Source organism: Methylobacterium hispanicum, assembly GCF_022179285.1.
GTDB classification, from domain to species: domain Bacteria; phylum Pseudomonadota; class Alphaproteobacteria; order Rhizobiales; family Beijerinckiaceae; genus Methylobacterium; species Methylobacterium hispanicum.
In genome coordinates this window covers 1-46,829 of sequence record NZ_BPQO01000041.1, presented here as the reverse complement: position 1 = coordinate 46,829, position 46,829 = coordinate 1, and the positions used below count along the sequence as shown (strand labels likewise).

Below are 46,829 nucleotides of genomic sequence, written 5' to 3'. Positions count from 1 at the left end.
CCGGCCAGAACGCCCGCATCGACGGCCGCCTGGAGCTGGCTGCGGCGCGCCGAGACCCGGGCGTAGTCGATCCCACCGCCCACAAGCCCAACCAGGACCGTGCCGCCGAGGCCGAAGATCAGAGCGACGGAGCCCCGGCGGTCGGCGCGAAAGGCCGCGAGGGCGCCGCGCGCGCGACAGCTCCGCGCCCTCCTGTGCCGACCCCCCCGCATCACATCGTTCGCCCGCGCAAATCTTCGCAGGCGACATCCTTAGGACCGGGCAGGTTAATGAACCGCGCTGCCTCGTCAGGTTGTAAATATCTGCGGAATCACAGCTTAAGTTGCAAGGACAACGCGCCGCGACCCCACAATCGCGGCGGGAAAATCTCACGGGTTGTAAAGGGTGGTGCGCCTAGAACTGCCGATCATGTCCGGCGCTCCGATGGGACGATCTGCCGGACCGCGCAACCGGCCCTGGAATATGCCTGCCCCGAGCGGCCCTCCCGCACTCCTGTCGCGAGATCGATCGACATCCCTGCGGGCTCGCCTGCTCGGTGCCGGGCGCGATTTCGCGCGGGCGCGCTCGGGCGCGGGCGCGGTCGAGTTCGCGCTGCTGGCGGTCCCGTTCCTGCTGCTGCTCTGCGTGGTGGTGGAGGCGGCCATGATGACCCTGTCGCAGCAGACGCTGGACAGCGCGGTCGATCGGGCGACGCGCGCGCTGCGCACCGGTGCGTTCCAGGACGCGGCGGACGGCAACGACCCGGCCAGCCGCCTGCGCCGCATCATGTGCGGCAGCGCCGCGGTGCTGTTCCGCTGCCAGGACCTCAGGCTCGACGTGACGCGGGGCTCGAGCTTCGGCGCGGTCCGCCCGGCCGAACCCTACGACAGCCAGAGGAAGGGCTGGGCCCAGAGCTTCGGCAGCACCTTCCAGTGCCCGCTGGGCGGGGACATCGTCGCCCTGCGGGCGGCCGTGCCCGTGCTGCGCCTGTTCAACGCGCTCGATTTCACCCGCCATCCGATGGGCGCCAACAGCCAGCTCCTCGTGTCGACGGCGATCTTCTCCACCGAGCCCTATGCCGGGAAGGTCTGCCAGTGAGGCCGGGGCCGCTCGCCCGGCGCTTCGCCCGCGCGCGGTCTGGCGCCAGCGCGGTCGAGTTCGCGATCATCGTGCCGATCCTGCTCGGCCTGTTCATGGCCGCCGTCGAGCTGCCGCGGGCCTTCTCGACCGCCAAGCGGCTCGATCTCGCCGCCAGCACCATGGCGGACCTGATCTCCGGCACGAATCCCCCGCTCGACGAGGTCTTCGCGGCCGCGCAGGCGGTGGCGACGCCCTACGACATCGGGGCCGCGGGCATCGTGCTCACGGCGGCGGGCGTCTACCTGAAGGACGGCGCCGCCGTGGCGCGGGTCTGCTCGAGCGCGGCGCAGAAGGACGAGGCCCGCAGCGTCGGCTCGGTGATCGGGCCCGCGCCGACGGGGAGCACGGCGGGCGGGCGCTACGTGATGGCGGAGGTGCGGATGCGCTACGCCGCCCTGTTCCGGGTCTTCCCGACCCTTGCCAACTGGACCTTCTCCTACACCACGGTCTGGCCGGTGCGGGAGGGCAGGGCCTACTGGGGCAACGCCGAGGTGGTGCTGCCCGGCGGACAGCCCTGCCCGCCGGTCTGAGCCCCTCATCCGGGGGGCAGCACCTCGATCTGCAGGCCGCCGTAATAGGCCGCGAGGTCGTCGATCTCGGCGTCCGTGAGATCCTTGGCGACGACGTTCATCACCGCGTTGCGGCGGGTGCCGTCCCGGTACTCCCGCAGGGCCTTGACGAGGTAGACCTCGACCTGGCCCGCGAGGTTCGGCGCCTCCGGCAGCTTCGAGAGCCCGTCGAGCCCGTGGCAGGCCTGGCAGGCGGCGGCGCGCTTGCGGCCCGCCGCGGCGTCGCCCCCGGCCGCGGCCGGGAGCGCGCCGAGGAGCAGCGCCGCGAGGGCGAGGCCAAGCGGCTTGCTCGGACCCCTCACTTGTCCCCGCCCTCGTAGGAGATGCGGTAGATCGCGCCCGCGGTGTCGTCCGAGACGAGGAGCGAGCCGTCGAGCAGCACCGCCACGTCCACGGGGCGGCCGAGATACTCGCCGTCCTGCGTCAGCCAGCCCTCGGCGAAGGGCTTCACGGAGGCGACCTTGCCGTCGGCGCCGAGCGTCGCGAACATGATCCGCGCGCCCACCGGCGTGGTGCGGTTCCACGAGCCGTGCTCGGCGATGAAGATCCCGCCCTGGTAGGCCTTCGGGAACTGCTTGGCCGTGTAGAAGGTCAGCCCGAGATCGGCCGCGTGCGGCGGCAGTTCGGCCAGCGGCGCCACGGCGTTCGCGGGCGGGGTTTGGTCCTTGTACTCGGTGGTGCGGACCTGGCCGCCGCCGTACCAGGGGAAGCCGAACGTCTCGCCGGCCTTGGTGGCGCGGTTCAGCTCGCCCGGCGGCGTGTCGTCGCCCATGCCGTCCACTTGGTTGTCGGTGAACCAGAGGCTCTTGTCGGGCGCGAAGTCGATGCCGACCGAGTTGCGGATGCCGGTGGCGAAGACCTCGCGGTTCTTCCCGTCGGCATCGACCCGGACGATGCCGCCGATGCCGGTCTTCGCGTAGAGGTCGAGCTTGTCGGCGGGCGGCACGTTGTAGGGCTGGCCGAGCGCGATGTAGGTCTTGCCGTCCGGCCCCACGCGGCAGACGCGGGCGGTGTGGTTGTAGCTCTCTTCCGACGCCGGGATCAGCTCGCCTTGGCGGACCACGATGCCGGCGGCCACGTCCGGGTTCTCGTAGAAGAACTCGGCGGCCGGGAAGGCCAGCACCCGGTTCTGCTCGACCACGGTGAGCACGCCGTCGCGCGAGAAGCAGACGCCGTTCGGCACCTTGAAACCGATGCCCGGCGCGAAGGGGCGCACCTCGTCGGCCACCCGGTCCTTGTCGCGGTCGGTGACGGTGTAGACCTTGCTCTTGCGGGTGCCGACGAAGAGCACGCCCGCATTGGGGCCGACCGCGATCGAGCGGGCGTCCGGCACCACGGCGTAGAGGTCGATCTTGAAGCCCGCGGGCAGCGTGATCTTGGAGAGCGTCTTGCGGATGGCGTCGGCGCGGCGCCCGGTCTGCGGCACCTCGGGCGCCGGCTCCGTGCCCGTGCTCTTGAAGGCCTGGAGCTTCTCGAGGTCGTCGGCCTTGCCCTTGGTCTCGCCGGGCTGGGCGCCCTGCGCGAGGGCGCCGGTGGTGAGTGCGGCGCTGGCCAGAAGCGCGGCGAGGATCTGTGAACGCATGGGTGTCTTCCCCGGTGCCGCCCCGTGATCGGGCGTTCGGGGGCAAGTCTTGCGCGCGAGACAGCGGCGCGCAAGGTGATCCGATGACGGCCGGAGGCGGCCGTCCGCGCCGGGGTGGCGCCCTGGCGCATCCGTGAAGGCGGCCGGTTCAGGCCACCTTGCGCGGCACCAGCCGCTCGCTCCCGAGCGCCTCCTCGGCCCCCGAGATGCCGGCCTCGGTGTACTCGGCGTCCTCGTTGACCCGCCAGACGTCGTGGCGGCGCTGGCCCGCCAGGATGTTCTCCACGGTCAGCATCGCCGTCATCATGGCGTGGTCCTGGTTGTTGTACTTGTGCATGCCGTTGCGGCCGACGAGGTGCAGGCTCGGGAAGTCCCGCTCCAGCTCCATGCGGACCATCGCGACGTTCTCGGCGTAGGTCTCGTCGTAGACCGGGTAGGCCTTGGGCTGGCGCACCACGCAGGCATCGACCACGTCGGCCGGGTCGATCAGGCCGATCTTGCCGATCTCCGCCTTGGCGAGCGCGACGAGGTCCGCGTCGGAGCTGTTCCAGAGCCCGTCGCCCTCGAAGCAGAAATACTCCAGCCCGAGGCAGGTATGGCCCGCATCCGGCACCATCTCGGGCGACCACGAGAGGAAGTTCTGCACCCGGCCGACCTTCACGGACGGGTCGTGGATGTAGATCCAGTTATCGGGGAAGGTCCTGTCGGACTTCGCGATCAGCGCAACCGTGAGGAAGTCGCGGTACTGCAGGGCGCGGGCGTGGAAGGTGCTGAGCGGCCGCGGGCGGATCGCGTCGACGAGTTCGCGCACCGGCGCCGAGGAGACGAGGTTGCGGGCCGTGTAGGTCTCGCGGCTGCCGTCGCCCATGAGCACGCTCACCGTCCAGATGCCGGTGGCGGCGTCGTAGCCGAGCCCGTCGACAGCGCGGTCGAGCAGCACCTTGCCGCCCTGGGCCCGGACCTTGGCGGCGGCGGCCTCCCACATCATGCCGGGGCCGCGGCGGGGATAGCGGAAGGATTCGATCAGGGTCTTGATCACCGGCTCGCCGGCCTTGCCACCGGCCTTGGGCTTCCCCCGCAGCCCGAGCGAGCGCATGAGCGCGTCGCGGATCGCGGCGCCGAGGTCGAGCCCCTTGATGCGCTGGGCCGCCCAGTCGGCCGAGATCGCGTCGCAGGACATGCCCCAGACCTTCTCGGTGTAGGTCTTGAAGAAGATCGAGAACAGGCGCTCGCCGAACTGGTTGCGCACCCAGTCGTGGAAGCTCTTGGGCCTCTCGATCGGCTTGGCGCGGGCGTACAGGTAGGAGAGCACGCAGGCCGTGCTGGTGAGCAGGCCGAGGTTGCGCAGCGCCTCGAAGGCTTTCAGCGGGTAGGCGTAGTACTTGCCCTGGTAGTAGATCCGCGACAGGCGCGGGCGCTCGATGAAGTCGTCGGGCAGGAGCTCGTCCCAGAGATCGACCACGGCCTTCGACTTCGAGAAGAAGCGGTGCCCGCCGATGTCGAACAGGTAGCCGTTGTGGGAGACCGTGCGGGAGATGCCGCCGACCTGGGCGGGGTCGCGCTCCAGCACCGTGACGGAGCGGCCGTGCTTCGACAGCAGGTAGGCGGCGGTCAGCCCCGCGGGCCCTGCGCCGATGACCAGCGTCTCGGTGTGATGGCTCATTCCCGGCTCCGGCGGGGCGGTCCCCCCATGAGGTCCGCCCGAACGTGCCGGAGTATCGCCCGGAAGGGTTAACGAGGGCTGTCCCGGGGCCGCCGCGGGCCCGTCCCGGCCCGGTCAGGAGATCCATTTGAGGGCGCGGATGACGCCCATGTCGGCGGCGCGGCGATGGGCCGAGACGTCGCGCCGCCCGGCGATCTCGGCCTGGTTGGCCGCATAGTAGCGGTAGGCGCGCAGCAGCATCTCGCTGTTCGACAGGGTCGGGCGCCAGCCGAGCGCGGCCTTGATCCGCCCGGTATCGAAGGTGAAGTCGGCCGCGATCATGCGGTAATGGTAGGGCCCGAGCGGCGAGAGCCGGAGCGCGTGCGCGGCCCGCATGGCGAGGACGGCCGGCCCCTTGGGCAGGCCGACGATCCGCGAGCGGCTCCCGGTCTCCGCGATGACGTGTGCGAAGCTCTCGCGCATGGTGTCGACCCGGTCCGAGCCGATGCCGAAGGTGCCCGCGCGGCGCTGCTCCCAGGCCAGCAGCATCGCGGCGATCAGGTCGCGGGCGTAGATGAACTGGTAGCGGTGCGAGCCGTCGCCGACCGTCCAGACCCGGCGCCCCTCGGCGATGAACTCGAACAGGATCGCGAGGAGGCCGAGGCGTCCCTCGTCGATGATCGTGGGCGAGCGGATCACCGTCACGGCGACGTCGCGGGCATGGGCGGCAAGCACCTTCTCGCCCTCCCATTTGCTCGCGCCGTAGGGCTCGCAGGGCTCCGGCGCGTCGTCCTCGCGCACCGGCCGCGCGAAGCCGCGGCCCCAGAGGCAGTTGCTGGAGATCGCGACGAGGCTCGGCACGCCCGCCGCCGCGGTCGCCGCCGCGAGGCTGCGCGTGCCCTCGACGTTGGAGGACCACATCTCGGCCTCCGGCACGGCGCCGTGGGCGAGGAGCGCCGCGCAGTGGAACACGCCCGCGAAGCCGCCCCCCGACAGGATCCGGTCGAGGCCCGGCCGGTCGCGGATGTCGCCGACGACGCCCTGCAGCCGCGGATGACGCCGCACGCCCGGCAGGAGGTCGATGCTCGTGACCGCGTGCCCGGCCGCCAGCAGGTCGTCGATCAGGAGGGATCCCAGGAAGCCGGAACCGCCGGTGACGAGAAGACGGGCCATGTCGGTTCTCAGTTTCGGTTCTCAGTGTCGGTTCTCGGTGTCGGTTCTCGGTGTCGGTTCTCAGACGGGCGCCGCGCGCGGGACCGCGACGCTCGGCCGGCCGTCGGCCGGGGCGAGGAGGCGCCACGCGGCAGCGAACAGGGTGCCGGGCACCAGCGCGCACAGGATCGGCAGGTCGAGAATGAACAGCACCCGGGCGAGGGGGACGAGGAGCCAGGTGGCGAGCGCGAGCGGGGCCGCCGGCCGGCCGAGCGCCAGCAGGGTCAGGCCCGGCGCGACCAGGGCAAGCTCGTAGTGGCTCGCGTAAGGGAGCATCACGATCGGGGCGAGCAGGACGACGAGGAGCGCCAGGGGATCCATCTGCGGGCCGTCCCCCGCCCGGCGCAGGGCAGCCACCCCCGCCGCGAAGGCGAGGAGCGTCGCCGTTCCCTGGAGCGCCCAGGCGCCGGCCGGCGGCATGCCCCAGAAGCGCGCCGCGAAGAAGGGCGAGACCGAGGTCTCGATCCAGCGCGCGTGGAACTCGGTGATGAAGGCGCTCTGCAGGGGCATGGTCACGCCGATGAAGCGCTCCCACGGGCCCGGTCCGAACAGCAGGACCGAGAGGCCGACGAGCGCCGCGGTCGAGAGGGCGGCCGCCGGGATCCAGCGCCAGCGCCCCGCGAAGAGCAGGACGAGCCCGAGCGCCAGGGCGAATTGCGGCTTGACCGAGAGCAGGCCGAGACAGAGCCCGGCGATCCAGGGGCGGCGCCGGCTCTCGAGCACGGCCAAGGCCGCCGCCAGCGCGATGAGGCCGCCGAAATGGCCGTAGAGCACCATCGCACCGGCCGGCGGCGCGGTGCAGACCACGAGAATGAACCATCCCCGCCGCGCCGCGGGCCCCAGCCAGAGCCGCGTCGCCACGGCCAGGGCCGCGAGGTTGACGAGCGTCCAGGCGATCACGGCCGGCAGGAAGGGCAGCAGGCCGAAGGGGAGCAGGAGGACCAGGATGTGCGGCGGGTAGACGAAGAGCAGCTTCGGATCGTGGGCGATCTCGAACACCGCCATCACCGTGTCCCGGTAGGCCGCCGGGTCGGCGAGCACGGCGCCCTGTCCCGACAGCGCGAGGCGCGGCGCGAGCCAGAAGTTGACGAAGTCCCGCCCGAACGGCGTGCCGACGAGCCAGCCCTTCAGGTCCCAGGGCCGGATCCCGAGCCAGTTCGCCAGGGTGACGGCGGCGCCCGCGGCCACGATGAGGCGCTGCCGTGCCGAGAGGGATTGGGGGACCATGGCCGAGGCTCCGCGATCCGGACCGCGCGTCCCGTCGGGACGGGCGGACCCTTGACGTCTCGCGCCCCCGGTTCGAATCGGCTCTCCGCCCGATCCGGGAACAGTCCGGCACGGTTAACCGGGCCGGCCTGACAGCCGATTAACGCCGCGCCCGATCCGGCGCTTGACCCGCCATTAAGCGGATCACGCCCATCCTCACGCCGTCGCGGCCGCGCATCCGCGGCTGCGCGGAGTTGACGGCGGATGACGACGGGGATCGCGGTGCAGGCGCCACTGAGGGCGCGGGTCGATGTCCAGCTCGTGCTCTGGCTCATCGTCGGGTTCTCGCTGCTCACGCTGAACGCGCCGGCCGACCTCTGGGGCACGATCACGCGCCTGCGCGTGCCCGACACCGACGACGCGATGCGCCTCGTGGGCGTGCGCGACCTGCTCGCCGGCCAGGGCTGGTACGACAACGTCCAGTACCGGTTCCTGCCGCCGGGCGGCGTTCCGAGCCACTGGTCGCGCCTCGTCGACGCGCCGATCGCCGGGCTGATCCTGCTGCTCTCGCCGATCGCCGGCCGGCCGCTCGCCGAGGGGCTGACGGCCGTGCTCTGGCCCCTGCTGCTGCTCGGCCTGTTCTGCCTGATGGTCTATCGGGGCGTGCGCGAACGCTTCGGGCCCCGCGCCGCGGTGCTCGCGGTGTTCGTGGCGACGCAGACCTTCGGCATCCTCGTCCAGTTCCAGGCGGGCCGGGTCGATCACCACAACCTGCAGATCCTGGCGATCTTCGGCCTCGCCCTCTGCCTCGTCCGCAGCGGCCTGCGCCCGGGGCTCGTCGGCGGCGGGCTCGCCGCGCTCTCCCTGGCGATCGGCCTGGAGGCGCTGCCCTACATCGCGCTGGGCGCCCTCTTCCTCGCGGGCGACTGGGTGCTGCGCGGCCGGGCGGCGCTGCCGGCCTTCCTGGGCTTCGGGCTCGGGCTGTCGGCGGCCTTCCCGCTCTTCGCGGCCCAGACCGCGCCCGGCCTCTGGGCAACCGCGTACTGCGACGCGCTCTCGCCGCCCTGGCTCTGGCTGGCGGCGGGCGGCTGCGCGGCGGCGCTGGCCTGCGCGGGCCTCGACCGGCGTCTGACCTCGGCCGGCGCACGCCTCGGTCTCGCGGCGCTCTGCGGCGGCGCCCTGCTCGGCGGGTTCGCCGCCCTGGCCCCCGCCTGCCTCGGCGGTCCCTTCCCGGACATGACGCCGCTGGTGCGCGCGCACTGGCTCCACACCGTCAACGAGATGTCCTCGGTCCCGAAATTCGTGGCGTGGCGGCAATGGGAGATCCTGGCCTTCTACCCGATCCTCGTCGTGGCGGCGGCTGCTGCGACCTGGGCCGCCTTCCGCGGTCCGGAGCGGCGTCTCTTCCGGGTCGCCGCCCTGTTCCTCTGGCCCGGGGTGCTGCTCGGATTCGTCCAGCTGCGCGGCATCTACGTCGCGGTGGCCTTCGTGCCGCTGGTGGCCGGCCCTGTGATCGACCGAGCGCTCGCGGCCGCGCCGCATCTCAGAGGGGCGCGCCTCTGGGGAGCGTTGGCGCTGAGCGCCGGCCTGGTCGGCTCGAGCTGGACGGCGCTCGCGCTGCTCGCGGGGGCGCTTACCCCAACGGCCGCGAACGGCCGCGATCCGGCCGGCGCGGTGACCTGCCACGCGGACGCCGCCGTGGCGCCGCTCGCCGCCCTGCCACCCGGCACGGTGCTGGCGCCGATCTTCATCGGCCCCTCGATTCTGCTGCGGACGCCGCATTCCGTGGTGGGCGCGCCCTACCACCGGGCGATTCCGGGCCTCACCGCCGTCCTCGAGGGCCTCGGCGGGACCGAGGCCGACCTGCGGCGGCAGGTCCGCGCGCATGACATCCGCTATCTGGCGACCTGCCCGTCCCGGCCCGGCGACGACCTGCAGGCGGAAACCGCCTTCGCGACGCGTCTCACCCGCGGCGAGATCGCGGTGCCGTGGCTGGAACCCGTGGACCTTCCGGGCAGCGCGCTGCGGGTCTGGCGGGTGCGTTAGAGAATCGTGCTGGATATCGGATCCAGCACGATTCTCTAAGCTCTCGGTCTTGCATCATCTTCGTCCGAAAGCCGGCAGCCACCTTTCGGGATGATGCTCTGACCGGCTACGATTTCACCACCCGGTCGAGCCGGTTGTTGACGAAGAAGTACAGCTCCTTCGCGCCGGGCTCGGTGTAGAGCACCTGCACCTCCCGGCCGGCGCGGCCCTCGCCGATCAGCACGTCGGTCGGCGCCCGGCCCTTCAGGCGGACGAGGTCGCACTCGCCGATGCCCGGCTCGATCGTCGCGGCGGTTCCGGGCGCGGCGCCCGTGCAGGCGCCCTCCGGGGTCAGCACGGGCCCGCTGAAGCTCGGCGGCGGCGCGGGCGGGCGCGGCGGCACCGGGGCGATCTCGGTGGGCGTCGGCGGCGTCCGCTCGGTGGCGGTGCAGCCCGCCAGAGCGATGGCCGCGAGACCGGTCAAGAGACCGGCCTTGAGGGCGAGGCTCGGCCGGCTCATCGGCTCGCCCGCCCCTCACCTGCCTCGCGCGCCTTCACGGCGGCGGAGAACAGGGCGGCGGCGTCCCGCTTGAAGGCGGCGCGCGAGTCCGCCCGCGAATAGAACATGTGGCCGCCCGGATAGACCGCGAGCGTCAGGCGCGGCGGCTGGCCGTAGGCGGGGATCTGGTCGATCAGCAGCTTCGAGGCGAAGTAGGGCGTGACGAGGTCGGTGTAGCCGTGGGCCACCAGCACCCGCATGTTGCCGTCGAGCGCCAGCACGCCGCGCAGCTGCCCCAGCGCCTCGGGGGCGGAGCGGCCGGAATTCCAACCCCAGCTCCGGTTCACCGCGCCGTTCAGGAGTTCGTAGCGCAGGTTCGGCACGCGCCAGTTCAGGCGCTTCGCGTAGAGGTCGATCATCGCGCTGGTGAGCGGCGCCTGCAGCGCGGTCAGCAGCGGGTCGTCGAAGCCGGAATGCGGCGCGGTCGGATCCGGGTCCCAGCCCGTCACCGCCGTGTCGTAGGCGCTGGCGACGCGCCCCGAGGTCCGGTCGGCCTCGCGCTGGACGCTGCCGGTGGAGACGCGCCCGGCCTGCTGCCGCACGAGGGCCGGGTCGAGCCCGGTCAGCGCGGCCACGCGCTCGGTGAGGCGGGCGACGGCTTGCGCGTCGTTCGGGCCCTTGAGCAGGTCGGCGAGGTAGGGTCCGGTGGCATAGCCCTCCGCGTCCCGCATCAGCTCGGGCGTCGGCGTCCGGCCGGAGCGCTCCAGGGCGGCGGCCGCGAAGGAGGGCAGGCGCAGCACGTGGCCCAAGGGGTTCGCCCGCGGCTGCTGCAGCCAGGCGAAGTCGAGCACCGGCGAGAGCAGCACCATGCCGGACAGGCCGACGCCGACATCCTCCTGGAGCTTGGCCGCGATCAGGGGCCCGCGGAAGCCGCCGTAGCTCTCGCCGACGTAGAATTTCGGGCTCGCCATGCGATCGTTGGTGCGCAGGTACCGGGCGATCGCGGCGGCGAGCACGGAACTGTCAGACTCGACGTTCCAGTAGGACTTGCCGTCCCCGTCCGCCGCCCGGCTGTAGCCGGTGCCGACGGGATCGATGAAGACGAGATCGGTGACGTCGAGCCATGTGCCGTCGTTCGGCACCAGCGCCACGCCCTGCGACGGGCTGATGCTCGGCCCATCCGCGGGCAGGCGCCAGGGGCCGATCGCCCCGATGTTGAGGTAGGCCGAGGCCGCGCCGGGGCCGCCGTTGATCGCGAAGGTGACCGGGCGCTCCTGACCGTTCTCGCCCGGCCGCGTGTAGGCGATGTAGGCGATCTCGGCCTGGAGCTTTCCGGCTTCGTCGACGAGGGGCAGGCTGCCGGCGGTCGCGGTGAAGTCGAGGCGCTTGCCGTCCGGCAGGGTGATGCTCTGCTGCGTCACCGAATCGGCGGGCAGCTTGCGGCCCTCGCGGGATTCCACGGGCGGACGGTCGGGTCCGCGGCGGGCCTCTTGGGCATGGAGGGGAGCGAGGCCGATGAGGAGAGCGGTCAGGGCGCAGAGCGTCCGCCTCAGCGCGCCGCTCTCCCTCCCCCCTCTACGGGGGAGGGTGCCCTGCGAAGCAGGGGGGTCGGGACGTAGTCCCGCAGAGAGGGGTGCGACGGTGCAGGATGTGCTCTGCATCGACGCGGCGCCACCTCTGGAAGCCGGGTTCCCCTCTCCCGACCTTCGCTCACGCGAAGGCCACCCTCCCCCGCAAAGGGGGGAGGGAGAGCGCGCGGGGGAGTGGGATGCATCCGTCAATGCGTCACGCCTTCTTGTTCCAGCGGCCGTCCTCGTCCTGCTGCCAGTAGGCCACCGCGTGGCCGGCGGCCTTGGCCTGGCGCCACTGCTCGCGGGCGCGCAGCAGCGCGTCCTGGTCGGTGCCGTCGAACAGGATGCAGATGCGGGCGTAGTCGGCCGCGTCGGGGGGCAGGTCGGCGCCTTCCACGAGGAAGCGGATCGAGGCGCCGTTCGGGTTGAGGTCGCGCAGCGTCAGCACCACCGGCTGGGTGCCGGCATCGGGCTCGCGGTCGGTGCCGTGGGGCAGGAAGCTCTCGTCCGCGTAGGTCCAGAGCCCGTCGTCGAGGGCGGCGAGGCGCTCCTCGCTCACCGCCTGGATCGCGGCCTGCCAGCCGCGCTCCAGCGAGCGCTCGACGAGGTTGGGCAGCACCCGCTCCAGGGGCTGGCGCTGCATGTGGTAGAACAGGATCTCGGTCACGGCGCCCCGGAGATAGGCCCCCGCTGCCGGTCCCGCCACCGCCTGCGTCACGTGGGCTCGATGAAGTGGGGCACGAAGAGCGCGTCGTCTCCGGTGACGAGACCGTCCGACTCGCGCAGGCACAGCCCCGCGGGCTCGTCGCCCACGATCCACGAGCCCACCAGGGCGCGCCGCCCGTCGAAGGCCGGCAGCTCGGCGAGCGCCTGGCGGACGAAGCCTTCCGCGCCGTAGGGCCCGGCCCCGTCCACGAGGGGCGTGCCGTCGCGGACGAGGCTGACATTGGCGCCCTCGCGCGAGAACAGGGGCTTTCGCGCGTAGCTCCGCCCGAGGGCGGCGACCTCCGGATCGTCCTCGAAATAGGCCGGCAGCAGGTTCGGGTGGCCCGGCTCCAAGGCCCAGAGGCAGGGGAGCAACCCCTTGTTCGAGAGCAGCATCTTCCAGGGCGGCTCCAGGAAGCGGGTCGGCGCGCCCCCGACCGCCGCGCCGAAGGGATCGGCGAACGCCCATTCCCAGGGATAGAGCTTGAACAGGGTCTCGATCGGCGCGCCCGCCCGGGTGCAGAGGCCGCCGCCGGGTTGCAGGCCGAGATCGGGCAGGTCCGCGAAGGCGGTCCGGCAGCCGGCCTGGACGGCGCAATCCTCCAGATAGGCCACGGTGCCGCGGTCCTCCGGCGCCCGCGCGTCCGCCGTGAACGCGAGAAGACCCGGGCCCGCCACCGCGCGGAACCGGGCGATCAGGCGCTCGTGCACGGCGTTGTACTGGTCCGCGCCCGCGGGCAGGCGGCGGTCGCGCAACGCCTCCTCCAGCCACAGCCACTGGAACACGCCGGTCTCGTAGAGGGCGGTCGGGGTGTCGGCGTTGTATTCCAAGAGCTTGGCCGGGCCGGTGCCCCCGTAGGCCAGGTCGAGCCGGCCGTAGAGGCTCGGATCACCCCGGCGCCAGCTCGCGCGGATCGCGTCCCAGGCCGTCTCGGGAACCCGGAGTCGGGCGAGGATCCGCTCGTCCGCGACGGCGCGGCCCACGAAGGCGAGGCAGAGGGCGTGCAGCTCGCCGCTCGGCCCCTCGATCTCCGCCTCGATCTCGTCGAGGCCGAAGGCGTAGGCGTGGCTCTCGTCCCAGTAGGGCGCGCCGTCGAGGGTGTGGAAGACGAAGCCGCGGGCGCGCGCGGTGTCGCGCCAGTCCGGCCGCGCGCCGGTGGCGACGCGGCGCATCAGCCGCCCCAGGAGCTGCGGGTCGAGCCGTGCGAACTGGCGCTGAACGCCCGCCCGGTCTGGCCGAAGCCGCCGAAGGTGGTGCCGTGCAGGGCCGCCGTCCGCATCCGGCCGGCCGAGGCGCGGCCGCCGCTGCCGGTGAGGATCCGGGCGCCGCCGCCGGTGCAGTAGCCGCCGTGACCCGCGGCGGCCGCCGCGTGGCCGGCGCGCGGGGCGTGGTCGAAGACCGGCTGCGGCGTGATCCCCTGGCTCGCCCGCCGGCCGATCAGGTAGCCTGCCATGCGCGGCAGGTAGCCCGCGCGTGCCTCGACGCTCGGCCCGCCGCCGACCTCGCTTCCCGACAGGCAATGGCCGGGCCCGTGGTGCCCCTCGCAATCGATGAGGCTTGCGTAGCGCGGCGCGGCGGTCGGGTAGGCTTGGCGCGCGACCGCGTACTCCCCGCGGCACTCGTCCTCCGGGCGGATGCCCTCGGCGGTGCAGGCGGCGGCGTCCGCGTAGACGAGCACGTCCTCCTCCCGCTGGCTCGGATCGATGCCTCCGAGGCCGAGCGCCGCCGCGCCCGCGCCCGCGACCAGAACGAGGGAGACGGTCTGGGAGCGCTTCGAGCGCGTCCGCTGGCCCTCGCGCTGACCCTCGGCTCCCGGCGTGGCGTCCATCCGGCTGGCTCCCCCGTCCCGGCCCGAATCGGACCGGCGGCGATCAGTACGTCATCGAGGCGGCGTTGATGAGGCCGCCGGCCAGCGAGGCGGCGGCGAGCAGGATCGCCGCGGCGCCCTCGCCCCGCTCGATGCGAGCCGAGAGGTCGGGCAGCACGAAGCGCATGCCCCAGTAGACCGCCATCTGCACCACGAGGGCGACAAGGCCCCAGACGATGCAATCGAGGAGTGACTGCGCGTTGTAGATCGCCACGAAGAGGGGCAGCGTGTAGCCGATCAGGCTCGCGCCGAGGGCGGTGGCCGCGGCCGCGTTGCCGGCCCGGATCAGCGCGATCTCCCGATGGGCGGTCGCCGTGAGGTAGACGACGAGGTAGGCGGCCACCAGCGCCAGGGCGGTCGCGTAGTAGGCGAGGAAGGCGGGAAGCCCGGAGATCGAGGACACGGGCTTCCTCGCCTCAGACGAGCCGGCTCTGCTCGATCGCCGCGCCGATGAAGCTCTTGAAGAGCGGGTGCGGCTCGAAGGGGCGCGACTTCAGCTCCGGGTGGTACTGCACGCCGATGAACCAGGGGTGGCCGACATGCTCCACGGTCTCCGGCAGGAGGCCGTCCGGCGAGGTGCCGGAGAAGCGCAGGCCCGCCGCCTCCAGCCGCTCGCGATAGGCCATGTTGACCTCGTAGCGGTGGCGGTGGCGCTCGGAGATGTCCGTCGAACCGTAGATTTCGGCGATCCGGGTGTCGGCCCCGAGGCGGGCCTGATAGGCGCCGAGCCGCATCGTGCCGCCGAGGTCGCCGGCGGCCGCGCGCTTCTCCAGCTCGTTGCCCTTCAGCCACTCGGTGAGCAGGCCCACCACCGGCTCGGAGGTCTCGCCGAACTCGGTCGAGTTCGCGTCCGCGATGCCCGCGAGCGCGCGCGCCGCCTCGATCACCGCCATCTGCATGCCGAAGCAGATGCCGAAATAGGGGATCTTGCGCTCGCGGGCGTAGCGGGCCGCCCGGATCTTGCCCTCGGCGCCGCGCTGGCCGAAGCCGCCCGGCACCAGGATGCCGTTGATGCCCTCGAGGAAGGGTGCCGGATCCTCGCGCTCGAACACCTCGGACTCGATCCACTCGAGGTTCACCCGGCAGCGATGGGCGATGCCGCCGTGGGTGAGCGCCTCGGTGAGCGACTTGTAGGCGTCCTTCAGGCCCGTGTACTTGCCGACGATCGCGATCGAGACCTCGCCCTCGGGGTTCCGCACCCGCTCCGAGATGGTGCGCCAGCGCGTCAGGTCCGGCTCGTCCGTCGGCTCCAGGCCGAAATGGGCGAGCACCTCGCGGTCGAGGCCGGCCTCCCGATAGGAGAGCGGCACGTCGTAGATCGAGGCGACGTCGCGCGCCTCGATCACCGCCGATTCGCGCACGTTGCAGAACAGGCCGAGTTTCCTCCGCTCGTCGGCCGGGATCGGCCGGTCGCAGCGGCAGAGCAGGAAGTCGGGCTGGATGCCGATCGAGCGCAGCTCCTTCACGGAGTGCTGGGTGGGCTTCGTCTTCAGCTCGCCCGCCGACGGGATGTAGGGCAGCAGCGTCAGGTGCATGAAGGCGGTGGTGCCGCGCGGCAGTTCCTGGCCGAGCTGGCGGATCGCCTCGAAGAAGGGCAGGCCCTCGATGTCGCCGACGGTGCCGCCGATCTCGACGAGGACGAAGTCGTAGGCCTCGTTGCCGTCGAGCACGAAGGTCTTGATGGCGTTGGTGACGTGCGGGATCACTTGGATGGTGGCGCCCAGATAGTCGCCGCGCCGCTCCTTGGCGATGATGTCCTGGTAGATCCGGCCCGTGGTGATGTTGTCGGCGCGCGTCGCTGGGAGGCCGGTGAAGCGCTCGTAATGGCCGAGGTCGAGGTCGGTCTCGGCGCCGTCGTCGGTGACGAAGACCTCGCCGTGCTGCGTCGGGCTCATCGTGCCCGGATCGACGTTGAGGTAGGGGTCGAGCTTGCGCAGCCGCACGCGGTAGCCGCGTGCCTGAAGCAGGGCCGCGAGGGCGGCCGAGGCGAGACCCTTGCCGAGCGAGGAAACCACGCCGCCGGTGATGAAGACGTACCGCGTCATGGGCCTCGGTCCATAATCAATGCGTGGGGTTTTGCCAAACGCGAACGCCGCCGCGCCACCCGTTTCCTGTGATCGGGCGGCGCGGGGCCGGGCCGCGTCGGCGGCATGGGACTGGTTTTCGGGTCGGTATCTGTCCGGCGGGCGCGCTCGCCCGCCGGTCGTCGCTGCGCCGACGGTGCGTCAGCGGGATTGCGGAGCCTCGGGCGGGCCGGCGGGCTGGCTCGGAGCGGGCGTCGGTGCGGCGGGGGGGGCGCCCGGCGCGGGGGCCGTGCCCTGGTTCTGCTGCTGGCGCAGGGTGTCGAGCAGGTTGTCGGCCCCGCCCGGCTGCTGGCGCGCCGGCTGGCTCGTGCCGGCGCCGTCGAGGATCGAGCGCGGGCCGGCGGCGCGGTGCGACATCACGGCGAGCGTCATGCTGGTGACGAAGAACAGGGCGGCCAGGATCGCGGTGGCGCGGGTGAGCGCGTTGGCCTGGCCGCGGCCGGTCATGAAGCCGGAGACGCCGCCGCCCCCGCCGCCGCCGAGCCCGAGGCCGCCCTCGGAGCGCTGCAGCAGCACGACGCCGATCAGCGCGAGCACGATGATGAGGTGGACGACGATCAGGACGGTCTGCATCGGGATTCCGGGGTCTTACCTGTCTGGCGCCGATCCCGAGAACGCTCGCGATGCTCAGGGATCAGAGGCGGGCGCGCCGCCGGCCGGTGCTCCAGCGCGCCGCCCGCACAATCGGCCGGGCCATACACCAGAAGCGGGCGCGCGCCAACAGGAAGCGGGCCGAGACCGGACGAGGAGGCCCTCAGGCGTAGGCGTTGCAGATGCCCAGGAAATCCTCGGCCACGAGGCTCGCCCCGCCGACCAGCGCGCCGTCGACGTTCTCGACCGCCATCAGCTCGCGGGCGTTGCCGGGCTTGACCGAGCCGCCGTAGAGGATGCGGATCTTGGCCGCCTCCTCGCCGACGAGCTTGTCGAGCATCTCGCGCAGGGACGCGTGGACCTCGGCGATCTCGGCGGGCGTCGGGGTGCGGCCGGAGCCGATCGCCCAGACCGGCTCGTAGGCGATCACCGTGTCCTGGGCGGTCGCGCCCTTCGGGATGCCGATGGCGAGCTGGGCCCGCACGATGCTGAGCGCGCGGCCCTGCTCGCGCTCCTCCATGGTCTCGCCGACGCAGATGATGCCGCACAGGCCCGCGCGCCGGGCGCCGAGCGCCTTGGCGTGCACGCCGTCGTCGGTCTCGTGGTGGTAGGCGCGCCGCTCGGAATGGCCGACGATGACGTATTTGGCGCCGAGGTCGGCCAGCATCTCCGCCGAGATCGAGCCGGTGAAGGCCCCGCTTGGGCGGGCGTGCAGGTTCTGGCCGCCGATGGCGATGGGCGAGCCGTAGGTCGCGGCCACGCACGAGCTGATGAGCGTCGCGGGCGGGCAGATCAGCACGTCGATCTTCTCGAGCAGCGCCGGCGAGAGCCCGTCGCGGATCCCCTCGACGGTCGCGAGCGAGGCGCGCGTGCCGTTCATCTTCCAGTTGCCCGCAACCAGAGGACGCCGCCCCGAACCCGCCATGCCCGTTCCCTCGATCGTGTCGTGCCGCCCGGATGGGGCGGGCCTAGCAGAGCAAGCTTGGGCGCGCAAACCGGTCCGGTGACGACGGCGCGGCCGGCGTCGCCGCTTCGATCGGTAACTTGATCGGTAACTTGGCGAGGCGCCCGCGGATGGGCTATCGCGAATGCAAACGCGCCTCTGCGAACGCAGACGCGCAGAGGCATGACGGCCCCCGCGGCCCACGGGCGCGGGGCGGACGCGGGACGACGATGCTCCAGAACATTCGCGACGCCAGCCAGCACTGGCTCGGCAAGATCGTCCTGACGATCATCTTCACCCTGCTGATCGCGGGCGTGGGCATCTTCGGCGTCGAGGAGTTCTTCCGCGGCGGCTCCAGCACCACGGTCGCCACCGTCGGCAAGACGCAGATCGGCGCGGAAGCCGTGCGCAGCGCCTACCAGAACCAGCTCCAGCGCTTCCAGGCGCAGTTCCGCCGCAACATCACGCCGGACCAGGCGCGCGCGCTCGGCATCGAGCGGCAGGTGCTGCAGCAGCTCGTCACCGAGGCCGCCCTCGACCAGAAGACGCACGACCTCGGCCTCGCCGTGTCGGACGCCGCCGTGCTCCGGGCGATCCAGGACGAGAAGAGCTTCCAGAACGCGGAAGGCCGCTTCGACCGGACGCTGTTCTACCAGACCCTGCAGCGGGCCGGCCTGAACGAGCAGCTCTTCGTGCGCGAGCAGCGCGCCGTCATCGCCCGCCTCCAGCTCGCCGAGGCGGTCTCGGCGGAGCTTCCGGTGCCCCAGGCGATGCGCGAGGCGGTGCACCGCTACGCGACGGAGCGGCGCGGGGCCGCCTACCTCATCCTCACCCCCTCGGTGGCGGGCGAGATCCCGGCCCCGGGCGAGGACGACCTGAAGGCCTATTACGAGACCAACAAGGCGGCCTATCGCGCACCCGAGACCCGCGCCGTGAACCTGCTGGTGCTCGACCCCGAGGCCTTGGCCAAGCCCGACGCCGTCTCGGCCGAGGAGGTGCAGAAGATCTACGACGCCCAGAAGGGCACGTTCGGCAAGCCGGAGCGCCGCACCATCCGGCAGATCGTCTTCCCCGACGAGGCTTCGGCCGAGGAGGCCCGCAAGGCGATCGAGTCCGGCGAGAAGAGCTTCGAGGCGGTGGCCAAGGAACGCGGCACCGACGACAAGGATCTGGTGCTGGGCACCCTGACCAAGGCCGAGCTGTTCGACCCGGCCGTGGCGGACGCCGCCTTCGCGCTGGAGCAGGGCAAGGTCAGCCAGCCGGTGAAGGGCCGCTTCGGCACGGTGCTCCTCGACGTCACGGCGATCGAGCCCGGCACGGTGAAGCCGATCAGCGAGGTCGAGGGCGAGATCCGCCGGCAGGTCGCCCTGACCCGCGCCCGCGAGGGCATCGACAAGACCCACGACGCCGTCGAGGACGAGCGCGCGAGCGCCAAGCCGCTCGCCGACATCGCGCGGGAGCGCGGGCTCGCCCTCGTCGCCGTGCCGGCCGTCGACGCGCAGGGCCGCGACCCGGCAGGCGAGAAGGTCGCGGGCATCCCGGAGGCGGACACGACCCTGCCGGCCCTGTTCCGCGCCGAGATCGGCGGCGACAACGAGCCCCTGCGCACCAAGGCCGGCGGCTACGTCTGGTACGACGTCACGAAGGTCGACGCCGCCCACGACAAGCCCCTCGACCAGGTCCGCGACGCGGTCGCCGCCGGCTGGCGCAGCGCCGAGGTCGAGAAGCGCCTCCAGTCCAAGGGCCGGGAGCTCGCCGAGCGCCTCGACAAGGGCGAGACCCTCGAGGCGCTGGCCACGGAGACCGGCCTCAATCCGCACACGGCCGAGGACATCGCCCGCAACCAGCCGAAGGACCAGCTCACCGCCGACGTGGTGGCGCGCGTCTTCGCCACGAATGTCGGCAAGGCGGGCTCGGCTCAAAGCGGCGAGAACCGCGCCGTGTTCAAGGTCACGCAGGCGACGATGCCGGCCTACGTGCCGGGCAGCCCGAGCGACAAGACCGTGGAGGGCAACTTCCGCACGGCGATCGCCGACGACGTGCTGGGTGCCTACATCGCCGAGGTGCAGCGGAGCGCGGGCGTCAGCGTCAACCAGGCGGCTTTGCGCCGGGCGATCGGCGGCGAGTACTGATGTCGGATCCGAGCGACTTCGACGCCGTCCGGGCGGCCTACGAGGCGGGCCGCCCGGCGCTCCTCAGCCTGACCCTGGTGGCCGACCTGGAGACCCCGGTCGCCGCCTTCCTGAAGCTGCGGGCCGGGCACGCGGGCCCGGCCTTCCTGCTCGAATCCGTCGAGGGCGGCGCCGTGCGCGGGCGCTACTCCATGATCGGTCTCGATCCCGACCTGATCTGGCGCTGCCGCGACGGCCGGCCGGAGCGGACGCACGGGCCCGACCTCACCCGGTTCGAGCCCGACGCGCGGGCGCCGCTGGCGAGCCTGCGGGCGCTGATCGCGGAGAGCGCGATCGCGGAGGCGGATGAGGGCGGGAGCGCGGACCTGCCGCCGATGGCCGCCGGCCTGTTCGGCTATCTCGGCTACGACATGGTGCGGGCGATGGAGCGGCTGCCCGAGCCGAACCCCGACCCGCTCGGCGTGCCGGACGCGGTGATGATCCGCCCGCGCGCCATGGTGGTGTTCGACGCGGTGCGCGACCTGATCACCGTGGTCTGCCCGGTGCGGCCGACCGACGGCGTGCCCGCCCGCGCGGCCTACGAGGACGCCCTCGCCCGGCTCGACCGAGTGGCGGCGGCGCTCGAGGGCCCGCTGCCGATCGAGGCACGGATCGACCTCGCCGAGGTGGCGCCGCCCGAGCCGGTCTCGAACACGCCGCCGGACGCCTACGCGGCGATGGTGGCGAAGGCGAAGGAATACATCGTCGCGGGCGACATCTTCCAGGTGGTGCTGTCGCAGCGCTTCGAGGCGCCGTTCACGCTGCCGGCCTTCGCACTCTATCGCTCCCTGCGGCGCACCAACCCGGCGCCGTTCCTGTGCTACCTCGATTTCGAGGCCTTCCAGATCGTCTGCTCCAGCCCCGAGATCCTGGTGCGGCTGCGGGACGGAACGGTGACGATCCGGCCGATTGCCGGCACGCGTCGCCGCGGCGCCACCCCCGCCGAGGATCGGGCGCTCGCCGAGGAGCTTCTGGCCGACCCGAAGGAGCGCTCCGAGCACCTGATGCTGCTCGATCTCGGCCGCAACGACGTCGGCCGGGTCTCCCGCATCGGCAGCGTGCGGGTCACGGACTCGTTCTTCCTCGAATACTACAGCCAGGTGATGCACATCGTCTCGAACGTCGAGGGCGCGATCGATCCCGCCCACGACGCACTCTCGGCACTGGCGGCGGGCTTTCCCGCCGGCACGGTCTCGGGCGCGCCGAAGGTGCGGGCGATGGAGATCATCGACGAGCTGGAGCGCGAGAAGCGCGGGCCCTACGGCGGCTGCATCGGCTATTTCGGTGCGCGCGGCGAGATGGACACCTGCATCGTGCTGCGCACCGCCATCGTGAAGGACGGGCGCATGCACGTCCAGGCAGGGGCGGGCATCGTCTACGATTCCGACCCGGCCTCCGAGCAGCAGGAATGCGTCAACAAGGCCAAAGCCCTGTTCCGGGCGGCGGAGGAGGCGGTGCGCTTCGCCGCGCAGGCGCGGCGGGGACAGTAGGGCGCAGGACCCGTCCGTTCCCTGGGCATGGATCGGGTCCCATATCGCGCCTGTCCCCGGTATCGGTCCCGAGGTCCAGGGCCCGCGTTCCACACGGCCGGGCGGAAGATGTGAGGCGGCGATGAGTGCGAGTGATCCGACCGTTGCCGGCCAGCCCGCCCGCACGGGCCTGATCCGGGCGATGGGCCGGGGCTTCCTCGGGCGCTGCCCGCATTGCGGGGAGGGCAGGATCTTCGGCCGCTTCCTCAAGGTGCGGCCCGCCTGCGAGGCCTGCGGGCTGGAACTGCACCATCACCGGGCCGACGACCTGCCGCCCTACCTCGTGATCTTCATCGTCGCCCATCTCGTCGGCTATCTGATCCTGGAGCTTGAGATGGGCTACGACGTGCCGCTGTGGTTCCAGCTCAGCTTCTGGCCGCTCGTCACGCTCGGGCTGGCGCTCGGGCTGCTCCAGCCGGTGAAGGGGGCGGTGGTCGGGCTGCAATACGCGCTTGGCTTGCACGGCTTCGCCGGGCTACCCGGAGTGCGCTCCGCGACGGAGGGGGACCCAGCCATTGGACAGAGCGGCGCCGGACAGGGCGGACACGGGCGGGCCGGACTCGGCCGCGCCTGAGACGGCGGAGGCGCCCCCGGCGGCCGGCGCGCGGTCGCTGCGCCCGCGCGACGCCGCCACGCTGATCCTCGTCGATCGCCGCCGCGGCGGCCTCCGCGTGCTGATGGGCCGGCGCAACCCCGGCCTCGCCTTCATGCCAGGCCGGTTCGTGTTCCCGGGCGGCCGCACGGAGCCCAGCGACCGGCGCATGCCGGTGGCGAACGCGCTGCCGGACTACGCCGAGGCCGCGCTCGCGCGGCAGGTCTCGCGCCCACCGCAGGATCTGGGCCGGATGCTGGCGCTCGCGGCGATCCGCGAGACCTTTGAGGAGACCGGCCTCGTCGTCGGCACCACCGCGTACGGCCCGCCCGAGACGGTGCCGCAGGGCTGGGAGGCGTTCGGCCGGCACGGCGTGCTGCCGGATCTGGAGGCGCTCCACCTCGTCGCCCGGGCGATCACGCCGCCGAAGCGCGTGCGGCGCTTCGATACCCGCTTCTTCACCGCGGCGCGCGGCGCCGTCGCGGCCGAGGAGCCCGGCCGGATCGGGCCGGACGCGGAACTCGTCGAGCTCGAATGGCTGCGCCTCGACGCGGCGCGCAAGCTCGACCTGCCCTTCATCACCCGGACGATGCTGGACGAGCTGGAGGCCCAGATCGCCGCCGGCTTCGCGCCCTATCGGCAGATCCCGTTCCACTACGAGCGCCACGGAAAGCGGGAGCGGGTGGCCCTGTAGGGGCTCCGCAGAACCCTGTGGGTCTTGACCGCGAGGGCCGGATCGGGCATTGACCCGCGCGTATTCGGCCGGGGGCAAAGCCCGGCCCTTTTCGTTTTCGCGTTTCGCTTACGCGGAATGCCGCGAAGCTCAGGAGCGCCGCCCCATGGCCAAGGCCGTCACCGTCAAGATCAAGCTCATCTCCACCGCGGACACGGGCTACTTCTACGTCACCAAGAAGAACTCGCGCACGCAGACCGAGAAGCTGACGATGCGCAAGTACGATCCCGTCGCGCGCAAGCACGTCGAGTTCAAGGAAGCCAAGATCAAGTAATCGGGCTTCTTCTCCAGACGCTTTCCAGAGCCGCTCCGGGCACGGGGCGGCTCTCTTCGTTCGAGCCCCGACCTCACAGCTCCTGCGGCAGCCCGTAGACCGTGCCGTCGAGCGTCGGATCGAGGGTCCGGGTCAGGCCGCGCGCGATGGCCACGAGGGCGGTGACCATCGGGGTCGAGGGCTCGCGCTTGGCCGCCACGAGGCCGATCGTGTGCTCCAGGACCGGCCCGGTGATCGGGATCGACCGCACGCCCTCCATGGGGCCTAGCGCATCGGTGAGGATCGCCGGCAGCACGCTCGCCCAGCGCAGGGTGCGCACATGGGTCATCAGCACGATCATCGAGTTCGATTCGAGTGTGGTCGAGGGCTCCTGGCCCGCCGCGCGGATCTGCAGGTCGATGATGCGCCGGTTCTGCATGTTGGGCGTGAGCAGGCAGAGCGGGATGCGGCCGATCTCCGCCCAGGTCACCGAGGCGCGGTCGTCGTAGGGACCGCCCGCCGCGGTGAGCAGGCGGTAGCGCTCGCGGTAGAGGGGCACGGCGATGACCCGGCCGAGCGGCTCGTTGTCGAGGTAGGTCAGGCCCGCATCGGCCTCCAGGTTCTCGATCAGCGAGAAGATGTCGGCCGAGGTGGTGGACTCGACGGTGAGCCGCACGTCGGGATGGCGCGCGCGGTAGGGGGTCGTCAGGCTCGCCACCATCGGCAGCGCGGTCGGGATCGCGGCGATGCGCAGATGCCCGGTCAGCCCCTTGCGGAGCGCGGAGACGTCCTCGTGCATGGCGCGGGCGTCGGCCACGATCCGGCGCGCCCATTCGAGCACCCGCTCGCCCTCCGGCGTGAAGCCCTGGAAGCGCGAGCCGCGCAGCACGAGCTGCACGCCGAAGCGGTTCTCGAGCTGCTTGACCCCGGCCGAGAGGGTCTGCTGGGTCACCCCGCAGACCTCGGCGGCGTGACCGAAATGCTGCTCGCGGGCGAGGGCGAGCAGGAAGTCGAGCTTGTCGATCACGGGACGTTCCGGGCGGCACGCGGGCGGGCGGCGACGCCAAGGTAGTCCGGCGGGCTCCGGCCCTCAACCGGAGGTCCCTCGGCGTGCGGATCTCACCTGGGCCCGGCCCGCGGGATCCGGATCGCGGCGGTGGTTCGCGCGGTGCGCGCGGGCGTCAGCCCGCGTCGCTGGCGCCCGCGCCGAGGAGCTGCGGGTCGCGGGTGGCGGCCCGCACGGGGCTCTCGGCCCGCGGCGCCTCACCGGTGAGGGCCCGGACCACGAGGTCGTCGACCCGCTCGCCCTGCTCGGGCAGGGCGGTCTCCAGATTGGCGATCATCTTCGGCGTCCAGAAGGCCCGGATGTGCTTGTCGATGCCGGCGACCGCCTCCTCCTCCGGGTAGGACCGGAAGAAGGCGGCGATCTGGTTGGCCATGCGGACGAGCTTGTCCGCCTGCGTGAGGGCGCTCATCCGGGTTTACTCCGCCGCCTTGAGGGACTGGGCGATGCGCGTCAGCGAGAAATCCTCCTCGTAGAACTTCGCCTGCCAGTCGGACGGCCGGTTGGTGCGCCGCACCTGCACCGCCGTGACCTTGTACTCGGGGCAGTTGGTCGCCCAGTCCGAGTAGTCGGTGGTGATGACGTTGGCGCCGGTCTTGGCGTGGTGGAAGGTCGTGTAGACCACGCCCGGCTGCATCCGCTCGGAGACCCGGGCCTTCAGCGCGATGTCGCCCGAGCGGCTCTCCAGGGCGACGAGGTCGCCGTCCACGATGCCGCGCAGCTCCGCGTCGAAGGGGTGGATCTCCAGCACGTCCTCCTCGTGCCAGCGCGAATTGTGGGTGCGCCGCGTCTGCGCGCCGACATTGTACTGGGAGAGGATGCGGCCCGTGGTGAGGATGAGCGGGAACTTCGCCCCCGTGCGCTCCTCGGTCGGCACGAACTCGGTGATCATGAACCGGCCCTTGCCGCGGACGAAGCGGTCCACGTGCATCATCGGGGTGCCGAGCGGCGCCTGCTCGTTGCAGGGCCACTGCACGGAACCCAGCTCCTCCAGCTTGGCGTAGGACACGCCGGTGAAGCTCGGGGTCAGCGCGGCGATCTCGTCCATGATCTCGGACGGGTGGCTGTAGTTCATCGGGTAGCCGAGCGCGTTCGAGAGCAGCACCGTGCCCTCCCAGTCGCCGTAGCCGCCCATCGGGGCCATCACCTTGCGGACGCGCGAGATGCGGCGCTCGGCGTTGGTGAAGGTGCCGTCCTTCTCCAGGAACGAGGCCCCGGGGAGGAAGACGTGGGCGTACTTGGCGGTCTCGTTCAGGAACAGGTCCTGCACGACGATGCACTCCATCGCCATCAGGCCCGCGGTGACGTGGTGCGTGTCGGGGTCGGACTGGGCGATGTCCTCGCCCTGGATGTACATCCCCTTGAAGGCGCCATCGACGGCCTCGTCGAGCATGTTGGTGATGCGCAGACCCGGCGCGTTGTCGAGCTTGGCGCCCCAGAGGGACTCGAAGCTCTCGCGGGTGGCGTCGTCGGAGACGTGGCGGTAGCCCGGCAGCTCGTGCGGGAACGAGCCCATGTCGCAGGAGCCCTGCACGTTGTTCTGGCCGCGCAGCGGGTTCACGCCCGCGCCCAGCATGCCGATGTTGCCGGTGGCCATGGCGATGTTGGCCATGCCCATCACCATGGTCGAGCCCTGGCTGTGCTCGGTGACGCCGAGGCCGTAGTAGATGCCGGCCGCACCACCCTTGGCGTAGAGGCGGGCGGCGCCCCGCACCTCGGCCGGATCGAGCCCGGTGAATTGCTGCTGGTTCTCCGGCGCGTGGCGCTCGTCGGCGACGAAGCGGGCCCAGGACTCGAACTCGGCCAGATCGCAGCGCTCGCGGACATAGGCCTCGTCGATCAGCCCCTCGGTGACGATGACGTGCGCCAGGGAGTTGATGAAGGCGACGTTGGAGCCGGGCTTCAGGGGCAGGTGGAAGTCCGCCTTGATGTGGGGCGACTTCACGAGGTCGATCTTGCGGGGATCCGCGACGATGAGCTTGGCGCCCTCGCGCAGGCGCTTCTTCATGCGCGAGCCGAAGACCGGGTGGCCGTCGGTCGGGTTGGCGCCGATCACCAGGATCACGTCGGAATGCGCCACCGAGGCGAAGTCCTGGGTGCCGGCCGAGGTGCCGAGCGTCGACATCAGGCCGTAGCCGGTCGGCGAGTGGCAGACGCGGGCGCAGGTGTCGACGTTGTTGTTGCCGAAGGCCGCGCGCACGAGCTTCTGGACGAGGTAGGCTTCCTCGTTGGTGCAGCGCGACGAGGTGATGCCGCCGACCGAGTCTTTTCCGTATTTCGCCTGGATGCGCTTGAACTCGCTGGCCGCGCGATCGATGGCGACCTCCCACGACACCTCCTGCCACGGATCCGTGATCTTCTCGCGGATCATCGGCTTGGTGATGCGGTCCTTGTGGGTGGCGTAGCCGTAGGCGAAGCGGCCCTTGACGCAGCTATGGCCCTCGTTGGCCTTGCCTCCCTTGTAGGGCACCATGCGGACGACCCGCTCGCCCTGCATCTCGGCCTTGAACGAGCAGCCGACGCCGCAATAGGCGCAGGTCGTGACCTCGGCGTGCTCGGGCTGGCCGAACTCGTGGATCGACTTCTCCTGGAGGGTCGCGGTCGGGCAGGCCTGCACGCAGGCGCCGCAGGAGACGCACTCCGATTCGAAGAAGTTCGTCGGACCCGCGGCGACGCGGCTGTCGAAGCCTCTCCCTGCGATGGTCAGCGCGAAGGTGCCCTGCACCTCCTCGCAGGCGCGGACGCAGCGGTTGCAGACGATGCACTTCGACGGGTCGTAGGTGAAGTAGGGGTTCGACTCGTCCTTCGGCAGGTACTTCTCCGAGGTCGGCCGGACGTGGTTGTCGCCCTCGTAGCCGTAGCGCACGTCGCGCAGGCCCACGACGCCGGCCTGCGTCTGCAGCTCGCAATCGCCGTTGGCCGCGCAGGTCAGGCAGTCGAGCGGGTGATCGGAGATGTAGAGCTCCATCACGCCCTTGCGGAGCCGGTGGAGCTTGTCCGACTGCGTGTGCACCACCATGCCGTTCTCGGCAGGCGTCGTGCAGGAGGCGGGCGTGCCGCGCCGGCCCTCGATCTCGACGAGGCAGAGGCGGCAGGAGCCGAAGGGCTCCAGGCTGTCGGTGGCGCAGAGCTTCGGGATCTGCGTGCCCGCGTTCATCGCGGCCGCCATCACCGAGGTGCCGGCCGGGACCGTCACCGACATGCCGTCGATCGTCAGCGTCACGGTCTGCGCATTGACGCGGATCGGCGTGCCGTAGTCGATTTCCTTGATCAGGCCCATCGACACCTCCTCACTCGGCCGCGACCGGGAGGTCCCCGGCGCGCCTGAAATCCTCGGGGAAATGGGTGATCGCGCTCATCACGGGCATCGGGGTCAGCCCGCCCATGGCGCAGAGCGACCCGTCGGTCATGACCTCGCAGAGGTCCTCGACCAGCTTGAGGTTCTGGTCCGGCCGGATACCGGAGATCACCTTGTCCATCGTCTCGACGCCCCGCGTCGCGCCGATGCGGCAGGGCGTGCACTTGCCGCAGGACTCGGTGGCGCAGAACTCGAAGGCGAAGCGGGCCTGTTTGGCCATGTCGACGGTGTCGTCGAAGACCACGATGCCGCCGTGGCCGACGAGGCCTTTCTTCGCAGCCATCGCCTCGTAGTCGAGGGGTGTGTCGAGGAGTTCGTCGGGGAAGTAGGCGCCGAGCGGGCCGCCGACCTGCACGGCGCGGACCGGACGCCCGGAGCGGGTGCCGCCGCCGAAATCCTCGATGACCTCGCGCAGGGTGATGCCGAAGGCCATCTCGATCAGGCCGCCGTGCCGGATATTGCCGGCGAGCTGGATCGGCAGGGTGCCGAGCGAGCGGCCCATGCCGTAATCGGCGTAGGCCTTGGCGCCGTGCTCCAGGATCCAGGGCACGGCCGTGAAGGTCATCACGTTGTTGACGAGCGTCGGCTGGCCGAGAAAGCCCTTCAGCGCCGGGATCGGGGGCTTGGCCCGCACGATGCCGCGGCGGCCCTCCAGGCTCTCCAGGAGCGAGGTCTCCTCGCCGCAGATATAGGCACCGGCACCGAGCCGGACTTCGAGATGGAAGGCCTTGCCCGAGCCCAGGACGTTCTCGCCCAGTACTCCGGCCTCGATGCCGTTGGCGATGGCCTCCTTCAGCGCTTGATAAGCCTGCGGATACTCGGAGCGCAGGTAGATGTAGCCGCGCGTGGCGCCCGTCGCGATGCCGGCGATCGTCATGCCCTCGATGAGGTTGAAGGGGTCGCCCTCCATCATCATCCGGTCGGCGAAGGTGCCGGAATCGCCCTCGTCGGCGTTGCAGACCACGTATTTCTGGTCGGCCTTCGCCAGCATCACCGTGTTCCACTTGATGCCGGCCGGGAAGCCCGCGCCGCCGCGGCCGCGCAGGCCCGACTCGCGCACCTCCGCGACGATGCCCTCGGCGTCCTTGGCCAGAGCCGTCTCGAGCCCGCGATAGCCGCCATGCGCCCGGTAATCCGCAACCGAGACGGGATCGACCACGCCGCAGCGGTGGAAGGTCAGGCGCTGCTGCCGGGCGAGGTAGGGGATTCTCTCCGGGTCGCCGAGGCGCAGGGCATGCTCCCCGCCGGTGGTCAGGCCGGCATCGAGCAGGGCGTCGACGTCCTTCGGGGTGACCGGGCCGTAGGCGATCCGGCCCTCGGCCGTCTCGACCTCGACCATCGGCTCCAGCCAGAACAGGCCGCGCGAGCCGGTGCGCTTGACCGTGATGTCGAGGCCGCGGCGCTCGGCCCCGGCGAAGAGGGCGCGGGCGACCCGGTTGGCGCCGAGCCCGAGCGCGACGGCGTCGCGCGGAACGGTGATCGTGACGCTCACTGGCGCACCTCCGTCAGGGTGGCCTCGAGGGCGTCGGCGGTCAGGTGGGCGACCGGCTCGCCGTCGACGAGGGCGGCGGGACCGTTGGCGCAGAGACCGAGGCAGTAGACCGGCTCGACGGTGCAGGAGCCGTCCGCCGTGGTGCCGTGCCACTCCGTGCCGAGGCGCCGGAGGATGTCGGCGTGGAGCTTGTCCGAGCCCATGGCCTGGCAGGCCTCGGCGCGGCAGAGCTTCACCGTGTGGCGGCCGGCCGGCGCGCTGCGGAAATCGTGGTAGAAGGTGATGCAGCCGTGGACCTCGGCGCGCGACACATTCAGCGCGTCGGCGATCAGCGGCACGGCCCCCGCATCGACGTAGCCGAAGGTCTCCTGCAGCGCGTGCAGGATCGGCAGCGTCGCTCCTTCCAGATGGGTGTGCTCGGCGATGATCCCGGCAGCGCGCGGGGCGCTCCAAGGCTCGAAACGCGGCATCGTTTCCTACCTACATTGTTCCTGTTCTAAGACCCGAGAGGAACAGAAATGCAGGTGGGCTTCAATCAAGCGCTCAGGTGGTTCGACAAAGGACGCCTGTCAGCCTGTCACTTCGCCCCTGAATGCGCCGGTTTCGGTGGCGGATGGCCGGGCCGGACGGCGGGCGTCCCCGCCGCCATGGGGTCGGGAGCGGATCAGCTATGCAATAAAGTGCAGAGTGGCTGTATGGTTCCGGTCGCTGGCGCCCGATCAGAACTCCATGTCGAGCTCTTCAATCTCCTCCGGCTCCTCGGCGGCCGCTTCCGCCCATTCCGCCATCAGGGGCCAGCGCAGGATCGTGTCGCGATAGGCGCCCGCGCGCGGCGGCAGCGCCACGTCGTAGGTACGGAAGCGCGTGCAGACGGGGGCATACATCGCGTCGGCCAGCGTCGGACGCTCGCCGAACAGGAAGGGGCCGTCGTAGCGGGCGAGGCAGTCGTCGAAGATCGTGACGATGCGCTCGATGTCGCCCCGGGCGCCGTTGAAGATCGGGAAGTTCGGGTGGAAGGCCTTCAGGTTCATCGGCAGGGCCGAGCGCAGGTTGATGAAGCCGCCGTGCATCTCGCCCGCGATGGAGCGGCAATGGGCGCGCGCGGCGGGGTCCTTGGGCAGGAAGCCTGCTTCGGGGAAGGTCTCGTTGAGGTACTGCGCGATGGCGAGCGTGTCCCAGACCACGATGCCCTCGTGGCGCAGGCGGGGCACGAGGAACGAGGGCGAGAGGTGGAGCAGCTCGGCCCGGCTTGCGGCGTCGTCGCCGGCCAGGATCTCGGTCGCGAAGTCGAGCCCGGCCATCCGGCAGATCAGCCAGCCGCGCAGCGACCAGGACGAGTAGTTGCGGCTGGAGATCGTCAGCGTGGCCGTCATGACCGTGCCTCCCGGATGATCGGTTCTTTCCGATTCGCCGCATCCAAGACTCGTGCCGAACCGGCCGCGGAGGCAAGCGGGGCGGGTGCGTTGCGCAGAGATGTCGCGGATTCCAAAGGTCGAGACCTTTGGCGGGTGCAGGGTGGAACCCTGCATTTGGCCCGTCGGCCCCGGCAAAGCCGGGACCGGCGAGCCAATCCCGGGGCTGCGCGCCCCGGGACCCCGCCCAAGGGGCAAGCCCCTTGGGGATCCCAGGATCAGTCCCGCTTGAGCAGCGCGGCGACTTCCGCCTCCTCGGCGGGGCTCAGGCCGCGCTCCGGCGCGGGCGCCCGGCGGCGGGCGAGGCGCCAGATGCCGAAGCCGCCGAGCAGCACGGCGAGCAGCGGCGTCGCCCAGAGCAGCAGCGTGTGCAGCCCGAAGACCGGGCGCAGCAGCACGAACTCGCCGTAGCGGCGCACGATGAAGTCCTCGGCCTGCTGGTTGGTGTCGCCGGCCTTCAGCCGGTCGCGCACCAGCACGCGCAGGTCCTTGGCGAGCGGCGCGTCGGAATCGTCGATCGACTGGTTCTGGCAGACGAGGCAGCGCAGGCCCGCCGAGATCTCGCGGGCGCGGTGCTCCAGGGCGGGGTCCGGCAGGACCTCGTTCGGCTGCACGGCGCGCGCCGGGCCGGCGGCGAGAAACGCCGCGAGCAGGAGGGCCGCGCGCCTCATTCGGCCGGCACCGCGTTGGGCACGGGCTTGGCCTTCGCCCGCACCGGCGCGCCGACGCGCATGCGCCGGTCGGTGAGCGAGACGCCGCCGCCGAGCGCCATGATCACGGCGCCGATCCAGATCAGCAGCACGAAGGGCTTGTAGTAGAGGCGCAGGCCCACGCCGTCCGGCTGGATCTCGCCGAGGCTGGCGTAGACTTGGCTCGCGCCGACCGTGAGCAGGCCCGATTCCGTCACCGCCATCTGCCGGCTCGGGTAGAAGCGCTTGCCGGTATCGACATGGCCGACCACGTCGCCCGCCGCGGTGCGGATGGTCAGGAAGGCCGCGGTCTCCTCGTAGTTCGGGCCGGGCCGGGGCGCGACCCGGTCGAGGGTGGCGACGTAGGGACCGGCGGCCAGCGTGCCGCCGGGCTTCAGCGTGGCCAACCCCTCGGTCGCCCACCCTTGCGCGGCGATGCCCAGCACCGCGACGCCGACGCCCGCATGCGCCAGGGCCGTGCCCCAGGCCGAGCGCGGCAGGCCGGTGGCGCGCCGCCAGATCAGGCCGGCGCCGCGCACCCGGTTCGAGCCGTAGCCGCGGGCGCGCGCGACGATCTCGAGCGCGGAGCCGACGATCAGGTAGGCGCCGAGCCCGACGCCGACGGGAGCGAGCACCGGCCCGCCCCAGGTCAGCGCCAGCGCCGCGAGCCCGACCACGAGGGCGGCGGCCAGCGCGGCGAACAGGCGCTGGCTCGCGGCCAGCACGTCGCCGCGCTTCCAGGCGAGTGCCTGCCCGAAGGGCACGATCAGCAGGAGCGGGATCGCGAGCGGGATGAAGGTGGCGTTGAAGAAGGGCGGCCCGACCGAGATCTTCTCGCCGGTCAGCATCTCCAGGAGCAGCGGGTAGAGCGTGCCGACGAAGACGGTGGCGCAGGCGGCGACCAGGAACAGGTTGTTGAGGACGAGGCTGCCCTCGCGGGAGATCGGCGCGAACAGGCCGCCCTGGCGCAGCAGCGGCGCGCGCCACGCGAACAGCGTCAGCGAGCCGCCGATGAACAGGACGAGGATCGCCAGGATGAAGACGCCGCGGGTCGGATCGACCGCGAAGGAGTGGACCGAGGTCAGCACGCCCGAGCGCACGATGAAGGTGCCGAGCAGCGAGAGCGAGAAGGTGAGGATGGCGAGGAGCACCGTCCAGACCTTCAGGGCGTCGCGCTTCTCCATCACGACGGTGGAGTGCACGAGCGCCGTGCCGGCGATCCAGGGCATCAGCGAGGCGTTCTCGACCGGGTCCCAGAACCACCAGCCGCCCCAGCCGAGCTCGTAATAGGCCCAGTACGAACCCATCGCGATGCCGAGCGTCAGGAAGCTCCAGGCGGTCAGCGTCCAGGGCCGCACGGCACGTGCCCAGACCGCGTCGATGCGCCCGTCGATCAGCGCGGCGACCGCGAACGCGAAAGTGATCGAGAAGCCGACATAGCCGACATAGAGCAGCGGCGGGTGGATCGCGAGGCCGGGATCCTGCAGCAGCGGGTTGAGATCGTTGCCCTCGAGCGGCGCGGGCACGGCGCGCGTGAACGGGTTCGAGGTCGTGATCAGGAAGAGCACGAACACGAAGGTGATGAAGCCCTGGACGCCCAGCGTGTTGGCGCGCAGCACCGGCGGCACGGCGTTCTTCGCCACCGCCACCAGGGCGCCGAACAGGGTGAGGATCAGGATCCAGAGGAGCATCGAGCCCTCGTGGTTCCCCCAGACGCCGGAGAGCTTGTAGATGAAGGGCTTGGCCGTGTGCGAGTTCTGCACCACGTTCAGGACCGAGAAGTCCGAGGTGGCGTGCGCGTAGGTCAGCGCCGCGAAGGCGAAGAGGATGCAGGCGAAGCTGCCGAGCGCGGCCTGCACGGCGACCTGCCGCAGCGCGGGCTCGCGCGCGCGGGCGGCCCAGAGCGGCATCACCGCCTGGACGAGGGAGAGCGCCAGCGCCAGCGCCAGCGCGAAGTGACCGGTCTCGACGAGCACAGTTCGGGGTGATCCTCTCGCTTCGTCCTCTAGCGCTCGCTGCGCGGACCGAGCGTCCTGTCGGTGCTCGTGGTCGCCTGCGGGGCGGCCTTCGCGTCTGGGGTAGCCTTCGCCCCGCCCTCCTGCCAGCGCCCCTGCGCCTTGAGCGCGTCGGCGACCTCGCGCGGCATGTAGGATTCGTCGTGCTTGGCCAGCACCGTGTCGGCCCGGAACAGGCCGCCGGGCTCGAGCCGCCCCTCCGCCACCACGCCCTGTCCCTCGCGGAACAGGTCGGGCAGCAGCCCCTTGTAGTGTACCGGCACCGTCGCGTTGGTGTCGGTGACCTTGAAATCGACCGTCTGGTCGGGCCCGCGCCGGACCGAGCCCGCCTCGATAAGGCCGCCGAGGCGGAAGCGCACGCCCGGGCCCACGCCCTGCGCCGCGACCTCCGAAGGCGAGCGGAAGAACACGATCGACCCGCTCATCGCCGTGAGGATCAGGCCGACGGCCAGCACGAGCACGCCGCCGCAGACGCAGATCAGGACCAGGCGGCGTCTCTTGCGCGTCACGGCGGCTTCGTCCCCTCGCGTGGCCGGGTGCCGACGGGGCCGCGGAGCCCGGCACGGCCCTGGCCGTTCTGAATTGCTCCCGACGGTGTCGGCCCCGGCGCTGCCCGGGTCAAGTCCGGGAGCCGGGACCGATTGTCAGGGGGAGGGGGCCGCTTCGAGCCGGTCAGGGCTTGCCGCGGCCCGGGAGGCCCAGTTCCTTGGCGAGCCCGTCGAGCTGCACGCTGGCCCCGGAATCGGCGGCGAGCGCCATGCGGGCGCGCTCAAGGGCCTGGGCGGCGTGGTCGCGGTCGCCGAGCGCGCTGTAGGAGCGCACGAGCCGCATCCACTCCTCGGCGCTGCCGCCCTTGGCGGCGAGGCGCCGGTCGAGGCCCGCGACCATGGCGCGGATCGCCGCGTCGCGCTCGGCCGGCGGCATCGCGGTGACGGCGGCGATGGCGGATTCCGTGTCCGCCCGCGCGGCGGGCTCCGGCGCCGCGGCGCGCGATCCCAGCTCGCGCGCGCCCGCTTCCAGGCGCTCCAGCGCGGCCGGGTCGTCCTTCAGGGCCTTCCTGGCGCGCTCCAGCGCCTCGTGGGCCCGGTCGCCCTCGCCCAGCACGGCGCGGGAGCGGGCGAGGCGCAGCCACTCCTCCGGCGTGCCGCCCGTCTCGGAGAGGCGCCGGTCGAGCCCGTCCACCATGCCGCGGATCGCCGCCTGCTGATCCTCGGGGCGGGGGCCCTTCGGCGCGGCGGCCTCCTTCGGGGGCGCCGGCTCGCCCCTGAGGCGGGCGAGGCTCTCGCGCACGAGGCCGAGCCAGGGCGCGTCGGCGGGGCTCGCCGCCTCGATCGCGTCGAGCTGGCGGATCGCCTCGCCCGTGTCGCCCGCCTGCTCGGCGGCGCGGGCGAGGTAGAAGCGGGGCTTCGGCGTGTTCGGATCGAGGGCGACCGCCCGCTCGAAGATCGGCTTGGCCTCCGCGGGCACGGTGCCGTTGGCGGCCGCCACCAGCGCCTCGCCCCAGTCGGAGAGGGTGGCGGGCGTCTCGCCCTTGAGCCGGGCCACCGCCTCGTAGGCATGGGCGGCGTCCGCGAAGCGGCCGAGCCGCATGTAGACGGGGGCGAGCACCGCCCAGCCGCGCGCGTCGCCGGGATCGCTCGCGAGCTTCGCCTCGATCTGGCCGATCGCCTTCATCAGGTCCTGGTTGCCGGCCTGCTGGGCCTGGCGCTCGGCCTGGGTCTGGGCGGGCAGGTCGGGCGAGCCGTAGAGCCCGTAGGCCAGCAGCGCGACGAGGGGGATGGTGGAGAGCGCGAAGGCGGAGGCCGCGCGGCGCTGGCGCAGGCGCGGCTCGGCCACGCCCGGGTCGTCGCCCGCCTGCGAGGCCCGGTTGGCGCGCAGCAGCCGGCGGGCGGCCTCGGTGCGGGCGGCCTCGGCCTCCTCGGGCGCGATCAGGCCGCGGGCGAGATCCCGCTCGATCTCGGCGAGCTGGTCCTCGTAGAAGCCGGTCTCGGTGGTCGCGGCGCCCGCCTCGCCCTGCCCGGTGCGGATGCGCCGGGACATCGGCCAGAGCAGCGCGAGCACCGCCGCGGCGGTCATGCCCGCCAGTATGAACCAGATCGGCGTCATCGGACCCTGTCGATCGGGCCCGGACCGGACCTCTCGTCCAAGGGTACGTACGATCGGGTGGGCCCCGGCACGATCCCCTGTTCTGGCGGCACGGTGTCACGCAAGTTCGGCCCCATGACAAGAGCGGGGCCTTGGCGGGGCTGCCGTCGGGGACCCGCCGGGGCCCCGCGCACAGAGCCTGTTGGACCGGCGTTCGAAAGGATCTCCGCCCCTTTTCCCGGACGCCTGAAGCGTCAGCGGAAGGTGATCCGGGACCCAGCACAAGGAGATGCGGAGCGTCCGAACCCTGCGCCGGTGCCAAGGATCGCGCCGCTTCGCGGCCCTTCATCGTCTGGGTCCCGGATCACCCTCCGCTGACGCTCCGGGCGTCCGGGAAAGAGGTGGTTCACGCTCTCGTCGGGGCTGCGATGCGGTCAAACAGGCTGTCAGTGGGTCGCGGCGCCGGCCGGCGCGTCGCCCGGCACCTCCAGCACGGCGCGCAGGCCGCCGAGTCCCGCCTCCTCGAGGCTGAAGCGCCCGCGGTAGAGGGCGGCCAGATCCGCGACGATCGACAGCCCGAGGCCCGAGCCCGGCTTCGACTCGTCGAGGCGCCGACCCCGTCCAAGCACCGCCTTGCGGGCGTCGGGCGGCAGGCCCGGCCCGTCGTCCTCGATCGAGAGGAGGAGATGGGGGTAGTCGTCCGTGTCCACCGCCTCGGCCCGGATCGCGACGCGGCCGTGCGCCCATTTCGAGGCGTTGTCGACGAGGTTGCCCACCATCTCCTCGAAATCCTGGCGCTCGCCCCGGAAGCGCAGGCCCGGCGGCACGTGGACCTCGTAGGCGATGTCCTTGTCGCGGTAGATCTTGCCGAAGGTGCGCACCAGCCCGGCCAGCGCCGGCTCGACCTCCGTCGAGGTGCCGAGCGTGCCCGCGAGCGCGGCGGCGCGCGCCCGGTCGAGGTGGTAGTTCACTTGGTCGCGCATCACCGCGGCCTGCTCGCGGATCTTCTGGGAGAGGTCCTCCGGCGCGTCGGCGGCGCCGACCTCGTTCACGATGATCGAGAGCGGGGTCTTGAGCGCGTGGGCGAGGTTGCCGACCTGGGTGCGGGCGCGCTCCAGGATCTCCCGGTTGGTCTCGATCAGGAGGTTGATCTCGCCCGCGAGCGGCGCGATGTCGCTGGGGTACGAGCCGGTGATCCGGTCGGCCTCGCCGCGCCGCACGGTGCCGAGCGCGGCGCGCATCTTCTTGAGCGGCAGCAGGCCGAAGCGGATCTGCAGCAGGGTGGTGATCGCGAGTGAGAGCCCGAGCAGCCCGAAGGTGACGTAGAGGGAGAAGCGGAAGCGATCGACGTCGTTGACGATCTCGTCGGCCGGGCCCGCCACCCGCACGGTGTAGCGCCCCTCCTCGCCGAGATCGACGTCGCGCTCGATGATGCGGAGCTGCCGGTCGTCCTGGGCCCGGCCGTAGCCCTGGCGGATCTGGCCGACGCCCGCCTTGTTGTCCGGGTCGGTCGCGGGCTTCAGGGGCACGCCGACGAGCGAGCGCGAGGTGCGCAGGTCCCGCGGGCGCGCGTCCGGCCGCCCGACCTGCCAGTACCAGCCCGAGAGCGGCAGGTCGAAGCGCGGGTCGCCGAGCGAGAAGGAGCGGCTCTCCGGGTCGGCCGGCGAGACGAGGTCGGTGGCGAGGTTGTTGGCGAAGACGAGGAGCCGGCTGTCGAAGGCGCGCTCGGTGTTCTCCCGGTAGAGCGTCGTCAGGATCCAGGCCGCGATCAGGAGGATCGCCGAGGAGGCCAGGAAGGCCGAGACGGCAAGCCGCACCGCGATCGAGCGGCGGCGCAGGGAGAGGAACCGGAGGAGGGCGGTCATGGGCTACGGCGTTCGAGGCCGGGTGTCCCGGCGCGGGGAAGGATAGAGCACGCCGGCATTTTCCGGGGATTTGCGGCGTCCGTAGCGCTCAACCGGACCCCGTCTCACACCCGCGCAGGCGGCTGGTTCGGGTCCACCAAGTACCCCAGCCCCCGCACGGTCTGGATCAGGTCCACGGCGAGCTTCTTGCGGAGCCGTCCGACGAAGACCTCGATCGTGTTCGAGTCCCGGTCGAAATCCTGGTCGTAGAGGTGCTCGGTCAGCTCGGCGCGGGAGACCACGCGGCCGGTATGGTGCATCAGGTAGGAGAGCAGCCGGTACTCGTGGCTCGTCAGCTTCACCTGGGCGCCGTCCACGAAGACCTTGCCGGAGCGCGTGTCGAGGGTGACCGGCCCGCAGGCGATCTGGCTGGAGGCGTGGCCGGCGGCGCGGCGCAGCAGCGCCCGCACGCGGGCGAGCAGCTCCTCCATGTGGAAGGGTTTCGTCACGTAGTCGTCCGCGCCCGCGTCGAAGCCGTCGACCTTGTCCGACCAGCGGTCGCGCGCGGTGAGGATGATAACGGGGGTCTTCACGCCCGCGCGGCGCCACTTCTGCAGCACGCTGACGCCGTCGGCCTTGGGCAGGCCCATGTCGAGGATGATCGCGTCGTAGGGCTCGCTCTCGCCGAGATAGCCGCCCTCCTCGCCGTCATAGGCCTTGTCGGCGACGTAGCCGGCCTCCTCCAGGGCGGCGACGACCTGCCGGTTGATGTCCTTGTCATCCTCCACGACGAGCAGGCGCACGACGCAACTCCCTCAAGTCTTGGACCGCGAACTAGTATTGTCCCGCGACCCGGCCGGTCTTGGCATCCACCATCACGTGCACGAAATGCCCGTCCCGGCGCAAGGCGGTGAGCATGTAGACGAGCCCGTCCTCGTGCCGGCACAGGCTGGCGCGCTGGATCTCGGCCCGCGGGATCACCGTGCGGGCGGCGCGGATCGCCGCCACCGGCTCGATCACGCGCTTCTCCGAGACCTCCTCGCGCAGGTCCGCGGCCGAGAGGCAGGCATCGAGCCGCGGGGCTGGGCCGGACGAGGCCTGGGCGAGGCGCGGGGCGTTCTCGTCGGGCTCCTCGGCCATCGTGCCCGGGCCGCCCGCGACGAGCGCCGCCGCGGTCAGGCTCAGTGCGAGAAGGGCGAGGGCGTGGCGCATGGGCAGGACTTGTGGTCCGGGGGCACTGAATGCGCCCTGAATATCACCGCCGGGCACCGCTGCCGACCGCGCTCCGGGCGGGGCGGCCGCGCCGGGCGCGCGGTCCTCGGGGCTGGGGGCGGGTCGTTTCGTCATGGTCGGCGCGAAGGGTGGCGCGGGCGGGGCCGGAGCGGGGATGGCAGGCTCTTACACGCGAGCGCCGCCGCGGTTCCCGCGGCGCGGCCGGGCCGCGTGCGGGCTCGACGCGGATCTCAGCGGCGGCAGACCGGGTCGGCGATCCGATTCGGGGCCGGGTCCGCGCGGTGGCGGGCCCCGGCCGTGTAGGAGGCGACGCCGCAGGTGGCCAGGAACAGCCCGGCTCCGAGGAGGCGCCCGAGATGGGCCAGCCGGTGCCCGAGGGCCCGGCGCGTCGCGCGCGCGCTCATCGCAGGTCTCCCCGAAGCAGGCGCCAGACCTGGCGCACGACCGGCAGCCGGTCGATCCCGAACTGGGCGAGCGCGAAGCCCGCCAGCGTGACCGCCACCGCGGCGTTGCGCACCCGGCGGTAGAAGCGGGCGAGCGCCCGGTGCTCGATGCGGGCGTCGATCAACTCGTCGAGCGCGGCGAGCCGGTCGGGGTTCTGGCGGCGGATGAAGCTGCGCCATTCCGTGCCGAAGCGGACGACGAGGCGGTCCTCCTCGGGCTCGTCCCCGTGGGCGCGCCGGACGAGGCTCTCGCCGAGCCCGTCGGCGGGCGGGGGCAGGGCGCGCCCGACCTCCTGGCCGAGCGCGTCGAGGGCCGCCCGGCGGCAGGCGGGGCCCGGGGGCGTCGCGCGGCGTTCTGGGCGTGACATGCATGACGCTCCTCAATGACGCTCCTCAATGACGCTCCTCAATGGCGCTCCTCCGGGCCGGTCCGTCGTCAGCGTCGGCGCGCCGCGCGCCCGACCGCGTCCAGGGCGGGCGCCAGGGTGTTGGCGGCCGTGGCGCCCTCCTCGAGGTCGAGGCGGCGGAACACCCGCTCGGCCAGCCCCGGCAGGCCGCCGGCCGCCCGGATCACGAAGCCCGGCACCTCGTCGGCGGCCCGCTGCACGGCCGCGGCGATCACCGCCGAGCCCACCGGCACGGTCAGCACCCGTCCCTTGGCGGCGCCCGCGACGGCGTTGAGGGCGTAGTCGGTGACGCGGGCAACCATGCCCTCGACCATCCCGCGCGAGACGACGTAGCCGAGGAGCGGCGCGAAGCGGGCGATCAGGCCCGTGACGAGGGCGATGAGCATCGGCGAGAGCACCGCCTGCAGCGTCTGGGCGAGGGCGACGAGCCAGTCGCCCCAGGGCAGGATCACGGCGGCGTCGGCCGCCAGGGCGGTCCCCGGCGGGAGGGTGAGGCAGGCGAGCGCGGTCGCCGCGAGCGTGAGCGTGCGGGGCATGGGAATCCTCAGGTGTCGCAGGTTGCGCGGCAGACCCGGCCGGCTCGGGAGAGGCGTCAGGCGCGGCGTGGGCCGGCCCGGAGGGCGTCGAGCCGGGCCAGGAGGCGCGCCAGCGGGCCGGGCGGTGCGACGACCGGCCGGATGGCGGGCGTCGGCACCGCGGCATCCGGCACGGCCGCGACCGGGCGGGCGCCCGCCACCGGCCGGGGCAACCCGCGCGCGTAGGGGGTGACGAGCTGCTCGGCCTCCGCCGCGCGCCGGCCGCGGATCGCGGCGGGCCTGTCCCACCAGAGCAGGGCCGCGCGGGCGCCCGCGAGGTCGCCCGCGTTGAGCCGCTTCAGGAAGGTCGCGCGGGTGAACGCCGCCGGGCCGATGTTGAAGCAGACCGAGACCAGGGCGTCGAAGGCGTGCTGGCCCACCGGGACCGCGAGGCCCGCCCGCACGGCCGCGACGTAGGCCGCGACGTCGCGCGAGAAGATCGCGTCGCACTCCGCCGCCGTGATGGTCAGGCCCGGCACGACCCGCGGCGGCCCGGCCGCGGAGGTGTGGCCGATGCCGATGGTCCAGACGCCGACGCTGTCGCGGTAGGCGGCCAGCCGCCGGCCCTCGCGCGCGACGAGGACGGCCTCGCCGACGGGGCTGAGATCCATGGGTTCCCTCCGGGGTGTCAGGGCAGCTGGGCGCCGTGGAAGGCGGAATCGGCCGCCGCCGCGTAGCCGTCGGCGCCGGTGAAGCGGGCGAAGACCTCGACCCACTCGCCGGCCGCCAGCGGCAGCACGGCGTCGATGAGGAGCCCGCTCACGCCGTCCGCGAGGGGCCCCGCGGCGGCGGACCGGCCGCGTCCGGCGGGGGCGCCGCCGCGGTACAGCCGCGCCTCGAACAGGCTCGGCTGGCTCGTGCCGTTGCGCCGGTAGGTCAGGGCCGCGCCGAGCCGGTAGAGCCCCGCTTCCGGCGCGACGAAGCGGTTCTGGCCTGCCCGGAAGGCGCCCTGGTCGTTGCTGTCGGCCTCGTTGAAGGCGATCCTGGTCCAGGCGCCGGCCGGGATGTAGTTGTCGTAGTTCGTGCGGGCGGAGAACTTCGCGAGGTTGGCGATGCGCGCCCACTTCGCGCCGTCGAACCATTTCAGCGCGCCCGCGCTGCTGTTGACCGCGATCTGCCCGAGCGCGCCGCCCGCGGGGTCGGCGGAGGCCGGCACGAGGGTCAGTGCCGAGAAGCGCGCGGCGGCCGGCTCGGCGGTGCCGACCGGGGTGCCGTCGAGCCCCGCAGGGAGGCGCACGCGCCCGCTTCCCGCCGCGACGCTGAGAGCCGTGACGAAGGCGGCGCCGTCCCCCGAGACCTTCAGCGCGAGGTCGTCGCCTCCAAGGAGGCCGAAGAGCGCGCGGGCCGAGAACCCGGTCTGGAAGCTCAGCGCGGCGTCGCGTCCCGCCGCCCGCCGGTTCAGCGCGAGGCGGATGTCGCCCGCCTCGGGCTTCGTCTCGTCCCAGGAGAACAGGGCGCCGTCCGCCTTCACGGCGAGGCGGTTCTCCGCGTCCGGCACCGCGTTGACGCCGAGGCCGGCGAGGTTCCGCAAGCTGCGCAGGGTCGCGGCGAGCGGGATCCAGCCCGCTCCGGTGAACAGGTAGGCCTCGCCCTCGTCCACGAGCCAGGCGAGCCAGCCGGGCCGGGGCACGAGCCCGATCCAGACGCCGCCCTGGAAGCAGGCGACCTGACCCGCGAGGCCCGTCCAGGCCCCGCCGGGATCGTCCGGCACGAGGTAGCGGTCGCCCTCCGCGGGGCTCGGCGGCGGGGCGGGGCGGTCCTTGTCGAGGCAGGCGATCTGCACCAGGGCATCGAGGAGGGCCAGCGCCTCGTTGTGGGTGACGTGCTTCTGCGCCTGCGCCGCCGCGATCAGCGGCAGCGCAAGGTTGCGGGTGGTGGACATCGGGGGGCTCCTGGGGATGATCGGGCGCTTGAGGGCCGGCGCCGACTTCCGCGCCGCGTTCCGGCGACGCGCCTCCCTCTCCCCTCTGCGGGAGAGGGTAGGCCGGCCGTGAGGCCGGGTCGGGTGAGGGGAGCGACGGTGCCGGATGGCGCTCGGCATCGACGCTGAGCCTGTGCCAGCAGCGTGGTTCCCCTCACCCGACCCGCTTCGCGGGCCACCCTCCCCCGCAGAGGGGGGAGGGGAAGCGCACGGGCGTCAGCCCATGCGCACCGGCACCCGCGCCCGGCACGCCTCCCCCGGCCCGGCGAGCGCACCGACCTGCGCCACCGCGACCGTGATCGCCGTCTGCGAGGTGCCGAAATCCGCGATCTCGTCGGCCGCCGCGTAGAGCAGGGCCGGCTCCGCAGTCGCGGTCTCGCGCAACACCCGCCCGTCGGCCCCGAGGATCGCGACGCGGTAGGCCTCCGGCTCGTCCAGCGGGATCTCGGCGGGCTCCCAGCCGTCGGCGGCGCGGCGCGCCCGGCGGATCCAGGTGAGGCGGATGCCCGCCGCCTCCCGCCGCGCCCGGAGATGCACCGGAGCGGGCGGCCGGAACGCGCCGAGCCCCGCGCTCGCCGAGACCTCCGCGAAGGCCGGGTCGCCGGGGTCGCGCGCGGCCGGGCCGATCCGGTAGCGGAAGGCCCGGCCCGCCTCGTCGAGGCGGTCGACCAGCGGCACCACGGCGCCGCCGTCGAGGCGCACGATCAGGCTGCCCGCGGGCGCCCCCCGGGCGGCGGCCGCCTCGCTGTTGCCGAGCCCGCGCAGCATCCGGGCGAGCCGCCAGGTCTCGGGTCCCGTCAGGGTGGCGAGCGCCGCCGATAGGATCTCGACCGTGCCGTCCGGCGCCACCACCGCGAAGGTGTTGCCGCCGGAAAGCCACGCGGCCTCGTCGAGGCTCGCCAGCGCGCCCGCGTGGCGCAGCGTGACGTCGAGCCGCGCCGCCCGGTCGATGCGCCAGAGGGGGCCGGGCGGGAGGGCCGAGAGCGTGCGGCCGAGGCAGGCCGGATGGTCGAGGATGCGGTGCAGGGCGAGCGGGCCGTCCGCGCCCGCGCCGCGCCAGACCGCGACCGCGCCGGGCCAGGGATCGGCCGCGACGGCGAGCCATTGCAGGGCGGCGGGCTCGGCCCCCTCCGCCGGCAGGTCGAGCACAGCGCAGAAGGGCGGGCCCGGCAGCGCCGGGGGCGGGACGCTGCCGCCGACGCGCACGGGCGCGCGCCGGGCGGGGCCCGGCCCGTGCAGCGGCACGCCCCGGGTCTCGATGCGGCGCCCCGCCGGGCCGTCGTCGATGCGGGTGACGCGCTGGAGCGCGGGCCCGCCCGCCCGCGCGGCGGGCAGCGCTACGAGGTCTCCGGGCTCCAGCGCGACGAGGCGGGGGCTCAGCGCGAAGCGGGCGGTGTCGCGGCCCGCGATGGCGCGGTCGAGCAGCGCCTCGGCCAGCGCCTCCGCGCTCGCGCGCCGGGTGACGAGGGCCGCCTCGACCCGGCTCTCCCGGCGCCGCCCGCCGGCCGGCCGCGCCGCCGCCGCGTTGGCGCGCCGGTAGCCCGCGCTCTCCGAATCGGTGAAGCCGAACTCGACGCTGCGGGGCAGGGCGCTGTCCTCGGCCCGCACCTGGGCGAGCGGCGCCTCGGTCCCGGAGGCGCGCACGAGGTCGTCCTCGGCCAGCACCAGGGCGGTCTCGCGGCGCGGGCCCCGCAGGCGCAAGGTGCCGGCCACCGCCGAGACGTCGAGCCCGTAGAGTTGGGCCAGCGGCTCGAGCGCGGCGCGCGCCGAGAGCGGCCGGTCGATGACGTAGCCGTCGAGGAAGGCCGCCGCCTCGATCCGGGCGGGCGCGTCCACGCCGAGGTCGGCCAGGATCGCCGCGACCAGCCGGTCGAGGTCGCAGCCCTCGATGCGGCCGGTGATCCAGTGCCCGACCCGCCAGTTGCCGGTATCGGCCCAGACCGCGTCGGTCTCCGGGAAGGCCGGGAAGGGCCGCGCGTCCCAGGCCCAGACGAAGATCGCGGCCGGATCGACCATGCGCCCGCCGTAGACCGGCGAGACCGGGTTGTGCGCCTCGGAGAAACCCGGCGCGGCCGGGTCGAAGCGGGTCAGGATCGCCTCCAGCCCGCGCAGCTGGATCAGCGCGTCGCGCGCGCCCGTCGAGCCCGGCGGGGCGGCGCTCTCGGAGGATTTCGGGTCGGGGAAGACGTTCGGGCCGTTGGTGCCCTTGTCCACCGCCGGCACGCCGATCTCGGTGAGCCAGATCGGCTTGGAGCAGGGCAGCCAGGGACTCGCCCCGGACTCGACGCCGCCCGTCCGCTCGACATGCGCGTTCGACCACCAGCCGACGAGGTCCTTGGCCCGGTAGAGCCACGGCTTCCCGTAGGCGCCGTCCGTGATCGGAGCGCGGGCCTGCGCGGCGCGCGCCCGCGCGTCGGGATAGTACCAGTCGAAGGCCTCGCCGCGGCCGCAGGCCTCGGTGAGGTAGGCGCGGTCGTAGATCGTGTCGGCGAGGTCCGCGTCGGCCTGGCCGGGCGCGTCGCGCCAGTCGGTGAGCGGCGGGTAGTAGTCGATGCCCACCGCCGCGATGTTCGGGTCGGCGAAGAGCGGGTCGAGGGGGAAGCGGATCCAGGCGCCCCCCTCGCGGACATGGGCGCCGTACTCGGTCCAGTCGGCGGCGTAGACCAGCGGCACGGCCGGGCCGAGGAGCGCCCGCGCGTCGGCCGCGAGGCTGCGGAGCGCCTCGACCGCCGGGTAGCCGGAGGCGCCCCGCACCCGGGTCAGGCCGACGAGCTCGCTGCCGATCACCAGCCCCGCGAGCGGCGTGCCCGCGGCGGCCCAGCCGGCGGCGAGCCCGGCGTAGTGCAGCACCTGCCGCCGGTAGCCCTCCGGCCCCGCGAAGAAGGCCGCGACCTGCGCCTCCGCCTCCGCGGTGCCGTCCGGGCTGCCGGGCTCGCCCGGGGCCGGGTGGCAGGTGATGCGCCCGCGCCAGGGATAGGGCGGCTGGGCGGGCGCGCCGCGCGGGTCCGGCAGGGCGTTGGCGTGGGGGATGTCCATCATCACGAAGGGGTAGAGCACCACCTCCAGGCCGCGCCGGGCCAGCTCCGCCACCAGCCGGGCGAGGCCCGCATCCGAGGGCGTGCCGCCGAAGGCCGGCGTGCCCTCGGGCGCCCGGCTCATCACGGCGGCGCCCGCGCGGGGGATGCCCGCCACCTGCCAGCGGTCGCCGGCCGTGGCCTTGCCCCCGTCCTCGACCTTCGGCACCACCCGGCACGCGCCCGCCCGCAGGTCGTCGCCGAACCACGAGACCACCACGGCGACGCGGGCGAGGTTGGGGCAGAGCGCCTGGAGCGCGTCGAGCGAGGCGACGACGTCGGTCGCGGCCTGGAGCTGGTGGCGGTTGGCGGGCCGCGTCCGCCCGAAGCCGAGATCGACCGTGACGAGGGCGGGGTCCAGCCCGAACTCGCTCGCCCCCGGGATCAGGTCGATCGCGCGCACCAGCGGCGCCAGCCCGTTGACCGGTCGCACCACCTCGAAGGCGAATTGTGGGATGCGGTTGCCGAAATCGGCGAGCGGCAATCCCTCGAACACCACGTAGGCGAGGCCCCGATAGGCGGGCGCGTTCTCCGCGCCCTCCTTGGCGACGACGAGCGGGTCCGGCGCCTGGTCCGCGCCGCCCCGGTGAACCCGCAGCGTCAGGCCGGTCTGGTCGAGCTCGCGCCCGTCCGCCCAGATCCGGCGCACGCAGGCGATCTCGCCCTCGCACAGGCCGACCGCGAGGTTGGCGAAGTAGGCGTAGGCGGTGCGGACCGTCTTCTGCCCGCCGCCGCCCTTGGCGCCGCTGCCGGCGCGCTCGACCGTGGTGTTGGCGACCTCAAGCGGCCGCGTCGCCCAGATCAGGGTGCCGCCGATGCGGGCGCGGCCGTAGACCCGCGGCACCGGATCGCCCTCGGTCGAGGTGAGGCCCGCGACGTCGGCGAGCCGCGGGCCCTCGACGTGGCGCGGGCCGGCCCGGCCGCCGAGCAGCGCCCCGTCGATCGCGCCCCCCGCCGCGGCGCCGAGCGCGCGCCCGACCACGCCGCCGATCGGCCCGCCGAGCGCGGTGCCGACGGCCGCCCCGGCCGTGGACAGGATCAGCGTGGCCATGGCGGCGCTCCGGCGATGGGGGACGGGATCGGCAGGACGGGGTCCACAAGACGGGATCGGCAGGACCGCTCGTGTCCGGAGGGGCCGGGGCGCGCGTCGGCACGATGCAGGATGGGCCGGTGCAAATACTGGCGCACGCCCATCAGGCTAAAGCCGGTGTTAACGCAGGATGTCGTACCGAGCCGGTACTCTCGATCTAGCGCCGGTTGCCTGCGATGGTCCTGCTCTCCAACGTGCGAATTTTGCACAAGATCGCGGCAGTCATTGCCCTGATCGGTGTCATCGTCGGTGGCTGCATCTGGCACGCGAGCGCGCGCATGGGCACGATCGGCGAGAGCTACGACCGCTTCATCGCCCACGACGCGCGGGCGGCGGCGAATGCGCGCCGGATCAACCGGCACATCTACGAGATGTACTACGCCGTCTACCGCACGATCGCGGAGACGGACGCCGAGCAGATCCGGCGGGCCTCGGCGCAGTTCGAGGCGGCCGCGCCGGGCCTGCGCCAGCTCTTCGGCGAGATCGCGGCCGACATGCCCAGCTTCGCCGGGCGGATCGAGGAGGTCCGCGCCGGGGCCGAGAGCTTCATGTCCAGCGTCTCGGAGGCGCGCTCGCTCGGCGAGGCGAACTTCAACGCGGAGGCGCTGGCCGTCATCCACCGGGACGTCGATCCGACCTTCGCGGCGCTCACCGGCAGCGCCTCGAAGCTCAGCGCCGACATCGCGGCCAGCATGGAGGCGGGCGCGCAGGGGCTGGCCGGCGACATCGCGGCGACGCGCCTCAGCCTGTGGCTCCTCACCGGGCTCGGGCTCCTGGCCGGCATCGTCGCGGCGGTGCTCGTCGCGATCCTCGGCATCAGCCGCCCGCTCGGCCGCCTCGTCGCGGTGCTGCAGCGGATGGCGCAGGGCGCGATCGACGCGGAGATCGCGGAGGCGCGGCGCGGGGACGAGATCGGCGCGGTCGGCCGCGCCGTCGAGGACATCAAGGCGATGGTGGCGCGGAAGGCCGCCGAGGAGGCCGAGGTCAGGCGCATCGCCGACGCGGCCGCCGCCGAGGCGCGCCGCCGCACCATGGTGGATCTCGCCGACGGCTTCGAGCGGGCGGTGGGCGGCATCGTCGGCACGGTCTCGTCGTCCGCGACCGAGCTGCAGGCCACCGCCCAGACCATGACGGCGACGGCCGCCGAGACGGCCGGGCTGTCGGCGACCACCGCGAGCGCGGCCGAGGAGGCGTCCACCAACGTCAACACCGTGGCGGCGGCGGCCGAGGAACT

The 46,829-nt window shown here is 72.8% G+C and carries 43 protein-coding genes; 9 read left to right on the top strand and 34 right to left on the bottom strand.

Features of this window, described 5'->3' with window-relative positions:
* The coding region (locus tag MFF56_RS29250) for a TadE/TadG family type IV pilus assembly protein (protein WP_238231953.1) at positions 1-212 on the bottom strand (212 nt) is incomplete at its 3' end.
* A gap of 250 nt (positions 213-462) precedes the next feature.
* Here MFF56_RS29250 and MFF56_RS29245 point away from each other — a divergent pair.
* Both MFF56_RS29245 and MFF56_RS29240 read left to right on the top strand, forming a co-directional pair.
* Positions 463-1,077, top strand: coding sequence for a TadE/TadG family type IV pilus assembly protein (locus MFF56_RS29245; RefSeq protein WP_066925839.1), 615 nt, complete (start codon positions 463-465; stop codon positions 1,075-1,077).
* Positions 1,074-1,649, top strand: coding sequence for a TadE/TadG family type IV pilus assembly protein (locus tag MFF56_RS29240; RefSeq protein WP_238231951.1), 576 nt, complete (start codon positions 1,074-1,076; stop codon positions 1,647-1,649). The genes MFF56_RS29245 and MFF56_RS29240 overlap by 4 nt, the downstream gene beginning before the upstream one ends.
* Positions 1,650-1,654: 5 nt before the next feature.
* On the opposite strand, the gene MFF56_RS29235 is transcribed toward MFF56_RS29240, so the two are convergent.
* The 5 genes from MFF56_RS29235 to MFF56_RS29215 all read right to left on the bottom strand — a co-directional run bounded on the left by MFF56_RS29235 (position 1,655) and on the right by MFF56_RS29215 (position 7,351).
* Positions 1,655-1,990, bottom strand: a complete 336-nt coding sequence (locus tag MFF56_RS29235; protein WP_066923432.1) for a c-type cytochrome — start codon at positions 1,988-1,990, stop codon at positions 1,655-1,657.
* On the bottom strand, positions 1,987-3,270 hold the full coding sequence (locus MFF56_RS29230) for a PQQ-dependent sugar dehydrogenase (RefSeq protein ID WP_066923435.1): 1,284 nt from the start codon (positions 3,268-3,270) through the stop codon (positions 1,987-1,989). The genes MFF56_RS29235 and MFF56_RS29230 overlap by 4 nt, the downstream gene beginning before the upstream one ends.
* 148 nt (positions 3,271-3,418) lie before the next feature.
* Positions 3,419-4,933 (bottom strand): NAD(P)/FAD-dependent oxidoreductase, encoded by a 1,515-nt coding sequence (locus MFF56_RS29225; RefSeq protein WP_066923438.1) that lies wholly within the window; start codon positions 4,931-4,933, stop codon positions 3,419-3,421.
* A 114-nt stretch (positions 4,934-5,047) separates the two neighbouring features.
* Positions 5,048-6,085 carry an NAD-dependent epimerase/dehydratase family protein gene (locus MFF56_RS29220; protein WP_066923441.1) on the bottom strand — a complete coding sequence of 346 codons (1,038 nt, stop codon included), beginning with the start codon at positions 6,083-6,085 and terminating at the stop codon, positions 5,048-5,050.
* A 60-nt stretch (positions 6,086-6,145) separates the two neighbouring features.
* Complete coding sequence (locus MFF56_RS29215; protein ID WP_238231949.1) at positions 6,146-7,351, bottom strand: glycosyltransferase family 87 protein; 1,206 nt, start codon at positions 7,349-7,351, stop codon at positions 6,146-6,148.
* A gap of 243 nt (positions 7,352-7,594) precedes the next feature.
* On the opposite strand from MFF56_RS29215, the gene MFF56_RS29210 reads away from it, so the two are divergent.
* Positions 7,595-9,376: a hypothetical protein gene (locus MFF56_RS29210; RefSeq protein ID WP_066927882.1), complete on the top strand. Its 1,782-nt coding sequence runs from the start codon at positions 7,595-7,597 to the stop codon at positions 9,374-9,376.
* Positions 9,377-9,482: 106 nt separating this feature from the next.
* Here MFF56_RS29210 and MFF56_RS29205 read toward each other — a convergent pair whose 3' ends face one another.
* From MFF56_RS29205 to tpiA, 9 genes are all read right to left on the bottom strand, one after another.
* Positions 9,483-9,875, bottom strand: a complete 393-nt coding sequence (locus MFF56_RS29205) for a hypothetical protein (RefSeq protein WP_066927880.1) — start codon at positions 9,873-9,875, stop codon at positions 9,483-9,485.
* Positions 9,872-11,515, bottom strand: a complete 1,644-nt coding sequence (locus tag MFF56_RS29200) for a S10 family peptidase (RefSeq protein WP_082773389.1) — start codon at positions 11,513-11,515, stop codon at positions 9,872-9,874. Before MFF56_RS29200 ends, MFF56_RS29205 begins: the two co-directional genes overlap by 4 nt.
* Before the next feature lie 124 nt (positions 11,516-11,639).
* Positions 11,640-12,092, bottom strand: coding sequence for a DNA polymerase III subunit chi (locus MFF56_RS29195; protein ID WP_066920420.1), 453 nt, complete (start codon positions 12,090-12,092; stop codon positions 11,640-11,642).
* Between the two features lie 47 nt (positions 12,093-12,139).
* Complete coding sequence (locus tag MFF56_RS29190; protein ID WP_066920418.1) at positions 12,140-13,303, bottom strand: glutathionylspermidine synthase family protein; 1,164 nt, start codon at positions 13,301-13,303, stop codon at positions 12,140-12,142.
* The gene (locus tag MFF56_RS29185; protein ID WP_238231947.1) at positions 13,303-13,959 is read right to left on the bottom strand and encodes a DUF1190 domain-containing protein; all 657 of its coding nucleotides are present in this window, start codon (positions 13,957-13,959) and stop codon (positions 13,303-13,305) included. Before MFF56_RS29185 ends, MFF56_RS29190 begins: the two co-directional genes overlap by 1 nt.
* Positions 13,960-14,002: 43 nt before the next feature.
* Positions 14,003-14,401: a DUF350 domain-containing protein gene (locus MFF56_RS29180; protein ID WP_066920342.1), complete on the bottom strand. Its 399-nt coding sequence runs from the start codon at positions 14,399-14,401 to the stop codon at positions 14,003-14,005.
* A gap of 13 nt (positions 14,402-14,414) precedes the next feature.
* The gene (gene pyrG / locus MFF56_RS29175; protein WP_238231945.1) at positions 14,415-16,043 is read right to left on the bottom strand and encodes a CTP synthase; all 1,629 of its coding nucleotides are present in this window, start codon (positions 16,041-16,043) and stop codon (positions 14,415-14,417) included.
* Between the two features lie 180 nt (positions 16,044-16,223).
* The gene (secG, locus tag MFF56_RS29170) at positions 16,224-16,655 is read right to left on the bottom strand and encodes a preprotein translocase subunit SecG (RefSeq protein ID WP_238231943.1); all 432 of its coding nucleotides are present in this window, start codon (positions 16,653-16,655) and stop codon (positions 16,224-16,226) included.
* Between the two features lie 181 nt (positions 16,656-16,836).
* Positions 16,837-17,598, bottom strand: a complete 762-nt coding sequence (tpiA, locus tag MFF56_RS29165) for a triose-phosphate isomerase (RefSeq protein ID WP_066920943.1) — start codon at positions 17,596-17,598, stop codon at positions 16,837-16,839.
* A 248-nt stretch (positions 17,599-17,846) separates the two neighbouring features.
* Here tpiA and MFF56_RS29160 point away from each other — a divergent pair, with 248 nt between their 5' ends.
* From MFF56_RS29160 to rpmG, 5 genes are all read left to right on the top strand, one after another.
* Entirely contained in the window at positions 17,847-19,748 is a 1,902-nt protein-coding gene (locus tag MFF56_RS29160; RefSeq protein ID WP_066920945.1) for a peptidylprolyl isomerase, read from the top strand.
* Entirely contained in the window at positions 19,748-21,277 is a 1,530-nt protein-coding gene (trpE, locus tag MFF56_RS29155; protein ID WP_066920947.1) for an anthranilate synthase component I, read from the top strand. Before MFF56_RS29160 ends, trpE begins: the two co-directional genes overlap by 1 nt.
* Before the next feature lie 121 nt (positions 21,278-21,398).
* On the top strand, positions 21,399-21,890 hold the full coding sequence (locus MFF56_RS29150; RefSeq protein ID WP_066920949.1) for a DUF983 domain-containing protein: 492 nt from the start codon (positions 21,399-21,401) through the stop codon (positions 21,888-21,890).
* Positions 21,832-22,602, top strand: coding sequence for an NUDIX hydrolase (locus tag MFF56_RS29145; protein WP_066920951.1), 771 nt, complete (start codon positions 21,832-21,834; stop codon positions 22,600-22,602). Before MFF56_RS29150 ends, MFF56_RS29145 begins: the two co-directional genes overlap by 59 nt.
* 145 nt (positions 22,603-22,747) lie before the next feature.
* The gene (gene rpmG / locus MFF56_RS29140) at positions 22,748-22,915 is read left to right on the top strand and encodes a 50S ribosomal protein L33 (RefSeq protein WP_066920953.1); all 168 of its coding nucleotides are present in this window, start codon (positions 22,748-22,750) and stop codon (positions 22,913-22,915) included.
* A 73-nt stretch (positions 22,916-22,988) separates the two neighbouring features.
* On the opposite strand, the gene MFF56_RS29135 is transcribed toward rpmG, so the two are convergent.
* The 19 genes from MFF56_RS29135 to MFF56_RS29045 all read right to left on the bottom strand — a co-directional run bounded on the left by MFF56_RS29135 (position 22,989) and on the right by MFF56_RS29045 (position 45,556).
* Positions 22,989-23,921: a LysR family transcriptional regulator gene (locus tag MFF56_RS29135; RefSeq protein ID WP_066920955.1), complete on the bottom strand. Its 933-nt coding sequence runs from the start codon at positions 23,919-23,921 to the stop codon at positions 22,989-22,991.
* Positions 23,922-24,075: 154 nt separating this feature from the next.
* A complete protein-coding gene (locus MFF56_RS29130; RefSeq protein ID WP_066920957.1) occupies positions 24,076-24,369 on the bottom strand; it encodes a formate dehydrogenase subunit delta in 294 nt (97 codons plus the stop codon).
* Between the two features lie 6 nt (positions 24,370-24,375).
* Entirely contained in the window at positions 24,376-27,237 is a 2,862-nt protein-coding gene (fdhF, locus tag MFF56_RS29125) for a formate dehydrogenase subunit alpha (RefSeq protein ID WP_238231941.1), read from the bottom strand.
* A gap of 10 nt (positions 27,238-27,247) precedes the next feature.
* The gene (locus MFF56_RS29120; RefSeq protein ID WP_066921173.1) at positions 27,248-28,807 is read right to left on the bottom strand and encodes a formate dehydrogenase beta subunit; all 1,560 of its coding nucleotides are present in this window, start codon (positions 28,805-28,807) and stop codon (positions 27,248-27,250) included.
* The gene (locus tag MFF56_RS29115; protein ID WP_066921175.1) at positions 28,804-29,277 is read right to left on the bottom strand and encodes a formate dehydrogenase subunit gamma; all 474 of its coding nucleotides are present in this window, start codon (positions 29,275-29,277) and stop codon (positions 28,804-28,806) included. The genes MFF56_RS29120 and MFF56_RS29115 overlap by 4 nt, the downstream gene beginning before the upstream one ends.
* Positions 29,278-29,526: 249 nt before the next feature.
* Positions 29,527-30,180, bottom strand: a complete 654-nt coding sequence (locus MFF56_RS29110) for a glutathione S-transferase family protein (RefSeq protein ID WP_066921176.1) — start codon at positions 30,178-30,180, stop codon at positions 29,527-29,529.
* A gap of 257 nt (positions 30,181-30,437) precedes the next feature.
* Positions 30,438-30,890, bottom strand: a complete 453-nt coding sequence (locus MFF56_RS29105) for a cytochrome c-type biogenesis protein (RefSeq protein ID WP_066921178.1) — start codon at positions 30,888-30,890, stop codon at positions 30,438-30,440.
* Positions 30,887-32,884: a heme lyase CcmF/NrfE family subunit gene (locus tag MFF56_RS29100; RefSeq protein WP_066921180.1), complete on the bottom strand. Its 1,998-nt coding sequence runs from the start codon at positions 32,882-32,884 to the stop codon at positions 30,887-30,889. The genes MFF56_RS29105 and MFF56_RS29100 overlap by 4 nt, the downstream gene beginning before the upstream one ends.
* A 29-nt stretch (positions 32,885-32,913) precedes the next feature.
* Complete coding sequence (gene ccmE / locus MFF56_RS29095; RefSeq protein ID WP_066921182.1) at positions 32,914-33,432, bottom strand: cytochrome c maturation protein CcmE; 519 nt, start codon at positions 33,430-33,432, stop codon at positions 32,914-32,916.
* Positions 33,433-33,595: 163 nt separating this feature from the next.
* The gene (gene ccmI / locus MFF56_RS29090) at positions 33,596-35,029 is read right to left on the bottom strand and encodes a c-type cytochrome biogenesis protein CcmI (RefSeq protein ID WP_238231939.1); all 1,434 of its coding nucleotides are present in this window, start codon (positions 35,027-35,029) and stop codon (positions 33,596-33,598) included.
* A 425-nt stretch (positions 35,030-35,454) separates the two neighbouring features.
* On the bottom strand, positions 35,455-36,873 hold the full coding sequence (locus MFF56_RS29085; RefSeq protein WP_066924368.1) for a sensor histidine kinase: 1,419 nt from the start codon (positions 36,871-36,873) through the stop codon (positions 35,455-35,457).
* A 104-nt stretch (positions 36,874-36,977) separates the two neighbouring features.
* Positions 36,978-37,655, bottom strand: a complete 678-nt coding sequence (locus MFF56_RS29080) for a response regulator transcription factor (protein WP_066924366.1) — start codon at positions 37,653-37,655, stop codon at positions 36,978-36,980.
* 31 nt (positions 37,656-37,686) lie between these two features.
* Positions 37,687-38,064 carry a PepSY domain-containing protein gene (locus tag MFF56_RS29075; RefSeq protein ID WP_066924364.1) on the bottom strand — a complete coding sequence of 126 codons (378 nt, stop codon included), beginning with the start codon at positions 38,062-38,064 and terminating at the stop codon, positions 37,687-37,689.
* A 251-nt stretch (positions 38,065-38,315) separates the two neighbouring features.
* Positions 38,316-38,489, bottom strand: a complete 174-nt coding sequence (locus MFF56_RS29070) for a hypothetical protein (RefSeq protein ID WP_238231938.1) — start codon at positions 38,487-38,489, stop codon at positions 38,316-38,318.
* On the bottom strand, positions 38,486-38,896 hold the full coding sequence (locus MFF56_RS29065; protein ID WP_066924361.1) for a hypothetical protein: 411 nt from the start codon (positions 38,894-38,896) through the stop codon (positions 38,486-38,488). Before MFF56_RS29065 ends, MFF56_RS29070 begins: the two co-directional genes overlap by 4 nt.
* Positions 38,897-38,964: 68 nt before the next feature.
* Entirely contained in the window at positions 38,965-39,471 is a 507-nt protein-coding gene (locus tag MFF56_RS29060) for a hypothetical protein (protein ID WP_238231937.1), read from the bottom strand.
* 56 nt (positions 39,472-39,527) lie between these two features.
* Positions 39,528-40,121, bottom strand: coding sequence for a lysozyme (locus tag MFF56_RS29055; RefSeq protein ID WP_066926768.1), 594 nt, complete (start codon positions 40,119-40,121; stop codon positions 39,528-39,530).
* Positions 40,122-40,138: 17 nt separating this feature from the next.
* Complete coding sequence (locus MFF56_RS29050) at positions 40,139-41,392, bottom strand: DUF2793 domain-containing protein (RefSeq protein ID WP_066926767.1); 1,254 nt, start codon at positions 41,390-41,392, stop codon at positions 40,139-40,141.
* A gap of 255 nt (positions 41,393-41,647) precedes the next feature.
* Complete coding sequence (locus MFF56_RS29045) at positions 41,648-45,556, bottom strand: baseplate multidomain protein megatron (protein ID WP_238231935.1); 3,909 nt, start codon at positions 45,554-45,556, stop codon at positions 41,648-41,650.
* A 317-nt stretch (positions 45,557-45,873) separates the two neighbouring features.
* Between MFF56_RS29045 and MFF56_RS29040 the strand changes: the two genes are divergently transcribed.
* Positions 45,874-46,829, top strand: a 956-nt coding sequence (locus tag MFF56_RS29040) for a HAMP domain-containing protein (RefSeq protein WP_238231933.1), incomplete at its 3' end; no start/stop codon positions are given.

What these genes read in the sequence shown, in the direction of transcription:
- tpiA (WP_066920943.1), bottom strand. Translation starts at nt 17,598, where the DNA reads ATGGCGGGTTCGGGGCGGCGTCCTCTGGTTGCGGGCAACTGGAAGATG.
- trpE (WP_066920947.1), top strand. Translation starts at nt 19,748, where the DNA reads ATGTCGGATCCGAGCGACTTCGACGCCGTCCGGGCGGCCTACGAGGCG.
- MFF56_RS29200 (WP_082773389.1), bottom strand. Translation starts at nt 11,515, where the DNA reads ATGCAGAGCACATCCTGCACCGTCGCACCCCTCTCTGCGGGACTACGT.
- MFF56_RS29150 (WP_066920949.1), top strand. Translation starts at nt 21,399, where the DNA reads ATGAGTGCGAGTGATCCGACCGTTGCCGGCCAGCCCGCCCGCACGGGC.
- MFF56_RS29105 (WP_066921178.1), bottom strand. Translation starts at nt 30,890, where the DNA reads ATGAGGCGCGCGGCCCTCCTGCTCGCGGCGTTTCTCGCCGCCGGCCCG.
- MFF56_RS29065 (WP_066924361.1), bottom strand. Translation starts at nt 38,896, where the DNA reads ATGTCACGCCCAGAACGCCGCGCGACGCCCCCGGGCCCCGCCTGCCGC.
- MFF56_RS29045 (WP_238231935.1), bottom strand. Translation starts at nt 45,556, where the DNA reads ATGGCCACGCTGATCCTGTCCACGGCCGGGGCGGCCGTCGGCACCGCG.
- MFF56_RS29225 (WP_066923438.1), bottom strand. Translation starts at nt 4,933, where the DNA reads ATGAGCCATCACACCGAGACGCTGGTCATCGGCGCAGGGCCCGCGGGG.
- MFF56_RS29185 (WP_238231947.1), bottom strand. Translation starts at nt 13,959, where the DNA reads ATGGACGCCACGCCGGGAGCCGAGGGTCAGCGCGAGGGCCAGCGGACG.
- MFF56_RS29075 (WP_066924364.1), bottom strand. Translation starts at nt 38,064, where the DNA reads ATGCGCCACGCCCTCGCCCTTCTCGCACTGAGCCTGACCGCGGCGGCG.
- pyrG (WP_238231945.1), bottom strand. Translation starts at nt 16,043, where the DNA reads ATGACGCGGTACGTCTTCATCACCGGCGGCGTGGTTTCCTCGCTCGGC.
- MFF56_RS29110 (WP_066921176.1), bottom strand. Translation starts at nt 30,180, where the DNA reads ATGACGGCCACGCTGACGATCTCCAGCCGCAACTACTCGTCCTGGTCG.
- secG (WP_238231943.1), bottom strand. Translation starts at nt 16,655, where the DNA reads ATGCAGACCGTCCTGATCGTCGTCCACCTCATCATCGTGCTCGCGCTG.
- MFF56_RS29220 (WP_066923441.1), bottom strand. Translation starts at nt 6,085, where the DNA reads ATGGCCCGTCTTCTCGTCACCGGCGGTTCCGGCTTCCTGGGATCCCTC.
- MFF56_RS29115 (WP_066921175.1), bottom strand. Translation starts at nt 29,277, where the DNA reads ATGCCGCGTTTCGAGCCTTGGAGCGCCCCGCGCGCTGCCGGGATCATC.
- MFF56_RS29215 (WP_238231949.1), bottom strand. Translation starts at nt 7,351, where the DNA reads ATGGTCCCCCAATCCCTCTCGGCACGGCAGCGCCTCATCGTGGCCGCG.
- MFF56_RS29205 (WP_066927880.1), bottom strand. Translation starts at nt 9,875, where the DNA reads ATGAGCCGGCCGAGCCTCGCCCTCAAGGCCGGTCTCTTGACCGGTCTC.
- MFF56_RS29230 (WP_066923435.1), bottom strand. Translation starts at nt 3,270, where the DNA reads ATGCGTTCACAGATCCTCGCCGCGCTTCTGGCCAGCGCCGCACTCACC.
- MFF56_RS29060 (WP_238231937.1), bottom strand. Translation starts at nt 39,471, where the DNA reads ATGCCCCGCACGCTCACGCTCGCGGCGACCGCGCTCGCCTGCCTCACC.
- ccmI (WP_238231939.1), bottom strand. Translation starts at nt 35,029, where the DNA reads ATGACGCCGATCTGGTTCATACTGGCGGGCATGACCGCCGCGGCGGTG.
- MFF56_RS29070 (WP_238231938.1), bottom strand. Translation starts at nt 38,489, where the DNA reads ATGAGCGCGCGCGCGACGCGCCGGGCCCTCGGGCACCGGCTGGCCCAT.
- MFF56_RS29190 (WP_066920418.1), bottom strand. Translation starts at nt 13,303, where the DNA reads ATGCGCCGCGTCGCCACCGGCGCGCGGCCGGACTGGCGCGACACCGCG.
- rpmG (WP_066920953.1), top strand. Translation starts at nt 22,748, where the DNA reads ATGGCCAAGGCCGTCACCGTCAAGATCAAGCTCATCTCCACCGCGGAC.
- MFF56_RS29245 (WP_066925839.1), top strand. Translation starts at nt 463, where the DNA reads ATGCCTGCCCCGAGCGGCCCTCCCGCACTCCTGTCGCGAGATCGATCG.
- MFF56_RS29055 (WP_066926768.1), bottom strand. Translation starts at nt 40,121, where the DNA reads ATGGATCTCAGCCCCGTCGGCGAGGCCGTCCTCGTCGCGCGCGAGGGC.
- MFF56_RS29210 (WP_066927882.1), top strand. Translation starts at nt 7,595, where the DNA reads ATGACGACGGGGATCGCGGTGCAGGCGCCACTGAGGGCGCGGGTCGAT.
- MFF56_RS29160 (WP_066920945.1), top strand. Translation starts at nt 17,847, where the DNA reads ATGCTCCAGAACATTCGCGACGCCAGCCAGCACTGGCTCGGCAAGATC.
- MFF56_RS29050 (WP_066926767.1), bottom strand. Translation starts at nt 41,392, where the DNA reads ATGTCCACCACCCGCAACCTTGCGCTGCCGCTGATCGCGGCGGCGCAG.
- fdhF (WP_238231941.1), bottom strand. Translation starts at nt 27,237, where the DNA reads ATGGGCCTGATCAAGGAAATCGACTACGGCACGCCGATCCGCGTCAAT.
- MFF56_RS29085 (WP_066924368.1), bottom strand. Translation starts at nt 36,873, where the DNA reads ATGACCGCCCTCCTCCGGTTCCTCTCCCTGCGCCGCCGCTCGATCGCG.
- MFF56_RS29130 (WP_066920957.1), bottom strand. Translation starts at nt 24,369, where the DNA reads ATGAGCGCCCTCACGCAGGCGGACAAGCTCGTCCGCATGGCCAACCAG.